Source organism: Legionella sp. W05-934-2 (assembly GCF_964199965.1).
Lineage (GTDB): Bacteria > Pseudomonadota > Gammaproteobacteria > Legionellales > Legionellaceae > JAFIFT01.
This window is the reverse complement of record NZ_CAXMZT010000012.1, coordinates 57,672-113,814: the sequence shown is the minus strand read 5'-3', so window position 1 is coordinate 113,814 and position 56,143 is coordinate 57,672. Positions and strand designations below refer to the sequence as shown.

Below are 56,143 nucleotides of genomic sequence, written 5' to 3'. Positions count from 1 at the left end.
TAGCCCCAACCCTCTCCCGCGAGCAAGATTTTACCCCTGGTTAAAATTCTAGCGCGGGCGAGGGGGTTCTCTTTGGTTTTGCCAATTTTTCTTATTGGACAAAAATATATCAGGATTCCTCAGAGCGCAGCGAAATGCGGGAATGAACCCAAGCTCACCAAGATTGTCTAAAATTAAACTATCTCCCATGGAATTTGAGAGTCCTCGCTATGAAAGATATTGTCATCGTCGGTGCAGGCCCTGTTGGTTTATATGCTGCGGCATTGTATATTAAAGTGATAAATAAATACCATTTGCCTATCACCGTCACCATCATTGATCCTCATGCAGGAAATTATCGACGGGAAAGAATTGTGTCCAATCAAGTCATTGAGGATGTGTCTTCCGAGTTTAATTTAGATATCCCTAAACCCAGCGGCATTCCTGTGGAGGCGATGTATATCCGGGATTTAGAAAGGACATTATATGACTATTGCTTAAAAAGCGGCGTAACTATCCAACAAGGCACTTTTCAAAGCTTAGGCAAAAACAAGGTGAAATATACAACGTCGAAAGGCGTTTCGCAAGTTGCGTGTGATTTGGTGATGGATTTCAGCGGTAATAAACGGGTGGTGATAAACGAGGTGAATCGTCAAAAAGGTCCCACTGCGTTGACCATTAGTCAACTGGGAAATAACCCGGTGCCTCAGCATTTTTCAAGATATATTAATTTAACGCCCGATGAAGCCAAAAAACTGAGTTCTGGCAAAAAACTCGATCCCATCAAACAAGCCCGAGAGCTTATCAAACTAAGACAGACTTTCGAATGGCCTTATTTTACACTCCCAGATATTGATATCCGTTCAGCTGTCGACAAAGATAATAGCGTTAATTTCTTTATTTATTATGAAGCACTCCCCGCGTTAAAAGAAAAATCAAAGAGCGTTCAGTTAGCTTTTTTTAAGACCATTTTAAAATTAAAATATGGCTTTGATGAGATTGATTTCACCGTCAAATCGCATGGCGACTTCATCGTCAACCCACACATGGTTGAAAAAGGTTTTTATCAGATGGAAGACAACAACCTTCTTGTGGTAGCGGGTGGCGATGCTGAAATTGAGCCGGACTACCGCAAAGGGTTTGGTATTGAGATGGGCTTCAACCGGTTGAAAGGGTTGTTTCAATCAACCACATTTAAACCCGATGGTTTTGAGTTAGATTTAAGCCACTATAATTTAATTCGAAGCCAACTGATGGCCATGCATAAGCAACTTATTACCTCGCTTTATCAATCTCGACAAAGAGAAATTAAGCAATCCAATTTACCTAATGCAAAACTATATTACTTGGCATTAGCTGATAATGCTCAAGGCGAGGAAGCAAGAACATTAGCCGAAGAGCTAAAATTATTGGGTAATGCCTTTTATGGAATTAATAAGTATGCCGATGCGAAGGAGTGTTATCGGAAAGCCGTTGAACTATATCAATCGTTAAGCGCCCCCATACCCAATACCTTATTAAATTATCAGTCCAATCTTGCGCTAGCCTATCTCAGTTTAAAAGATTATGATTCGTGTATTGCATCGGCCAATGATGCGATTAAAACATTCTTTACTTTAGGGGCTTCCGATAAAAACCTTTTTTATAAAGCCCTGTTTCGCAAATCAACCGCTTTATTAGCGATAATCGATAGTAACATGGGCAGCTCAAGTAAGACTAACATTGGCCCCTTACTGGAGGATTTAAAAGAAACACATCAATTCATGGTGAAGCATTGCGGCGACATGGAAACGACGCGCACGGAACAAATTGCCAAGAGAATTGCAGAAATCGAGTTAACAATGCTTAAAACTGGGCCAAGTCCCACCCATAACAATCTTTTTGATTAATTGACAGCGCCCCAAGGGTTTGATGATTAATGTAACCCTTGCATATAATTGGCAACTGCCTCCATGTCTTCTTTGCTCATGTGGCTTGCAATATCTCGCATGATGGCATTGAGGTCGTTTTTCCGTTTACCCTCTTTAAACGCTTGTAATTGCTCCACCGTATATTGCGCATGTTGGCCTGACACCACCGGGAATTTGGCTTCAGCATTTCCCAACCCTTTGGGGCCGTGACAAGCGATACAAGCGGTAATGTGGTTTTTAAAATCACCACCTCGATATAATATTTCGCCGCGCTTGAGATTTTCTTTCGAGGCAACCCCTTCGGCGATAGGCTGTTGTTGATAAAAGGCAGCTAAATCGGCCATATCCTCCGGTGATAAATTTGCCACCATTCCCGCCATGCTAGGGTTGTTCCGTGCTTTTCCGTCTTTATAATCCTGCAATTGCTGAAGGGTGTATGTCGCATGCTGACCGGCTAAATTTGGCCATAATGGATTAGCACTAATCCCATTTTGTCCATGACAAGCAGCACACACGGCCGATTTTTCCTTTCCCATCTCGGCATTCCCGAGGGCAAACAGCGGAAATGTCGCCAATAAACAAAGTACGATGACAATTTTTTTCATGCTAGTCTCATCACAATAATGGTTTTATGTCAATCCAGGTTCTTTTTATCATTACAACTGCCATGCCTAAGAAATTTTCGTCTTTTTTATGAAAGATTACCATTTAATGGTACACTTTGCAGGTACCATTTATCTTATCCTAATTTACTTAATATTAAACTGAAACGATGACAATCACAAATCCTTATCAACAAGCTACCTTTATCAAAAGTGCAGCAAAAATCAATCAATTACCCGACGATGAGGGCTTTGAAGTCGCCTTTGCCGGCCGCTCCAATGCTGGAAAATCAAGCGCATTGAATTGTCTTACAAACCAGAAATCCTTAGCCAAAACGTCGAAAACACCGGGAAGAACCCAGCTGATTAATTTATTTCGCTTAGATGATAATCGTCGCTTAGTCGATTTACCAGGGTATGGATTTGCCAAAGTGAGTTTGCAAATTAAAGAAGCCTGGCAAAAACATTTAGCTAATTACCTTGAAAAAAGACAATGTTTAGTAGGTCTTATCTTGTTGATGGATATACGCCACCCCCTAAAAGATCTCGACAGATACATGATCGACTGGTGCGCCAACCGCGGGCTACCCATCCATGTGCTCTTAACCAAATCCGATAAAGTCAGTCGCAGTGATGTGAATAATGCCATTCGTTTGGTAAAAAGCAACTATGAAGCACTCGTTGGCCATGGTTTGCTAACTTGCCAGGCATTTTCAGCGACCAAAAAAACGGGGTTAGAGGCACTTATTGAACAACTTAACCTATGGTATCAGTTCAACGATAAAACAATCTAAGTTTATTTAGAACAAATCGACATGTGTTTATTAATTTTGTCAAAATATTAAATTTTCTAAATTTATTTAGAGCAAAGTGGTTGCCATGCCCTCCAATATTGACGATAATAAAATGCCAATTACCGTAGGTCTAATTGATGAGTGCCAAAACACTTCGCTTAAGTCAAACTTGGGGTTGGTTTCTAGCCTTAATCGTCCCAGCCGTGTTAATTTATACCACAGGCCACAGCTCCATGAACTGGGCCTGCAGCAATTTTACTGTGATTTTTTCAGCCGCATTAGTCATGTGGATATTCCGTTTAGTCCCTGAGTATGCGCCCGCCATCTTTGTGATTTTAGCGACGGTTTTGCTGGGTTTAGCACCTCAACAAGTCTTATTATCTGGCTTTGGCTCTGATAGCTTTTTTCTGGCATTATCAGTTTTTGGTATTGGTGCAGTGACGGTTAAATCGCGCATTTTTTATCGCCTATCCTTGCTGTTAATTACCCATCTGCCGAGAAAACAGTTTTTGATTCGTGGGGCTTTATTTTTGATGGGCGTGTTTTTTACACCCGTTATTACCGCTCAAAGTGCTCGGGTTTCGCTCATAGCGCCCTTAATTGAAGATATTCGCAAAACAACGGGGCTAAAACGGTATAGTGTTGCCGCCAATAGTTTAGCCTGCTCCGCGTTTCACGGCGCCATCTTGTTGTCCATCTTATTTATGACCGGTAAATCCAGTAACTTTGTCTTATATGGTATGTTACCCGAGCAAACGCAATGGCAATTCGGGTGGTTAAACTGGACCATCGCCGGGTCTGTAGCCGCTCTTGTGTTGATTATTTGCTTTTTTTTCTTACAAACTATCCTATTTCGAAATAACGATGAGATGATCATTAACCGCATGGCCATCCATCGCGAATTAAAATTGTTGGGCCCGTTATCCGCAACGGAGTGGTCTGCTATAGCAAGCGTTCTCATTTTACTGCTCGGATTAATCTTTTCCTCATGGCACCACATACCCACCGCTTGGGTTAGTTTTTCCATCTTCTTTGTCCTTTTAACCAGTGGCGTATTGGATAAGCAGGATTTCAAAACGAACATTAATTGGCCTTTTTTATTTTATTTAGGCGCCATTATAGGCATCATGCGTTGTGTGCAAGAAATTGGTATTAATGATTGGATCATGAATTACTTATCCTGGTTGGCTGATGTGGGGGTCGATCATTTTTATATTTTTATTACATTAGTTTATGCCCTCAGTTGGATAGGCGGGTTGCTATTTGGTACCATGGCAGCGCCAGCACTGATGTTTACCCTACTATTTCCTGTGGCAAACCAAGCTATCATTAACCCTTGGTTGATTGCTTTTATTATCATCATGGCAACCGAAGCCTGGGTTTTTCCTTATCAAGCAAGTTACTATTTATTTTTTGAAGAATGGGCTGAAGAAACAAGAGCCTATAACTTACGAAGTACGTTGATGTTAAATACCTGGTTATCCTTATTCCGACTCGCTGCAATTTGGGTAAGCGTTCCCTTTTGGCAATGGTTGGATATCCTATGAGCCGAAAAAGCATTGCCACATTTGGCACCTTGTTATTTCTTATTGTTTCGCTTTCTTTTTTAAGCTACCAGCGCTTACACAAGCCGAGGATACTGGTCATTCATAGCTATCACTCCGATATGCCCTGGGTGGAGAACTTAAATCAAGGCATCAATAATGTGTTTAGCGATAAAGCGTATATATCACTTCGCTATTTTTATATGAATACCAAATATCAAAATAACAAGCGGTATATGCAGCAAATCCAACGAATTATCAAGTCCACCATTAATAGCTGGTACCCGGATTTAATTCTAGCCTTTGACCATGATGCACAAGCTACCTTATTGAAATTGGAAAAGCAGGGCATCAAAACACCCATTATTTTTGCCGGCATTTCCGACGAAAAACTTTTTGCCTTGTATAACCAAAAAGGAAATATTACGGGGATCACTGAGCAAGTACCTGTTCGTGCCGTCCGGGAGATTTTATCGCTGTTATTTCGCCATCAAAGGCGTATCTATTATTTATCCGATGATTCAAGTGCTGCGCAATTACTGGATAAAGACATAGCAAACAGTAATTGGGGTAGTTTTGAATTAGTCGAACACAAACGCGTTAAAACCGTACAAGAATGGAAAAAATACGTTAAAGAAGCCGAAGCCAAAGCTGACATTCTCTTAGTCTCGTTATTTCACACCTTAAAAGATGGCAAGCATACCGTTAACCGTAAGCAACTGGTTCACTGGATGAACCATGAAGTGAATATCCCCGTTGTCGGATTGTATGAATCATTTATGATTGATGGTGGATTAATCTCCATTGCCATTTCCGGCCTCGAACAAGGCTATACAGCCGCTCGCATAGCCCTTGATGTGGTTGAGAAAAAAATGTCTATTCGCGATATCCCCATCATACGAGGACAAACATTCTCTTTATTCATTGAAAAGGAAGCGCTTACTAAACGCTTCCCCCAAGTGCAAGTACCTGTGATTCTTGAAGCCTTTGCCCAATCGCATTGGAATCCGCAAAAACTAACCACGGAAGAACTGCTATATAGCAAAAAAGCCGTTGGCAGCTTCATTGCCAAAATTGCATGATTTGACAAAATAGGTTAAAGTGTCTATTTTTTAGTCGTGAGTTGCGATGCGATTAATCCTTTTTATACTGGTTTTTATCATGACGCCAACCTATGCAAATAGGGAAGTTGTCCATCTGGGTGATTCGTCTGTTACATTGAATTGGCAGGATAATGGGCAACCTATGTTTGTTCACCTCCATGAAAGTGAAACCACTGCCTGGGAGGCTATTCAACGCTATACGAAACTTAACGGAGGAAGTTATCTACATATTCACCAAAGTGGTCAACGCAATATTTGCTTTAAGCAGGATAAAAAGCGCTACTGTTTTGATCCCAATCGCATATTTACCGATAAAGGTATTAAAGAAACCCTCTCCCTATATAGCCAAGCTTATCACCCTGACGCCCACCAAGAAGTCGCAAAACTCAGCCTCCGGATTAAACAAATCATCGCCGATAAACCCGTCATTGCCGTGCACAATAATCAAGAATATTCCATGCGTGATTACATGGCAAAAAATACCTTAGCCGCCGAGGCGCAAGCGTTGCATTGGCATGATATTCGACAATACCGCGATTTTTTATTAATCACCCAAAAAGCAATTTGGCTGAAGATAACGAAAACCCCTCATAATGCGGTATTACAATCGGTGAACGGTAATGACGATGGTTCATTATCCATTTGGATGGCAGAAAATGCCTACATCAATTGTGAAGCTGGTTATGGGCATTTAAAGGAACAGCTGAGCCAGTTGGCCATCGCTAAACAGTTACTTAGCTGATCGCTTCTCGGGAAGTAATAAAGACAAAACTGCACTCAGAGCGATTAATAAAACTAAAATATAAAACGCTTCACGGTATTCATAGATATAATACAACGGCGTACCCATCGCTGTTTTTTGCCCTCCCCAAACCAATTCAAGCATATAACCAATAAGTGGCTGGAAGATTGCCGCACTTAAGGTGATTAAAAAATTCGTACTGGCTGTAGCGACACCGGTGGATCCCTTTGGACTCATATCCTTTGCTATCGCAAAGGTCAAAACCTGCGGACCAACTGCCATTCCTAGTAGCAATAAGGCGATATTCACAAACCACACATTTAACCAAGGCGTATAAATAATGATGATTAAAAGCAAGGAGATAACTACAGCAGAGCAAAATAATAACTGCTTTCGTGTTCCCAAATAATTCGATAACCAACCACTAAAAGGGGCTGATATCGCCATGCCAAGAAAGATGACAGATGTCATGCTAGCAGCCATTGAATTGGTAATGCCATAGCGTTGCGCTAGAAAATCAACGCCCCATAATGACGCAATGACTGATACCGGCATAAATAGCATGGCGCCAATAAACCCATTGATAAGAAATCGCCACTGCTTAAACAAGGCCCACATCCGACTAATCATCACGCGCCAAGATAATGAATTTGCTTTCAAACTATCCATGCTTTTAGGCGTCGGCCGAATGGTAAGCGCTAATAAAATGGCAATGCCTAGGCCAATGAAACCACTCATATATATGCTGTTTTGCCAACCAAATGCTTCAACACTTCGTGATAAAAACATGTCCGTAGCCATAGCTCCCAAGGTCCCAAGTGCTGTGGCAATCCCACTAAACAGGGCAAAATGGTATTGGGGTAAACGCAAGGCTGCTAATTTTAATGCCCCCACAAAGGCAAACGCAGATCCCAAACCCATCATTGCTCGGCTGATGTAAGCAATAATTAAGCTATCCGTTGAAGCAAAAATAAAACACCCTATCGCGCAACAAAAGGCTGAGCCAGAAAGCACCCAACGCAGTGGCCATTTATCGACAATGACGCCTGAGGGCAATTGTAACGGGGTATAGGCATAATAGTAAAAAGCAGATAACAACCCTAATTGTGTGGCGCTCACATCAAACCAACTCATGAGAGGGTGAATCATGACGCTGGGGCTTATGCGTAATACAAAATCATAGGCATAAAACAACGCCGCTAACAAACATATCAACCAGGCGGAAAGAGACGCTTTGGGGAGGGTTTGGTGAGCCGTCGTTTGCTCAGATGTAGGCATAACGCTCTCCTTGAGCTTTGCTTGCTTGAATGAATCGTGAAATTCGAAGCGATTAAAAGCCTTCCATAAAGAAAGTATAGACAAGCAAATGACCTCTGGGCCCTTGCATTGTCTTTTTGGACAATAGTCAAGCAAATTTGAACCGTTAAAATACGCGCTCATGGACACATATTACATAAGGAGATAAAAACTCACTGGGGAAAATTATGTCAACAAAAAACGGGATTGTGTCCAACTGCATGGATGGAGGTTGCGTGCATGACTTTCCTTGAAACGATAGTCTATAATCTGCTCGAAAACAAAGAGACGATTTCGTTTTATGTTCCTTTTTTGTTAACCACTTGTGTCATTCTTACAGGCTTAGGCGTATTTTCCACTAAACGCTTAATGTTGATAATTGTCATCATTAGCTTTTTTCTTCCTTGGGAAGACTGTCATCGGTTATGGCAGGGCTGCCTGTCCAGTAATGTCTATTTTTTGATGGCAATTCTTGCAACATCCCACATCATCAAAGATTCATTACTGGTAAAAAAGGGGATTTATTTTGTTTTATATCATCTTGCCTCCAAACCGAAATTGGTCGACAAGATCCTCTTTTTCACGGGTATTTTCCTAACGCCTATATTAACCGCTCAAAGTGCTAGAATTGCGGTCATGACGCCCGTGTTAGGGAGTTTGTTTGAACATAAGATCATTCGTGAAACACCCAAAGCAGCTGAAGCCATGTTACATACTACGTTTTGTGGATGCATCTTACTCTCGACAGTCTTTCTTAGCGGCAAAAGCAGTAATTATCTGCTGCTTAACATGCTAACAAACGAGCAAGCCCTACCCAACGGTTGGTTGAGTTGGTTATTCTTTGCATCGTTTACCGGCTTATTGCTATTAGCTGTATTTTTTTTCATACATGGCCATTATTACAAACCTGCCAATTATCCCACGATTAACCGTTTCACCCTTTTGCGATCCATGGCTAATTTGCCCGCGAATAGTTTTCAAGAGTCAACATCGTTATTGATGTTGGCGTGTTTATTACCAGGGATGTTACTGATGCTTTGCCTTGGCGTTTCAACGATACCTTTGAGCATCATCATCATCTTTTTACCCATCTTGACTGGCGTGAAACCTTATCAACAACTCCATACGCTGATAAATCTTCCATTTATTTGTTATCTGATTGCCATGGTTGGCACGATGAATTTAATTAATAAGCTGGATGTGACTTTGTTCGATACCACAAAATATAGCCTGGTTACCGCTTGGATAAAAGATCCATTATATTGTATGGTGGGCGTTTTTCTCTTAAGTTGGGGCTTAAATTTTGTGCTCGGCACCATGACAGCCCCGGCACTTGCCTTTACTTTATTAATGCCCATTCTTCCTACTAGCCCGGTTCATCCTTGGATCATCATTTTCACTATCTTGATGGCCTCAGAAGCCTGGATTTTTCCTTATCAATCCAGTTATTTCAATTTATTTCAATCACAAATTGGCTCTTATCGGCAATGCTCTCTTAACCGTTTAATTAAATCCAATGTCTTTATGGCATTCTTTAAGTTTCTTGTTCTTTTGGCATCCATCCCATTTTGGAAAGCAATTGGAATCTATCCTTAAAATACATGCCCAATTGAAATAAACTCTGACAATGCAATTTCTCTTTAGCATGATGAATATGTGCCTTGACCGTTCGAGGACTAATATCCAACAATATGGCCGTTTCTTCCATTGTTTTTCCTAAAGCCAACCAATATAAGCAGCTGATTTCCCCAAGGGTTAAATACTCAGAACCGCCATTCACATGCTGCCTTTGATGCATCGTTAGTTGATAAAAATCGTTCGTGTCCAATATAGCAGGCGCATTCTCTAAACTATATCCCCCCAAGCTTAAGTCGAGCGGGATTTTAACCGCTAATTTTTTTTGAACCGATAGACTTCGAGACAACTTGTCTAAGTAGTAAGAAATAAATTGTTCTAACACATCCAATCGCTGAAGATAGCTCTGGCTAGCGCCAGACGTTCCATCATAAGAAGCAAAATGAAAGTAATGACAACCATCTTCCCTGGGTTGCACAATGGTGAATGTATGGCCACGCCCGAACGCTTTAAAATCATCATGCATCACACGAGACTTTGATGAGCGTTCAAATAAATCCCAGACAATAACCTGAGATTGGCGAAAATCCTCCTTCATATGAATATCATATTGATAAAAGCCGTTTTCTAGATAATGGCAGCCAAATTCGGGATAATTGCAAATAAAAGTCAAGCGGTTTTGCTTATCAATGTGGGCATGACAAAAGTAGGGGATTTGTAATAAGGCAAGGGGCCGGCACCATTCTGCAATGGTATCTGCCTCTGAAAAGGTGGGATTTTGTTTTAAAAATCGGCTTATGGACATCAGGGCAGACCGCTCATAGTTTTGATGGAATCGTTGGTTGTTGATTGAGCGTATTCAACTCAGTAAACAATTGGTTAAATCGGTTTTGCCACTCATCGGTTAACCCATTTTGTTGATAATGCATCTTTCGCCAACCCAAAATCGTCTGCTCATCCACTTCAAACATCAATGGCAATGATTGGTTCGGCTGCCCCGACAGTTTGTTGTTTAGCCAATAATCATATTCTTCCAATTTCACATCATCCTCGCATTTTCGCATAGCAAGCGACAAAACAGGTGGGGTAGACGTACCATTGTTATTGAGCTTATCGCCAGACACATCTTCCATGGTATGGTGTTGCCTTTGTTCATCAAAGGCATATTTAACGGAATATTTCGCTTCAGGGGGTAGTAATTTAAAAGCAAGACCCGGTCGACCATAACGACCGTAAAAATACAATGATTTATTTTCATTTTGTGCAAGCTGCCAAGCAGTATATACGATTTTATGCGTATACAATGGCATCCCTGAAGGGGTTCCACTGGCACAGGCTGCCATCGACATATATAAGGTTAGATCGCTTTTGCAATCAGGCTTACTTGTATCATGAGTTTCCTTCAGCGTGAAGGTACAAAAACCAACCGGATTGTCCTGCGAATCATGGTAGACTTCGATAAAAAAAGAAGCATGGGTATTTAAATAGGTCTGAAAGAACAACTCCCGTGCTTTTGGGCTATCGAACTCACGCATGCGAAAGCACTGTGAAAAAATATCAGCCAAGTTATTTCTTAAAGGCATATCATGCAGGATATTTGAAACAGGCATTAATCGAGCCGTGCACGCCACTTTACGATGGAGATGATTTTGGTAAAACTGGCTAACGATTGTAGCATTCTCCAAGCGAATACCAGCCAATTTGACTGCGCTCAGTTTACTCTGTGCCTGAGAGCGAACTCGTTGATTATGTTGGCTAACTATTTCTGCGACTTCCTGAGGGACATTGTCATCATAAGGCCCCTCAACCACTTCTTCATCATGGTGACGAAGCAAAAGTCTAAGTAAGCTCAATGAATCAGGCCGATGACTGCGACCTAACATAATTTCTTCGATTAATGATAATTGGAACTGCTTAACATCGGGTCGAAATCGATACCGCTGCAAAGCTTGGTTAATTGTCAAACTACCGCGTTTGGGTAATGTCGATTCTTCATTGGTTGGGTAAAAATGATGCATTAACAACTCAACCATCTCCACCGTGGGAGCATGTTCCAACAACGTATAATAAATACCATTGCCTCCCCCGGTTCTCACCCATACTTTCGGCTTGAATAACCCACTCGATAAATATTCTTTAACCGTATCAATTTGATTAGTGACAATGGCTAATAATAAGGGGGTATAGCCCCAATCATCTTGCATTTCAAACGACAGCAATCCTTGCCGACAAAAGTTAAGAAATTGGGGCTCATAACACATATGAAAGACACTGTAACGACTTATTTCAGCTTGGCTCAAGGACTCTTTATGGTATCCTTTAAGCGCTGCCAATTGCCAATCAATATCAATGTGGCTTTGTGGATAATTCGCTAATATGGCCGCTTTACTCTGGATAACGGCCAACAAATAAGTCCATGTGTAAAATTCCGTGGCATCCTTTTGGTAGCACGACGTCTTATAGGATTGGAAGGCGTCATTAAATTGTTTGATGCTATTGGCTTTAATTTTTAGTAAGCGTTCATACCCTTGTATTAAGTCGCCATAATCCCCTTGCACCAATCCATGCTTTGGTAACTCACAATCGGCATTTTTCATAAAATGTAAGACACGCTCCCAATTGCTTTTCCAGTACACTAAATCTTGCTCATTGATAACCAACCGATCCGTCAAATAACCAAGTTCCTCTTCGAGGGTGTAACTGACCTCAGGGTGTCGATAAAGCGTCATTGATTTCACTTCAGCCGGTAATGTATTGATCATGGTGTGACATGCGTTGGCTGTGTCATAAGCAATCTGATAAAGCGCTTGACTAAGCTTTTCAAAAGCCTGCGCTTCTTTGCTAAAGTCCGTTAACGATAAGGCTTGGCCACGCAATACGTCTTGGTGTAATTTGGGTCTTTGTGGGATAGGCCAATTTCGATATTCATTCACCATACCCTGACGGTCAATATTTTTTCGTCGCTCACTATTCATGGCAATAGCCATATGAATATCATTAGCCTGGCGTAAAAATAAATTATCAAGGAATCGTTGTTGGGGGGGCAACTGATACCAATAGAGAAATAGCGACTCTGCCACCTCAAAATCCCATAATTTTTTCGCTAGTTCTATGGGTAAATTACCAAACGGGTCACGTCGATATAGCAACAGAGGATCTTGTTTTAACAGTTCAAATAGGCCATCGACATCTTTTTCAAGAATGCACCGATGAATAGCGGGAATTTGGTTGGGAAAATCAATAATGTCTTTTGCATGGTAATAGTAATTGGTATTAATGTCCGGGTCATCCGGTAGAAAATTAGGATAACCACCCACGTCGCGATTGGATTCTTCTACTGGTAAATTGATTAGCGGTTTCCAGGAACCAGGCTCATCGAGTTGGCGCTGACTCTCATTTAGCGTTTGCTGACATAAATGGAGTACTGGTTCATTGAAAGCGGTCAAATGATGCAAGCCACCCAAAAATTGCTGGACCTGGTCAACGGACTCCTCGCGTTCCATACTCAGCAATAAGCTGGCACGCGCTCGAGGATCAACCCCTACTTTGGGAGCAAAGTCAAATCGATGCTGTGATGACAGATCATCATCCGAGGCAATTAATGCATTTTGCAGCCGATTACCAACGCCAGGCTTAGCCATGGCAAGCAGGGAAAGTTGGCGATTGGCATGAAAAGCGATGCGAATGTAATCGATGGGGGATGTGGGAATGAGTGGTGTAAATTGGATTGCATGCTCAATTTTACCTGCCTTGAGTTGCCAAGGCTTGTTAACATAGCAATGTTCCTGGACGATATTCTCTGCCGATGGGGCTAGGTGTCGCAAATGAATATCCGTTGACAATTTGGGCTGACTAATCCGCCAATTAGGTTGCACGCCCAGTTTTAATGATGCGGGTAAGCTCATGTTTTTTAATTTAAATGTTTTTGCCTCCGCTCGGCCAAACTTTAAATTATGAATGTTGCCAAAATTTTTAACTGCATTTTTAGCGGTACTATTTTTAGAAAAAAGGAAACTTCGAGAAAACATGGCCCACTGTGCTCATTATATGATCATTTATAGCGATTTCATCATAGAGCCCTGGTATTGTCAATAATTTAAACGATAACCTAAGAGTTTACGTACATAACAAAAAATTGTTTTTTATCTACTCACACAAATGAATGATAAACAACCTTACCCTTGCAAAAGCGACTTTAAGCCAGCGAGATGATCGGAGGCAATTTTTTTCGATTCTTCGGCATTTTTTTTATCCGTCAGTCCATGCCATTGAATACTTTGTTGGGGTAGTTCAGCAATGAAACGGCTAGGTTGGCAATCCACTAATTCTCCTGCCCGTCGACGTCTTTTTGCCAAGGTGATACATAACTCCCGCTGCGCGCGCGTGATACCCACATAAGCCAAGCGGCGTTCTTCTTCGATTTGATCGGCATCAATGCTTGCTCTGTGAGGCAAAATATCTTCTTCCATCCCCACTAAATAGACATAGGGAAACTCAAGTCCTTTTGAGGTATGCAGTGTCATTAATTGAATCTGTTCGGGGTTACTTTCTTCTGATTGATCTAAAATTTCGATTAATATCAATTGATTGATCACATCGATCAAACTTAATTCGGGTGATTTTTGCTGCAATCGTTCAATCCAGTTTACTAACTCCCATACATTATCCATTCTTTTTTGGGCTTTTGCCGGTGAGTCTGACTGTTCATACAAATAGGCCTCATAGCCTGACTCATCTACCATTTTTTGCAACAATGCCTTGCTTAAGCCCGATTGTAGCGCTTGCTCAAATTGCCCAAACCATTGTTTGAAATGGATGAGTGCTTCTCTTGGTTTTTCCGCCAATAACGATTGCAAGCCAACGTGATCTGCACAGGAAAACAACGACTGCTGCATTGACTGGGCATATCGACCCAAAGCATCCAAGCTTGCTTCACCAATTCCTCGTTTGGGAATGTTTATAATTCTTAAAAACGCCGTATCATCATCGGGATTGGCTAATAGTCGAAAATAGGCAAACACATCTTTAATTTCACTGCGAGCAAACCATGATTGCCCCCCACTGATTTTGTAAGGAATGCCCTGTTGACGTAATATTTTTTCAAATAGCCTTGCCTGATGATTTCCTCGGTAGAGCAGGGCATAGTCACCGTATTGATGACCATGGCGTAATTTATGGGAAACCAGATCAGCAATGACCTGTTCCGCCTCGTGATTTTCGTCACGGCAAGTGATCACTCGAATCATTTCGCCATGACCATACTCGCTCCATAAGGATTTTTCAAACAAATGAGGGTTATGACTAATCAGGTGATTGGCGGCATGTAAAATTCGCTGGGTTGAGCGATAATTTTGTTCGAGTTTAATCACTTGCAATTGTGGGAAATCCTGTTGCAATAAGGACAAATTTTCAGGTTTAGCGCCACGCCACGCATAAATTGATTGATCGTCATCCCCCACAACTGTCAGTCGCCCAGCTTCACCGACCAAGCACTTAACGAGTTCATATTGGGTGGTGTTTGAGTCCTGATATTCATCCACCAGTAAATATTGCACTTTATGTTGCCAATGCTTTCGAAATGAATCGTGTTGCTGGAGTATGCGCACCGGCAGACGTAGCAAATCATCAAAATCAACGCCATTGTAGGCAGTTAATGCCGTTTGGTATTTTGTATAAATATCAGCTGCCATCAACTGAATTTCATCAACACAATTGGCGACATCAATTTCCGTCGTATCCAACATTTGATTTTTCCAACGGGAAATGTGCTGCTGCACTCGCATCGGAAATTCTTTGTCTTTCGCTCGACCCGGTGGCAAATATTGCCGGATTAAATTTAAACAGTCTTCGCTATCAAAAATGGTGAAATTCTTTTTAAGACCACTGATTTCATGAGCACTTTTTAGAATTTGCAACCCAAGTGTGTGAAAGGTTGCCACTTTTAACCCACGGCGCTTCCCTTTGTCGATGGACAAACCCACTCGCTCACGCATTTCATTTGCCGCTTTGTTGGTAAAAGTGACAGCACAAATATGATGGGCGGGAAAGATTGCTTGTTCAATCAGCCATGCTATTTTGCGGGTAATGACGCGTGTTTTACCACTTCCAGCGCCTGCCAATACTAATAAAGGACCGTCGATATAGCGCACGGCTTTGTTTTGCTCGGGATTTAGTTTCATGGTGACTTGCTATTAAGTTTACAAACGCTGCTGGCTAAATTTGACCCGTTGTTCGACCGTTTCATCGACCAACTCAGCATGATTTTCTATTTTTTGATATCGTTTTAGCGCACCTTCTGCATTGGCAATTTGGATATTCAAACCGGGTCGCGCATTGAGTTCCAACATTAAGGGGCCGTGCGTTTTATCCAATACAATATCCACTCCTAAATAGCCAAGATTGGTTAATTCAAAACAGGAAGCGGCCGTTGTTAGAATTTGCTGCCAATAAGGGACCGTTAATCCTATGATCGATTCTAATGTATCCGGATGAAAATCAATGGGGTCATTATGGTGAACACCCGCTAATGTTTTTCCTGTGGCTAAGTCCACACCAACCCCTATCGCACCTTGATGTAAATTGGCCTTTCCTCCGGATAAGCGGGTCGGTAAGCGCAGCATGGCCATGGCTGGGTAACCTAACAGTGTAATCACGCGAATGTCAGGAACCCCTTCATAACTGACACTGGCAAACACGGGATCGACTTGCACCCGATATTCAATGATCGCAAAATCAGGATGGCCGCTTAAACTAAACGCGCCAGATAATAATCGGGATATATGATATTGCAGGTCTTGAATGGTCAAAAGTTCACCATTTATCTGCCTATACCGTCCCATCACCCGATCACGGATAACAACGATACCATCCCCTCCTGCGCCATGCGCCGGTTTGATAACAAAATCCGAGAACGGGTCTAAGATTGACTCAAGCTTTTTTAGCTGATGCTCACTTTCAATCGTTGCATACAAGGGAGGCACATTGATGTTATGAGCAATCGCTAATTTCTTACTCTGAAGCTTATTATCAACAAGCGGATAATATTTACGGCGGTTATATTGGAGCACATAGCTTTTGTTGCGCTTATTGATGCTCATCACACCCGATTTTCTTAATTTATTGAATAATCGCCACATATCTAATTCCTTGCTAAGGATTTGAAGCGAAATAATTCAAAAAGGCGGTAGCCACGATACTGACCAAATAATAAAATCAACGCTAATAAGACCAGCAACAATTCGGGGAATGCAAATAAGAGGTATTGTAAAGGCTCATAATTCATGGCGCCGTAGGCGATAACTGCCGCCAATAAACTCCCCATACCAGATTTAATCGCCTCTGCTGGCCCACGTTCATCCCATACGATGCACATTCTCTCAATGGTCATGGTTAAAATCACCATCGGGAATAAAGCGACGGATAATCCCAAATCCAGACCTAAATTTTGCGATAAGATGCTGATAAAAATCATCATCAAAATAACCACCGTTAGAATAGAGGCCAACCTAGGCACAAGGAGTAAGCGCAGTTGATCTAAATAAAATCGTGCTAACAGCCCAAAAGAGACAATTAACACAAATAGCGTAATCCCCCATACTAAATGTGTTTCACGAAAAGCTAATGCAATCAAAACGGGCATAAACGTACCGAAGGTTTTTAAGCCAATAAAGTTACGAAGTAACAAAATAATAAATGCACCCAAGGGAACTGTTAACAAAATTCGATAGGTTTGTTGCAGGGTTAGTGGTAATTGGAGTAATGAAAAGCGAAGTAATGTCGATTCGTTTTGCAAGGCATGCTTTTTCGCTAAAAAGAGCGCATTGACGGGCGTTGGCGTGACCGATAAATTAAACGATGCTTTTTTCCCGCCACTCAACATATAAGCAGGCTCATCACCATATTGCCAGACTAAGTACTGTTCGGGGATGCCGGCGCTGCCATTAATTGGATTAACCAACGTCCATTTTTTATTTTGATAAACCGCCAAATAGTATTTGAACTCCGACTCACTGTTTTTTGCCAATTGCAAACCTCGCACCAATTTAGAAGGAATGCTGGCTTGATTTAACAGCAATTGTACGGCTTTGATAACATTGATCTGCGAAAAATCGCCCGATACTAATAATTTTGCATTATCATCTTTACGGTTGATCGCTTTTATCGCTGATTGGGCAAACGTTAAAACATCTGCGGAGGATTTGCGAATATCCTCGAGCATGCTATCCACTGCCGGTTTATATTTTGCATCGAGCGGCAACACTTTAACATGAGCTGGTTTACCCAATGGGAAATCAGGTTGATCAATGGCACGAAAAATTCCCCGATAATATAACGATTGACTGCCATGCGCTCGTCTTTGGGACCAAACCGTTTGTCGGTTATTGTTGACCAAGTTTGTGGTTACCCCATAATTGGGGGAAACAAAATATTCATCCAGTATGGCAAAATTAGGCGGCATAAAAGGGATAGGAAAACTCGCCTTAACGGGCACTTTGTTCTCCGCTTGAAAGTGCAACGTTGCTTCAACAGTCCAGCTGTTCACGGTCTCAGTGTCCGTAAGCGGCACTTGCAAAACAAAATGGCGATAGTAGAACATACTCAGCCCAAGGACGGTGAGTACAACGATTAAACCATATAAATGGTGATTGGTGTGTTTTTTCATTGGCTTATTATTTTTCTTTTGTTTCTGCTATAAATGACACGGCTGGATCAACAACAATGTCAAATTGGATTAGCGCATCACGCCCTAATAATAAGGGATAATTAAATCGCTTACGATTGGTCAAATTAACCTCAATCTCTCGCGTCTTTGTCCCTAGCTGCACGATCAAATTAATGACAGGACGATGTATAGGCTTTGGCGTAACCTTGCCTTTGACATGTTCACCGGCGCGAGATTTTATTTTAACTTTGCCCACTAAGGGTCTTTTCATTGTGACCGATCCCGTTTTCAACGGAACGGTAAAGGTTAAATAAATCGTTTCCCCCTCTTCGGTTTCTTGTATATTGATAGCACTCAAGGAAGAAGATTTTGCTCCCGTATCAAGCTTAGCTTTTACGCTGGCTTTTAATTCTGGTAAGTTAACCCGTTCCACATAACCAAAAATGTGCTTTTCCTTCATACTCATGCTCATAGTATGTCCCAAGTTAACGACTAAACTTAGCAAAATGGATAATCCAACCCGTATCATGTGATTTGCCTCGCAACAATGTGATTTGGATCAGTCATAGATTATACCATTAGGATCCTAGCATGATAATATCAGATTAATTGCTTTTTCTCACCCTGGTACCATCAGCAAAATGCCCAAAAAGATTACAGAAAGTTAGTGCTTTCGCTATTACGAGTATGATAGAATTAAAGGTTCGGGCATCAATCTGACTCCTTTTGTTTCAGTTTGAAAAAATATTGACATCAAAAAGCTAATATAGTAGCATTTGTGCAACTTATTTAGCCGATTTGATCGATATGCCATTAGATGGTCTCATCAATTCCTCAACCGGTGGTTCCCATCGGGAAGATTCTTCGGCCTCTAAAAGCCTCCCTGAGATTAAATCCACTTTTTCTGAAACCAGCTACCAACTGGGTGTGTGGGGAGACGACCTCGCTAAAAATTTGCATGAATCTCGTTATCTTTATGCAACTTACGGCGCCTTAGACGGGTTGAGTAATATCTGCAGCCATTGGCGCTGGTTATTTGATCTCCTTTATGCTACCTCTTCCAATTCTGACGACAAGCTTCATGAATTTTTATCCTCGCCGGAAGGGATGGCGCTTGTTGGGATTGAAACCTTAGCAATCATGGCGTATGCCACCATTGGCAACTACTTTGACAGCGATGACAAAGATAAACCCATTCTCAGTTTGCTTGCTTTGACCTGGCCATATCTGCGTGATTGTTTTAAAGGCTCCAAAAATGCCTATAAAGGCGTTCGGGCAGCGTTAAATATTGCATCGCTTTTATCTGGTACCTCCTTATTTTCCTACGTGGTCCCCACCTCCCTCGGGGTTGGCGCCCTGGCAATTGTCAATCGCTTGCTATTGCGTTATATGTATACTCAACGCAAGTACATGATGAAAAATAACAAAATCGTATGGCTAGATATCCAAGCGTTAGATGCCAAAACGCTGACACCGGATGAGATGGAACAACAGGGTAAAGAGGTCTTAAGTCATGTGCAAGAACAGTCGAAAACAGTCCGAGCATTAGCCTTTATTGGCGCCGCATTTGGTGGCCTTGTTGATGGCTTATATATGTATGTTGGCATTGTGACGTTATTAACAGTCCCTGGTTTAATTTGGTTAACTGCGCCAGTTGCTTTGTTCTTAATTGGTTGTAGTGTGCTGTATGGACTAACGAATATCGCCGTCCGCATGTATGAAGAATATGACTACCAAAGAAAACTCGATATTACGGTTGCTAAAGCAAACTTAGCACTGACTGGTAAAAAAATTGAATGCTTATACCACACGTTACGGCTCGATAAAGAAGAAATGCTAAGCCAAAAGCATTTTAAGCAGTTAACCGATTATGTGGATACCTTTGTAAGACAACGAGAAGAATTAAGAGATCTCAGCGTTTTGTCTTATAAGTCGGCTTTTTTATTAGGGGTGACCCATGGATTAGCCGCTTATGGTGCACTCGCCAGCTTTGTTTTTGCAGCATCGACCATTACTTTTCTTATCATGGGTACCATTCCACCCTTCTTGCTGATTGCAGTAGCAATCACTATTGCTTCTGGGATATTTCTCATAGCCGGATTTGCCATCAATGCCCTTTATCAAACCTATAAACATCATCAAAAATTAAGCGAATTTGAACAACTCAAAACAGCGATTAGCTTGAAGGAACTAAAGGAACTAGTAAAACTGGAAAAAGGGGAAGTGTATGCCAATAAACCCGACGATTATTTAGAAGAAAAAATCCATGATTGCATGGTGATTGATAACCAGCCTTTATTCTTTTATATGGAACTGTTTGAGGTTGTCCGTTCATTTTTTTCCGGGGTTGGTAAAGGCCCTAAATCGGTGATGACTACCTTTAATGCTTTCCAAGAAAAGGGCGACGATGGGGAATATCATTTCGATAGCTGGATTTTATTAGCATTCACCTCAGTCAGCAGTGTGGTCTATGCTACATGTTTAGCCTTGCGTGCCTACGCAAGGGGCTTTGGGCGGCCACCGGTGGATTATGTTGAAATGAAGGGTGCTGATGGCCAAGAGCCTTCCTCAAAATCATCTTCCCCAAAAATCCCAATGAGTCAAAATGACAAATCGCAAAAAAGAAGAAGCAGCGACTTTAGTCTATTCGCTAAGAAATCCGTTGACGATACGAAATTTTCCCGCTCTCACTCCGATTCAGAGCTCCTTAATCAAAAGGAAAATTCATCTAGTTTAGCCATGCCATAGGCGTATATCTGGAAACACTTTCGTGAACGTTTGCGTTACCGTCTCCGTTACCGGTATAGCTAAATTCCAACAATAAGACTTCTTTTATAAACAAAATCCAACTTTCATACATCAATCCCCTCGGTAACGGAGACGGTAACGCAAACGTTCACGAATATATATGATATGATTATAGATATAGCTTTGTGGGGAATACGCCAATGACCTATACTGATAAAACCAATAGCCTTACTCCGTTTGCACGTGCTGTGATTGAGCATAAAAACACAGAGCCTCCTCACAGCGGTATTTATCAAGGCAAACAGGGACATGGGACGTATTTGTGTCGGCGATGTGGCATTGCCTTGTTTCGAGCCTCTCATCAATTTATTTCCAGTTGTGGTTGGCCAAGTTTTGACGATGAAATTGAAGGCCGTATCAAACAAATCCCGGACAAAGATGGTTTTCGCACCGAAATCCTTTGCCAACGTTGTGATGGACATCTGGGTCACATTTTTACCGGTGAATATTTAACAATTCGTAATAAACGCCATTGCGTCAATTCCGTATCCATTGATTTCGTGTTGGATGAAACCGTTCAAGACACCGATGAGGTCATTGTGGCGGGTGGGTGTTTTTGGGGGGTTGAACATTATTTGCAACAGATACCTGGTGTGTTAATGGCAGAAAGCGGTTATACGGGCGGAACGGTCGATAACCCATCTTATAATCAGGTTTGTAATGGTGATACCGGTCATTATGAAGCCGTCCGGGTGTTGTTTGATCGAGAAAAAGCAACGAGCACACAAGTATTGACTCGCTTTTTTAATATTCATGATCCGTCTCAATCGACCGGTCAAGGGCCCGACCGAGGACCACAATATCGAAGTGCTATATTTTTTCACAATGACCAACAAGCACAAATTGCGAAATCCCTGTGTTTAAAGCTAGAAGAAAAAGGCATTCAGCTGGCTACCCAATTGTTAGCAGCCCAACCTTTTTGGCCGGCGGAACAGTATCATCAGGATTTTTACGAAAAACAAGGCCACAAACCTTACTGTCATTCATTTGTTGAACGGTTGCCAGAAGATTCTGCCGACTGATACTGCTTATCGGCTTGTGCAGCCTTCTCCTCATTGTCAATCAATTGCCATTCCTTCGCTTGAGCATGCCGCTGTTCAGCGGCTTGATCTTTCAATTGCGTTAATAGGCGAATAGCACGCGCCATGTGTTTAACCACCATGGGCAATTGTTTCGGCCCAAATGCAATCAGGGCAACGAATAATATCACTAACAATTCAGGGAAGCTCATGATGATTTATTGTCATCATTTTCGTTCATCGATTTACGAAATCGTTTAATCGCCTCACCCAAATCACTGCCAATATCCTTGACTTTATGACTTCCGAATAAGATGAGTATGATGGCTAAAATTAATAATAATGACATGGGTGAAATGCCGCTTAATCCCATAATGATTCCTTGCCAATAATTGATAATTACTATTTTAGCGTTGAATAGCGGTCATTGGCTAGGGGCTGAAAGCAAATACCGCTATGACCGTTTAATCCAGGCCCATAATCCCGTGATCGCGGCGCCAATTATGGCATATCTAGCCAATAATGTTCCATCAAGCATTTGATAATGGACAACCCCTGCAACGGTCAATAACGTGATAGCAACCCCCGACGCCACCAAGGCACTTGCTTTTTTGCTCACACTTGTCTTGACTTGTGACATAATTGCCATATTTTGAGCATTGTGGGACTTCTGTTGAATTAATACATCATGCACTAATTGGGGTAGGCCGGGTAATTTCTCAACATAAAATGCGCGGTGTTGTAATAGTTGTTTAATTAACTGCTTTGGTCCCATCTGCTCTTTTATCCACTTTTCTAAAAAGGGTTTACCAGTCGCCCATAAATCCAGTTCGGGGTATAATTGCCTTCCTAATCCTTCAATGGCTAGTAAGGTTTTTTGCAATAGCACCAGTTGCGGTTGCACTTCCATATGGAAGCGCCTTGCCACTTGGAATAATTTCAACACGACTTGCGCAAAGGAAATATCTTTGAGTGGTTTTTCAAAAATGGGCTCGCATACCGTTCGGATAGCACTTTCAAAATCGCTGATTCGGGTATCGGGGTGAACCCAGCCGGATTCAACATGAAGCTCTGCCACCCGTCGATAGTCGCGGATAAAAAAAGCATACATGTTTTCGGCAAGATACCGTTTATCTTCATCACTTAAGGTACCAACTATCCCAAAATCCACACAGATGTATTGTGGATCATGCGGATGGTGCGGCGATACAAATATATTACCCGGATGCATGTCAGCATGGAAAAAGCAATCGCGAAATACTTGACTAAAGAATATTTCAACGCCTCTTTCGGCCAGTTTCTTACGATTAACACCATGCATTTCTAGTGCAGCGATGTCGGTGACAGGAATGCCATGAATTCGCTCCATCACAAAAATATTGTCGCGGGTATAGTCCCAATAAATCTCAGGAATATAGAGCAGGGGAGAATTGTGAAAGTTGCGTCTTAATTGGCCACCGTTGGCCGCCTCTCGTTGTAAATCGAGTTCATCGTATAAATTAATCTCAAATTCTTGCACAATTTCTTTGGGCTTCAATCGTTTGCTGTCAACAAGGTATCTTTCTAAAAATGCAGCAAAGGTATGCATGATAGCCAAGTCTTTCTCAATGACTTTGCGCATATTGGGGCGTAAAATTTTAACCACCACATCTTCACCTGTTACCAAGGTTGCCGCGTGAACTTGTGCCATTGATGCGGATGCTAGTGCGTTTTTGTCAAAGCTTGCAAAGACATCATAAGGGGATTTGCCAAAGGAACGCTCAAATATTTGTAACGCTTGTTCACTGGAAAAAGGGGGCACTTTATCTTGTAGCTTGGTTAATTCACTGGCAATATCAGACGGTAGAATGTCTGGCCTGGTTGATAGGGCCTGGCCAAATTTGATAAATATCGGACCGAGCTCCTCCAAGGATAAACGGATCGATTCCCCTCGTGTTAATTGCTTTCGACGCAACCAATTCCAGGGGTTCATATAAATGATGAACTTCAGCGGGCGAAACAGGGGAAGGGTTACAAGGACTTGATCAAAGCCATTGCGAGCAAAAACATAATTGATATAAACAAGCCGTAATAATTGCTTAATCGACTTCATTTTCACGTCCCTGTAATTGGGCAAATTTAGCTTCTAGCCGGTCAACATCCATGACAAGATTATCAATGTCTTTATAAAAATCTTCAACCTCTTCGACCGGTGGGAACCATCCGGATTCTTCATGCAAATAATCATCCATATTTTCTTGTAAACTTCGTTGGAGATGTTTACCAAATGCTTTGCCTCTGCGAACAAAACTACCCAATTGATGCGCAATCATATCCCCGGTAAATTGGGCAATATGCCCTTCCCAGTCAATGTCTAGCTGGTCAAATAAGGCTTTTACTTGTTGGCCAAACTCCATATCACCCTCTATTTTAATTCGATCATTAAATAGTGAGCGGGCTTTTGACATGGGTAATAAGCTTAAGCGAATGAATCCAAGGGGGTTGCTGTGGATGGTGGTGTCGGCTGCTTCGTCACTTTCCGCAGTTAGGGTTAATTTACCGTCTTCTTCAAAAAGGATAAAAAATACCAAGTCCAGTGGCGCTACCACTAATTTCAGCCGCTTGCCGCCAAGGGGGGCTGCTTTTTCGGACCAATCAGGATCTAGGCTTAGCGCATGGTTTATTGCTTTTTGTAACGCTTTGAGAGAATAAGTTTTTATCATCGCATATCACTCTTAATATTTATAGGCTATATGTAAAGCAACCACGCCACCGGTAAAATTATCATAATGACAATCTTCAAAACCTGCTTGCTCAATCATTTTTTTCATGGCTTTTTGATCGGGGTGCATACGAATGGATTCTGCTAAATAGCGGTAACTCGCTTCATCATTGGCGATTAACTTGCCTAATTTGGGTAAAATATTAAATGAATACCAATCATAAATTGGCTTTAACCCTGGTAGATTCGGTGTTGAAAACTCTAGCACCAAGAGTTTGCCGCCGGGCCGACACACCCGATACATGGAACGCAATGCTTTTGCTTTATCAGTCACATTTCTTAAACCAAAGCCGATGAGTATTCTATCAAAATGATTATCTGGGAAGGGCAATGATTCGGCGTTTGCTTGGATAAAGCGAACATTTTTCAGGATGCCCTTATCTAGTAAATTGGCCCGGCCTTGCTGCAACATGGCTTCGTTGATGTCTGCCAAAACCACCTCACCTTGCTCACCCACACGCCGAGAAGCCTGGCAAGTGAGATCACCACTTCCACCAGCGAGATCAAGCACCCGATGTCCAGGACGGATAGATGCCTTGTCGATGGTCGCTTTTTTCCACAATCGGTGCACACCCAATGACATTAAGTCATTCATGATGTCATACTTATCAGCAACGGAATGGAAGACGTCGGCGACTTTTTTCTGCTTATCTTGCCAAGCGACGGTCTGAAAACCAAAATGCGTTGACTTATCTGACATAGGTGTCTCAATAACAATACGGTGGGTCACAGTTTACCCGATTTAGCGTTAAAATGTCACCCTTGTGACCTAGGAAAATCACCTAGGCCAAGGATTGTTATGGCGCCTAAAACGAATTAATGACCAATGATTTGCATTACTTCATCGGCATACCGCAACCCTTGCATGTAGGCATTGGCAAGTGTTTTTTCATCAAAAACGCTAAAATCTAATTGGTCGAAGCTCGCTTGCTCATATTCTTCCACCAATTTTAGTAAATAACCTAAATCCCCCTCATGCTTTAATAACGCATCCGATAAGTCTTTCGTTAATGGGATTTGCTTAAGTAGGGGTTCTAGTGGTTGATTAAATAAGTTATCAAGATTGGATAACATGCCCACGGTATAGGCCTGAGATGTTTTATCACGATATTTTTCTTGTGCCAACGTATGACACATTTTAGAGCGGATTAATGTTCGTTCGATTTGAGCAGGCGAGATATCATCAAAGCTGGATACCAACATTAAGCTTATCCAGTCTCGAATTTTTTGCAGCCCCAGTTTATGGATTGCGGTTAAAAGAGTATCAATTTTATAACCGGTATAATAGGTCACCGAATTTGCCAACCGTAAAATGCGGTAACTTAACTTGGGAATTTGCATCAAAATTGTTTCGATTTTCTCTAAAGCCACATCGGGATCATGAAGTTCTGTCATTAAATTAAGCATGGCTGCTTTATTCTCAGACATCTGCTCGCCTTCAATGCAGTTTGGTTTGGAAAAATAATACCCTTGAAAGTAGGTAAATCCATGATCCAAACACCATGTCATGTTTTCTTTTGTTTCCACTTTCTCAGCAAGTAGTACCCCTTTAAAATGACCAAGCTTACTGACTTCTTTTTCAATTAAGTCAAGCGGCATCATTAACATATCGATTTTGATAACATCGGCGAATTCAATCAAGGGATCAAGGCAAGGATTATAGGTAAAGTCATCTAAGGCAATTCGATAGCCTTGTTTATGTAAGGCCAATAATTTATCAATGAGAACATCATCAACCAATGTATTTTCAAGCACTTCTATGACAATTTTCTCTTTCGGTAACATGCTAGGAACATTATCGAGGATATGATTGCGGGTGAAATTAATATATGCAGGGCTGCCATTAAGGAGGTTGTCGGTATAGGTGTTGGTAAATAAATTGGTTATCACACTGGATGTTGCTACATCACCTGCCAATTCATCATCGGGGTTTACTAAGGACGCATTGGTATTCACCCCGCGATACAAAAGCTCGTAGGCTATGACTTTCTCTTTTTGGTCATAGATTTCCTGTCGTGCAAATAGTATTGGCATATAACATCCCTATCTTTATATAGTAAGTATAGTTACCTCCTTGAAAAATAGGCAAGTTTTAAAGGAGAAATGTTAATATTATGACCATTCATCCTGCGGGCGATGCGTTGTATACCCCCAACAAGCAGCGCGCTATCACCCACACGCAGGCTCGAACTAGAATTGATTTTCTAAATAATAGTTTAAATCAAGAATGCGAGCAGCCCGGACATCATCGAGGCGTCTTAATTTTAACCGATGGGGTGCTTCCCGAACCATATCCGGCTGGCTGACTATCTCCTCTCGAATGGATTTCATCGCCGCCAAGAAACGGTCTAACTCTTGTTTACTCTCCGTTTCAGTGGGTTCAATCAACAAACATTCTGGCACCAATAAGGGGAAATAGGTAGTGGGCGAATGAAAACCATAATCCAGTAACCGTTTAGCGACATCCATCGCATTAACCCCAAACTGTTTTTTCTCGGGGCTTAGCGTAATAATGAATTCATGACTGGCTCGGCGTTTTGGATAAGCGGCCGTATAACCCATTTTTTGCAGCGCTTTCATGAGATAATTGGCATTTAAAGTGGCTTTTTCTGCCACGTCAACCAACCCTTTCTTACCTAATAATCGAATGTATAAGTACGCGCGCAACAAAATACCCGCATTGCCCATAAAAGCTGACATTCTACCGATGCTAAGCGGTAAATCCTGTTTAGTCAGCCAGCGATAGTTATCGCCTTCTTTGCCAACAATCGGCGTTGGCAAAAATGGTTTTAGTCTGGCAGCCACCGCAACAGGTCCTGCGCCTGGGCCGCCACCGCCATGAGGCGTTGCAAATGTTTTATGTAAATTTAAATGCATGACATCAAACCCCATATCCCCAGGGCGAACGTGGCCTAAAATAGCATTTAAATTAGCACCGTCATAATATAACAACCCACCAGCATCATGGACCGTTTTAGCGATTTGTTCAATTTGGCGCATGAAAAGGCCGAGGGTTGAGGGGTTTGTTAGCATTATCCCAGCCGTATTCGGCCCCACTTTGGCCTTTAACTCATCCAAATCCAGACCGCCACCATCGGCTGTTTTCAATTCAACTAATTTAAAACCACACATTGCAGCTGACGCTGGATTGGTGCCATGTGCTGCATCGGGTATCAATATTTCGTTTCGATTATTCTCACCTCTGGATTGGTGATAAGCTTTTATCATTGCCACACCTGCAAGCTCGCCTTGCGATCCGGCCATCGGTGTCAGTGAAATAGCAGCCATGCCGGTTACTTCACATAAATATTGCTGCAGATGGTAAAGCATGGATAAGGAGCCTTGATTAGCCGTGGCTGAGCTTAATGGATGGGCATTTAAAAAACCCGGGATGGAAGCTGCCTTATGAACACCACGAGGGTTATATTTCATCGTGCAAGATCCAAGTGGGTACATATTGGTATCAATACAAAAATTATCTTGCGATAACCCCGTATAATGACGGACAACCTGCAATTCAGAGCAAGCCGGTAGTTTTGCTGGCTTTTGTCGCAAATAATGGGGAGGGATTGAAAGGGATCCGGCAACTGGTTCTGGGAATTGCGCTATGGCTTTGCAGTTATCTTGGGATTTTTCAAATATCAACATAATTTGCCTTCCGTTTGTAAAATCAAGTCTTTTATTTCATCGCGATGTTTGACGGGTGTAAACTCAAATAACTGATAGTCACTGATCTCGGCTAGGTAGAAAGGGTCATTTTTTAGCACATCTTCTAATGCGTCTTTATCATCTGTCAGCGCTATCAAAATGCCGCCTGTTCTGGGTTTCAAAGGGCCTGAAGCGAGCAATAATCCTTGCTTGTAATGGTAATCAAGAAACTCGCGATGTGCCTGAAGGTATTTATCCACTTCGGTTAACGGCGCTTTATAATTCAACATTACGATAAACATGTTTTACCCCTCAGCCATGATACGTTGTAAGGCTTGATAATAATCATTGATATCCTCTTCAGAGCGCATTTCTGTCACACAAACCAACAAATGGCTAGACAGTGAGTTAAAATACCGGCTAAGTTCGAGACCACCATTGATGCCAGCCTGCTCTAATTTTGTTAAAACATCGGCAACGGGTTTTGCAAGCTTTAAGACCACTTCGTGGAAAAAGGGCGAGGAGAAAACCATTTCAACGCCATCAATTTGATTTAACTTATCCGCCAATTTGACCGCATTTAAGTGGCAGTTTTTAGCAACCGACGCCAATCCTTCAAAGCCAAGCAGGCTCATGTGGATCGTAGCTGCCGTCACCAATAAACCTTGATTGGTACAAATGTTAGACGTTGCTTTGCCACGTCGAATATGCTGTTCACGGGCTTGTAAGGTTAAGGTAAACCCGGGCTTACCATCTTTATCCAGCGTTTTACCAACGATCCTTCCCGGCATTTGACGCACATGACTCAAACGGGTACTAAAAAAGCCAAAATAAGGGCCACCTAACGCCAATGGCACACCTAAGGGTTGTCCCTCACCACACACGATATCAACCCCATGATTTCCCCACTCACCTGGCGGCGCTAATAAAGCCAAAGAAACTGGATTTACACAGGCGATGCTAATCACCTGATGTGCTTGCGCCCAGTTGGTTAATGCATTCACATCTTCCAAACAACCAAAGAAATTGGGCTGGGGAATAACCAATGCGGTGATATCATCCTGTTGATAAGCAACTAACGATTGCGGATCGACAATACCGGTCTTGGCGTTAAAAGGGAGAGTGACTATTTCAATATGCTGATTACGAACAATGCATTCCAACGTTTCCATATAATGTGGGTGAAGGCTTTCTGGCACCAACACCTTCTTGCTTTGCGAATGTTTGTTGATGCGAACTGCCATTAATACTGATTCTGCCAGGGCCGTTGCGCCATCATAAAGCGATGCATTCGCCACATCCATACCGGTCAATTCCGCTATCATTGTCTGAAATTCATACAGCAACTGTAAGCTACCTTGGCTGGCTTCGGCCTGGTAAGGGGTATAGGCCGTTAAGAATTCCCCTCGAGAGGTAATATCCCATACGGCAGCAGGGATATGATGGTCATAAGCACCCGCACCTAAAAAGCAAGTCAATGATTTATTTTCAGCAGCCTTCTCATTGGCTTCCCGCATCAAACGCATCTCACTGATAGCGTCGGGTATATTTTGCAAGGGTGCTGAACGTAAATTAGCAGGCACTTCATCAAATAGCGAGTCAACGTTAGCCACACCAATTTGCGCTAACATTTGTTCAATATCTTTTTCGGTATGCGGTACAAATGCCATAACGATTATTCCTCTGCAATCACTTGTTGGTAAGCAGCTAAATCAAGTAGGTCTTTGATTTCATCCAAATTGGAAGGTTTTATCTTCACCAACCAACCCTCCGCAAGGGGGGACTCATTGACTAACCCGGGATTATTAGAAAGCGTCTCATTAACCGCCACCACTTCCCCGCTGATAGGAGCATAAAAGTCAGAAGCCGCTTTGACTGATTCAACCACACCCAGTTCATCACCCGCACTAAAGGTTTCCCCTACTTCGGGTAATTCAACAAAAACCATATCCCCTAATAATTCCTGGGCATGTTCAGTGATGCCAATGACCCACAAATCATCGGTACTTGGCTTCACCCATTCATGAGTTGATGTATATTTTAGCTCGCTCATTTTTATTTCCTATTTTTTTTGTTTTGCATGTATTAATCGATTTGCTTGCCTTGCTTTACAAATCGAGGCTTCCCAACGCTTGCTGGCACGAGTTTGCCTCGAATATCAACCTGCACTTTCTCACCTGTTTCTACTGGCACTCGTGCAAATGCAATGGATTTGCCTAAAGTCGGTGAAAACCCGCCGCTGGTAATCTCCCCATCCTCAAGACCGGCAACCACTACCCGCATGCCATGGCGCATGATACCTTTATCTTCTAAGGTTAAGCCAACCATTTTGCGAGTGATGCCTTGTGATTTTTGCGATATTAATGCCCCTTTGCCAATGAAATCCCTGTCTTCAGGGGTCATTTTCACCGTCCAAGCCAGACCCGATTCAAAAGGTGTGGTCGTTTCATTCATATCTTGACCATACAACATCATACCTGCTTCAAGACGTAATGTGTCACGAGCACCTAATCCACAAGGTTTGACACCGGACTCAATTAATTTTTGCCAAAAGCCAACGATATCTTGATTGGGTAATACAATTTCAAAACCATCTTCGCCGGTATATCCGGTTCTGGCAAAAAACCAATTATCAATATCAACACTTTCAAAGGGATGAAGGGTCGATATGCCATCAATTTGAGCAGGGGTTAAAATAGCTTCCAGTGCCGACTTGGTCTCGGGGCCTTGAATTGCGATCATCGCTAGCTCGCGTCGTTCTTGCAGACCGACGGAAAAACCCTCACTTTTATGGCCAATCCAATATAAATCTTTATCGCGGGTTGCTGCATTTAAAATGATGCGATAGTTATCAGCGGATCGTTGATACACAATTAAATCATCAATAATACCGCCATGTTCATTGAGCATACAACTATACAACGCCTGACCAACGTGAGATAAATTATCAACATCGTTTGCCAGTAATCGTCGGAGAAAGGAACGTCCACCCGCACCTAACACATCGACAATGGTCATGTGCGAGACATCAAACATGCCCACATGATTGCGGACAGCGTGGTGCTCTTCGATTTGTGAACCGTAATTAAGTGGCATTTCCCAATTAAAGAAATTCACCAGCTTCGCATTTGCTTTTACATGCTCCGCATGCAACGGTGTTTTTGCAATCATTGAAGTTCCTGATTCAGTAATTTTAATCAATTTTAGAAAAAACTATACTTAACCGCAGATAAAATCAAATCCTATCTGCGGTTAAATGATTAGGCTAACGCTAATTCCATGGCAAACGCAACAGCAAGCTTGGAAAAGTTCGTCATATGGTTTAAGTTTAGCCGATCCATCGTATCTCGGGAAGTGTGGATAACAGGATTATGATCTTCAAAACTGGTTTCACAAGGAAAAGCGGCCGGAATGCCTTCTTCCATCCACGAAGCATGATCACTGCAAGCATAGCCACATTTCGAATACTTAATCGGTACTTGAATGTATTCTTTGATAAGCTCAGCGCTAAAATTGGTTAATGCTGTGTCAGTGTAGTCTTTAAACAACCACATGGTTTCATCACTCGCCTTATTACGGAAGCCGGTCATATCAAACTGGATGGCTGCATGGACTGGTATTTTGTGCTCTTGGAAATATTCAACCACATATACTGAGCCAACTAAGCCGCGCTCTTCTGCGGCATACCATATAATATAAACCGGACGCTTTAATTCTAATTGCGAATTTAATATCACGCGGGCTGCTTCCATAACAGAAGACGAACCACTGCCATCATCGCCTGCGCCAGGCATCCGTCCACCGAGCGTATCCATATGCGCACCGATCACAATACCAGGCGCTTTAATATCTTTGCCGATGACAGTCACTAAGGATGGTTGATCATAAGAGCCAGTTTCAACAAACCAGGTGTCGGTATCCGTCCGGCCGGAATCTTTCACCATTTGCTCAAATTGAGATTTCAACCACTCAGCAGCTTCGACACCTGTCTTGCTTGTAGCCGAGCGATTGTAAAAGCTCGTCAACGAGGTTAAGGTTTGCCAAATGTTATTCGGCTCAACTTGTTTTACAAGCGGATGAACCGCCTCTTGGTGGGTCACAGGATATTGTTGTGAACGTATTAATGTAAGCGGTTTTGGTTGAGCTAAAACCTGCATTGCTTTTGATTGATCTGAACCTGATTTTTTTACCAAAGTGCTGGTCACATTTTTAAACCGACCGCAATTGGATTTATCCGCTAGTTTAACCAGTGCATCGATTTTCTTTGAGGGCAACTCAATGACTTGGAATTGCTTATTCGAAGCTAATATTTTGTGTTCGAAGTTTATTTTTGCTGCAAGACAATGGGTTAACTGAACGGCCTCCGTGTCAGGGACTGACGCAGCATAGGTAGCGCTTATGAGGCCACAACCAATTAATATACCTGATAATACTCGAATCATACTTTCTCCTTGTGATTTTCAATGTACATCCTAACGCATTCGCCGCTTAAAGCAAAGTCATATAAGCAAGCCCAAGGCTTGATGATAGGATAAATAATTCATTGACGCAGATAAATGTCGGGCCAAGGCCTGAAGTATCTTCAGCTTTCTAAAACAAGAAAAAGTTGCCGTCGTTGCGAGCGTAAGCGAAGCAATCCAGATCGATGTCACGCTAAAGATTTGCCCTGGATTGCTTCGCTTTGCTCGCAACGACTAAATATCAGGCATCCCCCAAAAACTGAAGATACCTCTGGGCCAGGACCCGACATCTTAAGTGATTTGCTAGAAAAACACCGCTATCTGGGCAGATACCGTGTCGGTTCCACGGCCTGTTCCCACAACGGGCGTATTGACCAGCCCAGGAGGGGCTATCCCGTTCCCCATTTGCCCAGCCCTGTAATCCCAATCGTGTCGATATTCAAGACTCTCAACCGTATCTTTCCAAATGGAGATGTTAAATGCAGCGATCACCCGCTTTTTTGGTATTTGTAAAGCCAGCGCTTGTCTTGACCACTGGTATCCCACGTTAAGTGAAGCGGGTTTGGAAAGGGTCATAAATGTCCATCCTGCCTCAACTTGCCCCGCAGAAGGATGTGCTCCCCGACCATTAAAACTTAAATCCATGGTACGAAATCGGCTCGTTGCTGTTACCCATTCAGCGGCAAGCGTGTAACTATCAAAGCTTACGTTTGCATGAATATCTGCACCCGGTACTTTGTTGACCATCTCTGATCCATTAGTCATTGAGCTAAAACCACCAAAGAAAGGGGCGGGCGCTAGTGAGGTCAACTGCAAACCTTGCGAATCAGCGATTGAACTGATATATCCGCCGCCGATTTCACCGTGTAGATTGCCCTCGGCAAATGTGGTGCCCAGGTTTATGCCAGCAACACCGGATGTGCCATTAGTTGTTTCACCTCTAAAGCCATAGAGAGCGCCGAATAACCCTTCGCCATGCTGTGTTTTGTAACCTAAAATAACCGGTCTGGCCTTTGTGCGAGCCAATATCATGGTTAATGGACTGGATATCATCGCACTTGAATATCGCCCAAAGGGAACAAACAATTGACCCGCAGTGAAATACCAAGGTGTTACATCTAAATCACCAATATTAACAAAGCCCATGTTGAGGAAAAAACGTGAGTTGGTAACTCGAGGCCCGCTGATAAATGGCGGCGAATCATCAAAGGCGATTGACATAAAGGCTTCCACTTTATCATTGACCGCAGCAGCCACATCCAATTCTGCAGCACCTAAGTTAATATCACCTGTTGCTCCGCGCACAAACGGCTTTGTTGCATAAGCCACTGGTTGGGTTGTTCCACTTAACGCAATAATGGGGCGATTAGGTGGGGGATAGCCAATTTTTTCATAGGCATCATAAAGCCTTCGCCGTTGCTGCATTAAGCGCACATCCCGGTTTATACTGGAAATATTAACAATGTAATCAGACCCATCAAACGCAGGTCTATCACCGAGATAGGGCGACGATACCACGGGTGTGCCCGCGATATAAGTAATGATATGATCATCGGCTAAAAGGGCCGTCGGGTAAAACCCCATCGATTCAGGATGGCCGTCTAAGGTATGCACTTCAATTGCACTAAAGTGAAACGGCGGCCCACGTTTGACAGCCCGATGCGCCTTCTTTTCGGAATGGTGCCGTTGTTCATGAGCCACCTCGTGGGTCACTTCTTTCTTCAGCGCCTTGATTTGTGATTGAATTTCTTCTGATTGTCGTTCTAGGTTTTCAATTTTCTGGTGCACTGTTGCCGCATTCGAGGATACAACAAACGACATGAGGGACAAAACAAGTCTTAACTTCTTCACAAAAGGCTCCTGATTTTTATTTTTTTTAGCTTAGAGGGTCAGTTGGCTGATGAGGCATCGAATTTTAGTCTCGACTTCGCCGATATTTTTCCCCGCATTACGGCGGCGCCTAATGCGGGCTATGATTCGGTGTGTGCTACAATTTCTACCCGCTATCATTTATCATTGTAGCCCGCATGCAGCTTTGCTGCATGCGGGAGGGCTTTGAGAAATTTATACCATTTCCTAAACCACGTCGACCCACCAGCTTTCAACCGACTCTCTAATTTACTTCTCCGTAACTTAGTAGGGGATTATAGCGAAGCATATTGGTATTGAAAAGTGCAATTTTTTGGTTGCCTAAAAAAAACCCGAGACAAGCCCGGGTTTTAAGATGGAAAATGAAGGGGGTTATGCGTTACCAAGCCATTTGGCGCCAACGTAGGGACCATTTAGGGCAAAGTCGTAACTCGTAACGCCATTAGCAGCTAAAGCATTTGGCCCGAGGGAACGGAGCGCGTTAAAATAATTCAACACGCGGTAGCCCGCCTGCATATTTAATGTGCCGGACACCATTTCTTTGGCATAATTAACACCAACTTTCGCCTCTAAACTTGGAACAACGTGTTTTCCTGATATTCTATTGTTAACAAAAACCACATCGGTATTACTGGCGAATACGACGTATTGGCTATTATAACGGCCATTCCCATATAATATTGAGGCGTCAGTATCGGCTGTGATGCTAAATCCATTGGCAATAGGGTAATTGTAATTTATCCCCATCACTGGACCTACGCCTTCAAAATGGGCATATCGATTTAAATATTGAGGAAGGAATGGGGCATTCATTTGATAAATATTATCCGCCTCAAAACGCATGCTAGCGTACTGTAATCCAGCATAAAAACGAATATCTTTTAGTAAGCCCACATCAACGTGCTGACCTTTCACTAAGTTAACCTGATCAAATATAGTATTTGACGTTTGGTTATAGGTGAGTTGATTAATTAAGATAACCGGAGTCGCTGTAAATACAAAAGCTTGGCCCGTAATCGGCCCTTGTTCCGTACTGTGATCATAATGGGTCCAATTCATGGTGATGTCTTCACTGGTTTTATAATGATAAGACCCCTCGATTAAAAAGCCCCATCCCCAATCATTTTTGTCTTCGGGGTAGTAACCTTCATTGGTGGCGGGATGATAAACGCGCTCACCGGTATGGGTCGGTTGTAAATATAAAGCTTGGGCACCAATATCCCACTTTTTATCTTCGCATGGAACGGTCACGTTACCAGGTTGGCAACCCATCGTGCCCGCAAAGGTAACCCCTGATAATGCTATGCTTAATACAGCCAAAGTCGTTTTCTTTAACATGCTTACTCCATTTTCCAAAAAAAAGCCCATCAAGAGATGGGCTTTATTACTTCCATTAATAATGTGGATTAGACATTACCAACATATTTTAGACCGATGTAAGGACCGTTCAATGCGAAGTCAGTATCGAATTGTGCGATATGTTGAGCATTGAAGTAGTTCATCCACAACCAGCCAGCGTCTAGTGTCAAATCACCAGAAGCCATTGCGTATGTGTACTTACCACCGATTTTAGCTTCCAATTCAGGAACGACACGAGTGTGGCTGCCGTAAGCTGTGTTGTTTACACCAAAGATACCTGTGCCAGCACCAGCATTGGATTGGCTAACTCTGAAGCTGTTGTCACCAACAGTTAGAGCGGCAGCACTGTTAACATACACAGATAAGCCATTATCCCAGTCGTAGCTCATGTCCATACCAGTTCTTGGACCGAAGCCGTTATACTTTAAGTATACGCCTGTACGGTTAGATTGGTCTTGACGGCTTCTGATAACGATATCGTGTTCAATGTTTACGTATTGAACGCCACCATGGAAACGAATGTTTTTGAACTCACCAAAATCAACGTGTTGACCAAACTCTACGTTCACTTGGTTGAATGTTGGTTCCCAGTTCCATGAATGAACGTTATCTGGGTTGTAGAAGTAATCATTACTCCAGTAAGTCCAGTTAACTGTTAAATCGTTACCAGTGCTGAAGTGGTAAGAACCTTCCAAGCGGAAGCCCCACTCATAGTCATGGTCAAAATCACTATAGTTATGGTTGCTATTAGCACCAGCTGGATAGGCAAATGCGCCAGTATAAGTTGGTTGTAAATAAAGAGCGTGTACTGCTACGTCAAACGCAGTAGCTTCACAAGGAACAGTTACGTTTCCAGGGGTGCAAACAGGACCCATAGTACCAGCAAATACTGCGCTGCTACCTAAAGCAAGAACAGCTACTGCTGTCTGTTTCAATTTTAACATTGCTTCATCTCCACTTTTTTATTATTAGTTTCCGATTTACCGTCAAAACGCGACAGGTTAAGACTACTGTACGCAATCACTGTTAATCGAGAACGTACATAAACAAATTATCAAATGCGTTTTCACCAAAGTCAACAAAAAATCAATAAAAATCATTAATTTTTTTAAAAAAAATCCATTTAAGATTTTTTTTTGTTCACTGTTTGCAACAAAACATCATTGCCGGGTTATCAACAGCTTCATTTGTTGAAAACTTTACTTATCATGACGGTATTTAATGGATAAATCAAGAGGAAAAAACTAAAAAAAAAATGTAATTTTTTTATTGACTATTATTATATCGCTACTCGTAAGAGACACGTTGCCATGACTCTAAATAACTTCCCTCAATGTCCTCTCTCCCCAGAAATGGGAAGATGGTGCCAGAAGGGCGGGTGAGGATTTTTTGTAACATAGTTATAACTTGATTCGTGGCACCAAGTGCCTGAAATGCCTATTTAATTATCACATCAATGGTAACACGACGATTTTCTTTCTGACCTTCGAGATCATTATTATCGGCTACTGGTTTTGCTTCACCAAACCAGGTCACTGATATAAGTTTTGGATTAATGCGCTGAGCCAATAAATACTTTTCAACCGCTCGCGCCCTTTGTTCCGATACGGCATTATTAACCGATTGTCGACCCGAATCATCGGTGTAACCGGCAATCCGTACTGTTTTGACCCGCCTATCCACGAAGGTGTATTTTACCACTTTATCCAACAGGGATTTATCAGCGTCTGTCAATTCCCAACCTCCAGTTGGAAAGGTAAAGTTGAGATGACGGATTTCTTCATAATTAAATGGCAGTAAAAACCCGACACATTTTATATATTCTTTATATTGTGTTTGGAAATTGATGGGCGATAAGGCAACCGTAACGATAAACCCTTCATGGGAACGGTATTGAAAAATGGTTTTATAGCCTTCTGCAAGATAGTTGAGCATTTTTAATGTGGGGTTGCGCGGCAAATAAAACCCATACTTCCCTGGTTTCACACGTGTTTGTGAAATAAAGAAGGATCGGCCATGAGGCTTCCAAATGGGTGGGACGGCACTTACTTTGGCTGGCTCATAGCCTGGGCTTTGTTGATACTTGTGAAGAATAAAATGCGGGTCTTTGGTGGCATATTGTTCAAAATAGGCTCTTCCAAAATTGGGGACCTCCAAACTTAAGCCACATCGTAAAGGATTGCCACTTGCCCGCCAATTCGCTTCTCCCATGGGGCTGATAAAATAACGCTGCAAACTGGACGCTGCCACCAGACAAGACATGGATAGTAAGACGAGAGCAACCCCTATTTTATGACGTTGCGCATTTGCTGTTATTATTATCATATTCATCACTATTTCATGGTATGATCTAGTTATCGGCCATTTATGTAAAATCTTTATTATGCAATCCATCACTATCAAACGTCCTGATGATTGGCACGTTCATTTTCGTGACGAAGAAAACTTAATTCAAACCGTCAATGCAACCGCCGCCCATTTCAGCCGTGCTTTAGTTATGCCTAATTTAAAACCCCCACTTATTAAATTAGACCAAATTCTCGCCTATCGCCACCGTATTTTATCCGCCTGTGACCCAAAGTATTCCTTTAAGCCAATGATGACTTTTTTTATTAATGAATCATCCAGCGAAGCGGATTATATATTAGCCTGTCAATACCCTTTTATTATGGGCGCAAAGCTTTATCCAGCTGGGGCCACCACCAATTCTGATCAAGGGGCTTCTTCTCTCAAAGCGCTATACCCTTTATTTGATGTGATGGAACAACGTGATCTCGTGCTACAAATTCATGGTGAAACGGTTAAAGATGATATCTTTGATCGTGAAAAGCTATTTTTAACCGAATCATTACAGCCAATCATGGATAACTTTCCAAAACTGCGCATTGTGCTAGAGCATATATCCACAAAAGCGGCCGTTGACTTTGTTGAAAAAGCAGGACCTCAATTAGGCGCTACCATCACCATCCATCATTTGCTATATAATCGAAACCACCTGTTATCGGGGGGGATTAAACCCCATTTTTATTGCTTACCCATTCTCAAGCGCATGGAAGATCAACAGGCAATTCAACGTGCGGCACTTAGCGGCAACCCTGCTTTTTTTGCCGGCACAGATAGTGCACCCCATCGAATTGTCGACAAACAATCCCAATGTGGTTGTGCGGGTATCTATTCTGCACCTTATGCGCTCCCATTATATGCTCAGTTTTTTGAAGCGCATCAGCAATTAAATAAATTAGAAGCATTTATGAGCATTCATGGGGCCGGTTTTTATCAGCAACCTGCCAATGAAGGGACCATCACTTTAAACAAACAAGCTCAATTGATTCCTGATACACTCCCATTTGGTCATGACTCGGTCCGCCCAATTGCAGCAGGACAAACGATTGAATGGAGTGTTGTGGATGAAGCGTATTAATCAAGTCACGAAAATTCATAAACGATTTCGCGGTTTCTTACCTGTTGTTATCGATATTGAGACGGCCGGGGTCAACCCGCAAGATAACGCATTGCTCGAGCTATGTGCGGTATTTCTGTCTATGAATGACGCGGGTGAACTTTACCGCAATCACACGATGTTTGATCATATATTACCCTTTGAAGGAGCGATATTAGATCAAAAGTCCCTTGAATTTAACCAAATCGATCCGTTCCAACCGTTGCGTTTTGCCGTCGATGAAAAAATCGCCTTAGAACGTTTATTTTTAGCAGTTCGTAACGCCTTAAAAGAGACGAAATGTCAACGAGCGGTGCTGGTTGGCCATAATGCTTGGTTTGATTTAAATTTTCTCAAAGCTGCAACAAAACGCTGCCAACTCGATTCCCCATTTCATTCGTTTACCTGTTTTGATACAGCCACGCTAGCAGGATTATATTTCGGGGAAACGGTGCTTGCTAAAGCCGTGGAAGCTGCCGGGTTAACCTTTGATAGCGAGCAAGCGCACTCAGCAATCTACGATGCAGAGATCACAGCGGAGCTCTTTTGTAAGATGATCAATCATTGGCAGGATAAATAACGACCCAATCAGAGCAAAGATCAGCCCGCATTAGCTCGCGAGAGTGAGTGTAATGCGGGGTTGGGGGCTTCGTTCTTCCCGGATTTCGTTTCACTTCATCTGGGCTACGTATATGGATACAATCGAGGTATCAAAGAAAGGTCAATTAGAATTACAAATCGTCTTCATGACTCGACAAGTATTCAGCAACACCTTGTGGGGAGGGCTTCATACCAGCACGCCCTTTTTGCCATCCAGCAGGGCAAACCTCGCCATGTTCTTCAAAATATTGCACGGCATCAATAATACGTAAAATTTCATCCACATTACGTCCAATGGGTAAATCATTGACAATTTGCGAACGAACAACGCCATTTCTGTCAATCACAAACGCCCCTCGGAAGGCAACCCCAGCAACCGGGTGCTCAACACCATATGATTGGCATATACTATGAGTAATGTCTGCCGCTAACGTATATTTAACGGGACCAATTCCCCCTTCTTTCACAGAGGTATTCCGATAAGCATTATGGGTAAATTGTGAGTCGATAGATACACCAATCACTTCAACCCCTCGTGCCTTGAATTCATCCATTCGCTTATTCAGCGCAATTAATTCAGAGGGGCAAACAAAGGTAAAATCTAATGGGTAAAAGAAGACCAAGCTATATTTGTTCTTGGTAGCTTCTTTAAAATGATAGGCTTCAACAATCTGACCATTTCCTAAAACAGCTGGCACCGTAAAATCAGGGGCTTGTCGACCAACTAATACACTCATTCATTATCTCCTGTTCAAAATTATTAACGAGGGCGTTACTGATATTATTCATCGCGCAAAAGGGATTCCAACTCACCTTGCTGGTATAAATCCAAAATAATGTCTGAGCCGCCGATCAGTTCGCCTTTTACCCATAATTGCGGAAACGTAGGCCATTCTGCGTATTTCGGCAATTCTTGGCGAATGTCGGGGTTTGACAGGACATCGATGTAGGCATAATCAACACCACAGGCATCTAAGCATTGCACCGCCCGGGCAGAAAACCCGCATTGTGGCATTTTTGGTGAACCTTTCATGTATAGTAGGATCTTATTATTTTTAATCTGTTCTTTAATCGTGGATAGCGTATCCATAGAAAACTCCGAATCTTACACTGGTAGCAATTATGGCTAAGATTGTAGGGAATCGCAAGCAAGGACAAGGGTTTTTATTGAAAGCAGCCTATTTCCTGCTAAACTAGGGCGTACTTCAATCAAGTTTGGGACACATTTGGGGGACTCCCTAATAGATAAAATCCCAATTGAACAATTATTCTCTAAATATGAACAGGAGCTAATAATGTCGTTTTCATTACCTGCGCTGCCCTATAATATGGATGCATTAGAACCCCATATATCCAAGGAAACCCTCGAGTATCATTATGGCAAGCACCATCAAACGTATGTCACCAATTTGAATAAATTGGTTGAGGGGACAGATAATGAACATAAATCACTGGAAGAAATCATACTTTCCAGTGAAGGGGGCCTGTTCAATAATGCCGCCCAAGTGTGGAATCACACTTTTTATTGGCATTGCCTGAGTCCCAATGGCGGTGGAGAGCCGAAGGGAATTTTAGCCGATAAAATTAATCAAGCTTTTGGCTCCTTTGCCAAATTCAAAGAACAATTTACTCAAACAGCGATTACTACTTTTGGTTCAGGGTGGGCATGGCTGGTTCAAAATGAACAAGGCGAGCTCGCGATGATGTCAACGTCCAATGCAAACCTTCCGATGACCAGTGGTCAGCACGCGCTGTTAACATGCGATGTTTGGGAGCATGCATACTATATTGATTATCGCAATGCTCGACCAAAATATATCGATGCATTCTGGGATTTAGTCAATTGGCAATTTGTCGAACAACAATTGCGATAATTATTAAACTAACAGGAATAGAAGAAGGGGATGACATGCTTGCGAAACGTTACCGACGCATCTGAATATCCTGTTGTGTTTATTCTTAGTTTTATAGTAAAGGAATGGTTTACAAAAAAACCATTCCTAAGACAATCACAAGGAGTTTTTTATGGCATATATCACGAGCTACAATCCAATGCCTATCTCTTTTTCTCATGGAAAAGGTGTATGGCTTTATGATGACAAAGGCAAGGCATACTTCGACGGCTTAAGCGGCATCGCGGTTTGTGGCCTCGGTCATGCCCATCCCGAAGTCACTGCAACTATCCAAAAACAAGCTGCCAAACTAATCCATACTTCCAACGCGTTTGTCATACCACAACAAGAAGCATTGGCTGAGAAATTAGCTCACATTACAGGCATGTCTCAGTTCTTCATCGCCAATTCAGGCGCCGAGGCCAATGAAGCAGCGATTAAAATATCGCGACTTTTTGGCCATCAAAAAGGGATTGATACTCCCTCCATTATTGTCATGGAGAAAGCGTTTCACGGCCGAACCATGGCTACCTTAACCGCTTCAGGTAGCCGTAAAGTCCAGGCTGGCTTTGAGCCATTAGTTCCTGGGTTTGTCCGTGCACCCTATAATGATATTGAAGCGATTAATCGTATCGCTAAAAGCCGTGATGACGTGGTGGCTGTTTTGTTAGAACCCATTCAGGGCGAGGGTGGAATATATCCGGCTGATGATGCTTACCTGAAACAAATTGCCGCCTTATGTGAGGAAAAGGATTGGTTATTAATGTTTGATGAAATTCAAACTGGTAACTGCCGAACTGGCAATTGGTATGCTTGCATGAATCTGGGCATTGAGCCAGATGTACTAACAACAGCAAAAGGCCTGGGGAACGGGATGCCAATCGGTGCGTGTATGATGCGAAATCGAGCCATCGATTTACTCATGCCAGGAACCCATGGTTCGACTTTTGGTGGAAATCCACTGGCATGCGCAACCGCATTAACTGTGTTGGACATCATGGAGCGTGACAATATCAATGCGTTGGTTGCTGAAAAAAGTCAATTGCTAAAAAGCAAGCTCATGCAAAACATCGGATCGATGCCGGAAGTTAAGTCCATACGTGGCAAAGGATACATGATAGGTATTGAAGTTGACCGGCCCGCTGCGAAAGCGAAAGACATCGCTTTGAATAATGGCTTGCTATTTAATGTCACTGCCGAATCGGTCATTCGCTTACTACCACCACTCATTATGACTGACGAAGACATTGACACCTTGGTAGACAGGCTTGCTACAACAATTGAACAATTTCTTAAATTAGACGAGCCTGCTACGGCTTAATCCACAATCATCCCCAGTTAGGATTTTACCAAACTGGGGATGTTCATCCTTTGCCGTAGCACTTCATATAAACTCACACCCGTTGCCACTGACACATTCAGACTTTCAACATATCCCTGCATGGGTAACGAATACAATTGATCACAATGCTCTCTAGTTAAACGGCGCAACCCGTTTCCTTCTGATCCCATCACTAATGCAACCGGCCCTTGGCAGTCTAATTGGTATAATGTTTGTTTTGCTTCCCCCGCAGCACCATATATCCACACACCTGCTTCTTGCAGTGCTTTCATGGCACGTGCCAAATTGGTCACCCTTACAATTGGCACACATTCCGCGGCACCACTCGCAACTTTACTAACCGTTGCATTAATGGGGGCACTTTTATCTTTTGGCATAATCACAAAATCAACCCCAGCGCCGTCTGCTGTCCTTAAGCAAGCCCCCAAATTATGCACATCGGTGATGCCATCTAAGATCAAAATCAGCGCATTTTTATTTGCCGTGTTCCCCAACAATAAGGGTAAGTCGCCTTGTTGATATTCCGGTAATGGTGCAACAGAAGCAATCACACCTTGATGTGTTTGATTGGAAAATTGCTTTTCGATGGCCTGAATTGACCGGATAGCGATACTTTGTTGTTCAGCAAATTGACGTATTTTTTGATAGGCTTGATCGGTTTTATGGGTGTCTATATATAATGTATATACCTGACGATTAGTTTGACTCAAAACGGCAGTCACGGCGTGAACACCGAATACCCACTGTTGATTAGTCATAAATCAACTCACTCGCCAATTCAAAATCAATCTTACGTTCGTCCAAATTAACTCTAGCAACGAGTACTTCCAGTTTATCACCTAGCTGGTAAGTTTGGCCGCTTCGTTGGCCAACTAATTGATGGTTTCTACTATCAAATGAATAATAGTCATTATGTAAAGAGGTAACATGAATCAACCCTTCGACATAGATATCTTTCAGTTCAACAAAAATACCAAAACTGGTCACCGATGACACGGTACCCGTGAAAACTTGGCCAAGCTTATCTTGCATAAATTCACATTTCAGCCAAGATATGACTTCTCGTGTGGCATCATCCGCGCGACGCTCTGTTTCAGAGCAATGCTTGGCATATTTGCTCATTTCATCATTACTATAACAAAATTCACCCGCCTCACCGCGATCAATCATATGGCCAAGTGCCCGGTGGATTAATAAATCCGGATAACGGCGAATGGGCGATGTAAAATGGGTGTAGACTGGATAGGCCAAGCCAAAATGCCCTTCGTTTTTTTCCGAATATCTCGCTTGCTTTAGCGAACGCAACATCACTGTTTCAATGATATGCCGCTCTTCTCTGACACCGATATCTGCCATGGTTTTTAGATAATCTTTCGCATGTGGCTTTTGCCCACCACCTAACGATAGTCCCCATCCAGCAAGAAACTCCCTAAGCTGATTAATTTTTTCTTCATCCGGCACTTCATGAACGCGATACAAAGAGGCAATTTTCGATTTTTGTAAGTGACCACCAACAGCAACATTAGCAGCTAACATGCATTCTTCGATTAATTTGTGAGCTTCGTTTCTCTCGACAGGCACAATTCGCTCAATTTTTCGATTGGCATCAAAAACGATCTTTGTTTCCGTTGTATCGAAGTCAATTGCGCCTCTATTTTTTCGGTGGGTTGAGAGTAATTGATACAACTCATACAATAAGGTCACATTTTTCCAAACGGCATCATTCATTTGTGCGCTTGGCTGCTTTGACGACAATGCCTTAGCAACTTCCGTATAGGTTAAGCGAGCATTCGATTGAAAAACGGCACGATAAAATCGGCTCCGGCTGATAGCGCCATTAGCGCTAATTGAAAGCTCTGCAACCATGCATAGGCGATCAACATGCGGATTGAGAGAGCAGATCCCATTCGACAGTGCTTCAGGAAGCATCGGAACGACGCGACCAGGGAAATACACGGAGTTGCCTCTGTTGGCGGCTTCCATGTCTAAGCTAGAACCCGCCTTAACATAATGACTCACATCAGCAATAGCGACTCTTAACAGAAAATCACCATTGTCGTGTTTCTGGCAAAAAACCGCGTCATCAAAATCTTTCGCATCTTCACCATCGATAGTAACAAAGGCTAGTTCTCGCAAATCTTTTCTACCAGCGATATCTTCTTTATTCACATGCTGGTTAATGGCAGCAACTTCTTCTAGAACTGGATCTGGCCATTCGGCAGGGATGCCATGGGCATAGATTGCGACATCAATCTCCATACCGGGGGCCATATGCTCACCTAATATATGGATAACTTTGCCTACCGCCTGATTTCGTTTTGAAGGAAAGGCAAGGATTTCTACCAACACCATTTGCCCTTCTTTGGCATCACCGGCATACTCCAGTGGTACTGAAATATCCTGGGTAATACGCTTGCTATCTGGAACAACAAAGCCAACACCGTGTTCTTTAAAAAATCGCCCGACCACCGTATGATTGGCATGCTCAACTACTTCATGGATTTTTCCTTCGGGCCTTCCTCGACGATCAAATCCCTGTTGCCAGGCATAGACAATATCACCATGCATCACGCCCCGCATTTCTTTTGCAGAGAGAACCATATCAGGTTCATCGGCATCACTGATAAAAAAGCCATATCCTTCTGGGTGTGCTTGTACTTTTCCCCGTTTAAGATTAATTCGCTGCATTAAACAAAACCGATTTCGCCTATCAAGCATGATTTGTCCATCTCGTAACATGGCTTTCAGGCGAAATTGCATGGTTTCTTGTTCGTCATCTGACCCTAAACCAAGGGCTTTAAACAATTGCTTTTTGGACATAGGTCGTCCAAAATCCTCCAATATTTGAAGAACATACTCGCGACTGGGAATAGCAGAACCGTATTTTGCTATTTCTCGTTGATAAAAAGGATCGTTTATTTTCTTAATCACAAATCACCCGTTGTCCTCATCATCCGCTGTCAATTGAAACCCACGACTACTCACAGCTTCTAACATGTTTGATAGCGTTTGGTTTTCAGTAACCCAATAACTTCCATTTCCATTTTTTGGTTGTTCGATAGGGGCAACTCGACAAACTGATAATATATTTTGGCAAGATATTTGTTGTTCATGGCCAGGTTTTACCTCCACGCATTGAAATCGTATTTCCATTTTTCCAAGTTTGAGTGCACTCCACTTGTTCTTATCAACACGACTTGTCCATCCCGCCTGCGCACCTGGATCGTTGGATGACACATGCGATAAATAAATATCAGAATCGCTGATATTATGAATCAAAATAACTCGATCTTTTTCTGTTTTCAATTTGAGATTTTCTGACTTGATGCCGACTAAATGACAATTTTTTGGTAATTCAATCGCATACACTTGAGTTAGTGTGAGCATTGCCAGCAAAATTTGTACTATTTTTTTCATTTTAGATCCTATTCATTACATCGTTACCGTTTTCTGATGAAATGACAACGGCTTAAAATGTCGATTACAACTAGTCATCATATCACAGATAATGCTTACTAAAAACGTCAGGACTCAGAGATTAACAATAGCTGTGGTCTAAAGAATCATCTAATGTCATCCTAATGGCCATGCAGATAGAAACTGGAATCATTAATTAATCTAATTTCAGTATATAATTTAAATAGTGAATGAATGGTATTAGATATGAGAAAATTTATTTCTTTTCTATTATTAGGAATCAGTCTTCAACTCTCAGCACAGCAAACCCTCTATATCGGTACGATGGCATTTAACCCTCCATTTTCACTTCGACTGGACACGGAAGGTCATTTGTATGGTTTTGATATTTCATTTATGAATGAGATCTGTAAAAGGATTCAGGCAAATTGTGTCTATAAACAAATGCCTTTCGAAGATTTATTTCCTGCTTTAAATAACCATACTATTGATTTGGCTATTTCCGGTATAATTATAACACCTGAAAGGCAAAAAGATTACTTATTTTCATTGCCTTATTTTGTCAGTAATGGAATTTTTATTGTGCACACGGATGAATTCAAATCGATTGATAATTTACGCAATAAGAAAATTGGCGTCATCAAACACTCTGTTTATTTTTATTTGGCCCCTAAAATTCTTGGTCCCGATGCCACTATCATGCCATATACTCGCCCAACAGATATGCTTGCAAATTTAGTGAGTGGCAATATACAAGCCATCTTTACAGATGAAATGCCTGCTAAATATTGGGCCACTAAAGATGATAATATTGATGTAATTGGCAAACCGATCCCAACCGGTAGTGGCTATGGTATTATGACAAACTTAAACAACGATCAATTAATACATCAGATTAATGCTGCCATATTAGACATTGAAAAGGACGGAACTTATTTGAAATTATATAATCAATTCTTTAATATTCTTATCAACTAAAGCGATACAGCGAATTAAAATGAAGCCATACATACATGAACGTTCACGTATAGGCCAAAAGCTATTTATCCGTAGTGCTAGTTCAATCATCTGCTGGGTATATTCAACCACCAGATTATGGTAAAATTTTTTCTATTTAGCGAGTAAACGATGTACAGCCAAGATATTGTCACACTTCATGATCAGCTAACCAAACGATGGAAATCCGATGGAGTTCATACTGAATTGAGCAACCTCGCTGGTCTAATTGAGCAAAATCATTCCTTTAATTATCAATTATGGCATGCTGAGGACAAAGCTCGTCGTGATGATAAGGGTGCTGAATTTGTTTATCAGGCAAAACGACAAATTGATCGATTTAACCAGCAACGAAACAATGCTATGGAAGCCATTGATCAATGGTGTTTGCAACAACATCAGCCAACCGACGACCCGGATTGTGCTATCCATTCTGAAACACCCGGTATGATGATCGACAGATTATCCATTCTGTGCCTGAAAATTTTCCATATGCAATTACAGGTCGACAGAACAGATGCTTCGTCGGCACACCGGCAACAATGTCGCGAAAAATTAGCGGTGTTGAATTTGCAAAGAGATATTCTAGCGCGGTGTCTGGATCAGTTATTTTTAGAAGTCGATCAAGGAAAGCGTCGATTTATCGTCTATCAACAATTTAAGATGTATAATGATCCTAATTTAAACCCTGAGCTATATCGACGGCATACTGAAGCTTAGTTTAATTGAACCGCCTTTGCCCAAAATTATTACTCGATAAGCTTGGGCAAAGGGTGATAATTAACCTTTTAATTTCTTACGTACTTTTTGCAGTGCACGGATTTGAGCAGCAGCTCTTGCTAATTCAGCGGCGGCCACGGAATAATCGATTTCAGACTGCTTGTCTTTTAACGCTTGTTCAGCACGTTCTCTAGCAGCTATAGCTGCTGCTTCATCGAGATCCATCGCGCGCTCAACCGCATCCGCTAGAATTGTGACACAATTGGGTTGTACTTCTAACATGCCACCTGATACGTAATATATCTCCTCTTCCCCATGTTGCAATGTCACACGTACTTCACCTGGTTTTAATGCGGTCAACAAAGGTGCGTGGCCTGGTTTGATACCTATTTCACCTAACACACCTGTTGCGACGACAGTTTGTGCCAACCCTGAAAATATTTCTTTTTCAGCGCTGACAATATCAACATGCGTTGTGATTGTCATTCACCTATCCTCTAGAGAGTTTTCGCTTTGGCTACTGCTTCTTCAATACTACCAACCATGTAAAAGGCTTGTTCAGGAAGGTCATCATGATCACCATCGAGAATCGCTTGGAAACCTTTAATTGTTTCTTTCAATGGGACATATTTTCCAGGAGAACCTGTAAACACTTCCGCAACGAAGAAGGGCTGAGACAAGAAACGTTGAATTTTTCGAGCCCTCGATACGACACGCTTATCTTCCTCGGATAATTCATCCATACCCAGAATAGCGATAATGTCTTTAAGTTCTTTATACCGTTGAAGTGTTTGCTGCACTTTACGTGCTATATCATAGTGTTCCTGACCTACAACTAATGGATCCAATTGTCTTGACGTTGAATCAAGTGGATCAACGGCAGGGTAGATACCTAGTTCTGCAATTTGGCGTGATAATACAACCGTTGCGTCTAAGTGAGCAAATGTCGTTGCTGGTGATGGATCAGTTAAATCATCCGCAGGCACATAAACCGCTTGAATCGAGGTGATTGAACCTGTTTTGGTGGAAGTAATACGCTCCTGCAACATTCCCATTTCTTCTGCTAGCGTAGGCTGATAGCCTACCGCTGAAGGCATTCGTCCTAATAACGCTGAAACTTCAACACCCGCTAATGTATAACGGTAAATGTTATCAACAAATAATAACACATCCCGCCCCTCATCACGGAATTTTTCAGCCATCGTCAAACCAGTAAGCGCAACTCTTAAACGGTTTCCAGGTGGCTCATTCATCTGTCCATAGACAAGTGATACTTTATCGAGAACGTTAGAATCTTTCATTTCATGGTAGAAGTCATTACCTTCCCGCGTTCTTTCACCCACACCGGCGAAGACTGAATAGCCGCTGTGCTCAATGGCGATATTACGTATTAACTCCATCATATTAACTGTTTTACCCACACCCGCACCGCCAAACAAACCAACCTTACCGCCCTTGGCGAAAGGACATAACAGGTCAATAACTTTAATACCAGTCTCTAAGATCTCTTGACTGCTTGCTTGTTCTTCATAGCTGGGGGCTTTACGGTGAATCGACCAATATTCGTCTGCCTCAACAGGGCCCGCTTCATCAACCGGTTTACCCAACACATCCATGATGCGACCCAATGTTTTCGTACCGACTGGCACTTTAATGGGTTCACCTGTATTTTCTGCTTGAACACCACGTCTGAGTCCATCTGTTGAACCCATTGCAATGGTACGAACAACCCCATCGCCTAGCTGCTGTTGCACTTCAAGCACCAAATCATGGTCCTTTAACTTCAAAGCATCATAGACTTTTGGCACTTCATTTTCGAATTCAACATCGACAACCGCACCAATTACTTCAACAACTTTTCCCAAATTACTCATGACATACCCTCTTTTATAATGCGTCTGCGCCACCAACAATTTCTGCCAATTCTTGTGTAATAGCAGACTGTCGGGCTTTATTATAAGCTAACTGGAATTCTTTTATCAGTTCACCAGCATTATCGGTTGCACTCTTCATAGCAATCATTTTCGCCGCCTGCTCACAAGCAATGTTTTCGATGACCGCCTGGTAGACTTGTGACTCAATAAAACGATCCAGCAAACCATCAAGCAATTCTTTTGCATCTGGTTCATAGATATAATCCCAGTGGTGGGAGATATCAACTTCCTCCGGACTTTCACACTTGGGCAGTGGCAATAATTGTTTAAATACCGGTTTTTGCGACATTGTATTGATAAATTCATTATATACAACGTGCAATGCATCAATTTCATTATTACGAAAAGCTTGGAGCATCACTTGCACCACGCCCAAAATATCATTGATGCCCGGGGAGTCCCCTAAATTATCGGCCGAGGCAAGCACTTTCCCACCGATTCTTCTAAAAAAGGCTTGTCCTTTGCGACCGATTACGCATATATCAATTTGTTTGCCTTGCTGTTGCCAATGTTTAAATTGATTAACCGTCTCACGAAACAAGTTAGCATTTAAACCACCGCATAAGCCTCTATCAGTTGTAACTACGATAATGCCCACACGTTTGATTTCGCGATCTTCCATAAAAGGATGTCGATATTCAGAGTTTGCTCTCGCTAAATGCTCAACAACAGTATATATTTTTTGAGCATAAGGCTTGGAAGACCTCATTTTATCTTGTGTTTTGCGCATTTTACTGGCAGCTACTAACTGCATAGCACTGGTTATTTTTCGCGTATTTTTAATGCTCGCTATTTTCGAGCGAATTTCTTTCGCACCAGCCATAATTTTGCCTAACTATTGTTTATCAAAATAATGTTAAGGCGCTCAATGAGCGCTCCTCCCATGTTACCAACTGCCATTTTCAATAAATGACTCAACCGCTGATTTTATGTTTGCTTCAATTTCATCACCGTATGCACCGGATTCAGCTATCTCTCCCATTAATGGGGCATAGTTGGAATGCATATAGGCATGTAACGCTGACTCAAATGAACCCACTTCAGCAACAGGGATAGTATCAAGGTATCCCTTTTCAACAACAAATAATGAGACACCCATCTCTGCAACAGATAAGGGGTGGTATTGCTTTTGTTTCATTAATTCAGTAATCCGCTGTCCGCGCTCTAGCTGCTTACGTGTCGCTTCATCCAGATCGGATGCAAACTGAGAAAACGCTTCTAGTTCACGGTATTGAGCTAAAGCTAGTCGGGTACCACCGCCCAATTTTTTCATTATCTTCGTTTGTGCGGCACCACCAACCCTTGAAACAGATAAACCCGAGTTAATGGCGGGTCGTATACCTGAGTTGAACATATCAACATCGAGGAAGATTTGGCCGTCGGTAATAGAAATAACGTTGGTAGGAACGAAAGCCGAAACGTCACCCGCTTGGGTTTCAATAATTGGTAACGCTGTCAGTGAACCCGTCTTACCTTTAACTTCCCCGTTTGTTAGCTTCTCAACTTCATGGGCATTGATTCGAGATGCTCGTTCCAATAAACGAGAATGTAAATAAAAAATATCACCGGGATAGGCTTCACGACCTGGGGGTCGTCTTAATAGTAGGGAAATTTGTCGATATGCCCAGGCTTGTTTTGTTAAATCATCATAGACGATTAAGGCATCTTCCCCTTTTTCCATAAAGTATTCACCCATTGAACAGCCGGTATAGGGTGCAATAAACTGTAATGCGGCCGGATCAGAGGCTCCAGCAACGACAACAATCGTATGTTTTAAAGCATCGTGTTCTTCAAGCTTTCGGACTAGTGCTGCAACGGATGATGCTTTTTGTCCGACAGCCACATAGATACATTTAACGCCTGTTTCTTTTTGATTAATAATCGTGTCAATGGCTATCGCCGTTTTACCAGTTTGACGGTCACCGATGATTAATTCCCGTTGTCCTCGGCCAACTGGCGTCATTGCATCAATTGCTTTTAGTCCCGTTTGAACGGGTTGGGAGACAGACTGACGCGCAATAACCCCGGGGGCAATTTTTTCAATGGGTGACATTTTGTTAGTCTTGATAGGGCCTTTCCCATCAATTGGATTACCCAGGGCATCAACGACTCTTCCAAGTAGCGCCTCACCAACAGGGACTTCCATAATTCTGCCTGTACATTTCCCTTTTTGGCCTTCTGATAAATTTGAATAATCACCAAGGATAACCGCACCAACAGAGTCTCTCTCTAGGTTCAATGCCAAGCCATACACGCCGCCAGGAAACTCAATCATTTCACCTTGCATAACATCCGCAAGCCCATGCAAACGAACAATCCCATCCTTTAGGCTGACAATGGTCCCCTCATTTCTTGCTTCTGATACAACTTTAAATTTCTCAATTCGGTCTAATATCAGATCACTAATTTCAGATGGTTTTAATGACATTGACATGAAATCTATCCTCTTTAAATTATGCTAGTTTAAACGGCTAGTCGAGCTGCTAACTTTTCCAGTTTGCCCCGAACAGAACCATCAATAACAAAGTCACCTGCTTGAATAATTGCGCCGCCCAATAATGATTCATTAATTTCAACGCTCAAGCTTACTTCTCGATTTAATTTTTTACTAAGTGCTTTGACTAAAGCTTGCTCTTGTTCTTTTTCCAGCGGTTTTGAGGAAGTCACTTTAACTTCCATCGATTTTTCATAGTCTGCACGATAGGTGAAATAAAGCGCTGTTATTTCGGGCAAAATGGTTAAGCGACCAAACTCTGCCAATATTGATAGAAAATTTTTGGTTTCATCCTTCATCGAATCTTCTATTTTGGGTACAAACCCTAATAACAAGCTAATTTTGTCCTCACGATTGATCGTGGGATTGGATAAAAATGCATAAGCTTTTTTGTCAGCAGCAACACTGGCAAGGACGTGCAAAATGTTAGCCCATTCTGCGAGTTTCTTCTTTTTTTGAGCATGATCAAAAATGGCTTTTGCATAGGGTCTAGCGATTGTAGTTAACTCTGACATATTATATCTCTTTTATCAGGTCATCGACCAATTTTTTACTTGCTTCTTTGTTAACTTCTTTTTGTAAAATCCGCTCAGCTCCAACAATGGCAAGATGAGACACTTGCTTTTGCAAAATTTCCTTTGCTTTAGATATCTCTTGTTGCAATTGTTCATGGGCAATTTTAGCTTGACGCTGCGCTTCTTCCCGAGCTTCATTTTTTGCAGTTTCAATCATCTCGCTTGAACGGCGCTTAGCCATTTCAATGATCTCACTTGCCTGTGCTTTCGCTTGACGAATTTCGTCTTTAGCTCGATGTTGCGTTAATTCAAATTCACGTCGACCCCGCTCTGCAGCCGCAAGTCCTTCCGATATTTTGTCTTGACGCTCTTCCATCGCTTTGGAAAGGGGAGGCCAGACAAATTTCATGGTAAACCAAACAAATACCAAAAACACAAACATCTGCACGAGAAGTGTTGCATTAATTTCCAAGATTTTTCTCCTCTAACGAGAACAGGGGCAATGCCCCTATTTAATCGATCAAGAACCTATTGCACTTAGGAATGGGTTTGCAAATGTGAAGAATAAGGCGATACCAACACCAATCATCGTTACCGCATCTAATAAACCTGCAACGATAAACATTTTAACCTGAAGCATGGACACCATCTCTGGTTGACGTGCCGCACCTTCTAAGAATTTTCCACCCAACAGTCCAAATCCGATAGCGGTACCTAATGCGCCCAGGCCAATTAACAAGGCAACAGCTATAACTGTCATCCCCTGTACGTGAGCAACTAATTCTTGCATAATCAAATCCCCTTAATGGTAATGAAATTAATGATCCTCGTGGGCGAGGCTCAAATACACAATGGTTAACACCATAAATATAAACGCTTGAAGCGTAATGACCAAAATGTGGAAGATTGACCATGCCAATCCAAGCACAAATTGACCAATGCCTAGAGTCGCTGAACTAACCCAGCTAGAGCTAGCAGCATTCAACGTTAACAACGCAATCAAAATGAAAATCAATTCACCGGCATAGAGGTTTCCAAACAAACGTAACGACAAGGAAATTGGTTTGGCAATTAAACCGACCGTTTCAAGAATAAAATTAAATGGGATCATCATTTTATGATTAAATGGTTGCAAGGTTAGCTCTTTCATAAAGCCTGAGAACCCTTTTATTTTTACGCTATAGAATATAATGAGCACAAAGACCGATAGGGAAAGCGCAAACGTTAAATTTAAATCATTTGTCGGCACAACCTTAAGATGGCTAATACCCATTGCCCCAGCGATTTCTGGAAGAACATCGACAGGAACAATATCCATGAAATTCATTAGAAAGACCCACAGGAAAATTGTTAACGCCAGTGGACCGATGAGAGCGTTACGCCCATGAAAGCAGTCTTTGACCTGTGACTGAGCAAAATCCAGCATGATTTCTGCAAAATTTTGCAGCTTACCTGGCACACCCGTTGAAACTCGGCGGGCACCAACAAACAACAGGCCCATTGCTAAAAATCCGAGTACCATGGAGAAAAACAAGGTATCTAGGTTGACTGTCCAAAACCCACCACTACTGCCGAGTGACATCGTTTTGATGTCAAACGTTAGGTATGTTAAATGGTGCTTAATATAGTTAGTACTTGAAACCATTTCACTCACTTTTTTGGCCTTTTCTTCTATTGGTGTCAACAAATAATGGGGCAACCCAAATGCTCATTTGAAGGACAATAAAAGTCAAAAAAAAGGGCAGCGGCTTAACAGGCAGTAACGCAAACACGACTCCTATTAATACCACTGTGCTTATTAGCTTTATTGCTTCTCCACGGTAAAAACCTTTCACAATTTTTTTTGCCGCTTGAGCACCATGATAATAAAATAACTGCCTTGCAAACAACAAATTCGGCAATAGATAACACACACTCGCTACAAGGGCTGATAAACCGCCTTTTTTTCCAAATACCGTTGTCATCAGCAAGATAAAACTAACGCTTAATATTGCTTGGAAGACAAAATATTTTCTGATACCTGGATGCAAATTGTCTTCACCTAAAATCGTATTTCGTCGCGATTATAAATTAATCGAAAAAGATAAGCAACGCCTCACTAGCCAAAATATTGCCAATTTTCTTAATTAAATTTCTTTTTTCCGTATTTAAGTCGTATTGGGTACCCGCCAAACGAATATTGATTACTCCTATTCCGAGCAATCATAAATCAATGCGTAAAAAAATGCTGGCAAAATTTCTCAGAGCTTGTTACAGTAAATTAAGCCTTACAGGTTTGCCACTTCCTGGTTGGGTAGAAAAGGTACAAGGAGGTCTTAAATATCTAAGACCTCCTATTTTTTGTCTACTCTACTAAACAATATACTGAAATACTTTCACCACTTTTTTCACACGATCGGTCCTTCTAGCAATATCAACCGCTATTGCAGCTTGGCTTTTTTTAACGATTCCCATTAAATAGACAACATTATTATTGGTCACAACCTTGATTGCACCTGAACGGAGGTTTTTGGTTGCAAGCATTTTTGCCGATATTTCACTAGTTATCCAGCTATCGATGGATTGTTGGGACAGGGCTAAGGGTTCTTCCAATTCTAGTTGATCATAGACACGCTCAACTTGCGGTGTCATGCGCGCAATTTTTTCTGCTTCAATCTTCACCG

The 56,143-nt window shown here is 42.1% G+C and carries 53 protein-coding genes (1 of these 53 running past the window's edge); 14 read left to right on the top strand and 39 right to left on the bottom strand.

Annotation, left to right across the window (positions count from 1 at the left end; translation table 11 throughout):
- The first annotated feature begins 209 nt into the window (after window positions 1–209).
- Window positions 210–1,868, top strand: a complete 1,659-nt coding sequence (locus tag AB3348_RS13305; RefSeq protein ID WP_367608094.1) for a hypothetical protein — start codon at window positions 210–212, stop codon at window positions 1,866–1,868.
- 26 nt (window positions 1,869–1,894) lie between these two features.
- Here the strand turns inward: AB3348_RS13305 and AB3348_RS13300 are convergent, their stop codons facing one another.
- Window positions 1,895–2,494 carry a cytochrome c gene (locus tag AB3348_RS13300; RefSeq protein ID WP_367608093.1) on the bottom strand — a complete coding sequence of 200 codons (600 nt, stop codon included), beginning with the start codon at window positions 2,492–2,494 and terminating at the stop codon, window positions 1,895–1,897.
- 167 nt (window positions 2,495–2,661) lie between these two features.
- On the opposite strand from AB3348_RS13300, the gene yihA reads away from it, so the two are divergent.
- The 4 genes from yihA to AB3348_RS13280 all read left to right on the top strand — a co-directional run bounded on the left by yihA (window position 2,662) and on the right by AB3348_RS13280 (window position 6,674).
- Window positions 2,662–3,285, top strand: coding sequence for a ribosome biogenesis GTP-binding protein YihA/YsxC (yihA, locus tag AB3348_RS13295; protein WP_367608092.1), 624 nt, complete (start codon window positions 2,662–2,664; stop codon window positions 3,283–3,285).
- 137 nt (window positions 3,286–3,422) lie between these two features.
- Window positions 3,423–4,832, top strand: coding sequence for an SLC13 family permease (locus tag AB3348_RS13290; protein ID WP_367608091.1), 1,410 nt, complete (start codon window positions 3,423–3,425; stop codon window positions 4,830–4,832).
- Window positions 4,829–5,911, top strand: coding sequence for an ABC transporter substrate-binding protein (locus tag AB3348_RS13285; protein ID WP_367608090.1), 1,083 nt, complete (start codon window positions 4,829–4,831; stop codon window positions 5,909–5,911). The genes AB3348_RS13290 and AB3348_RS13285 overlap by 4 nt, the downstream gene beginning before the upstream one ends.
- A 79-nt stretch (window positions 5,912–5,990) precedes the next feature.
- Window positions 5,991–6,674 (top strand): protein tyrosine phosphatase, encoded by a 684-nt coding sequence (locus AB3348_RS13280; protein ID WP_367608089.1) that lies wholly within the window; start codon window positions 5,991–5,993, stop codon window positions 6,672–6,674.
- On the opposite strand, the gene AB3348_RS13275 is transcribed toward AB3348_RS13280, so the two are convergent.
- Window positions 6,663–7,952, bottom strand: a complete 1,290-nt coding sequence (locus tag AB3348_RS13275) for an MFS transporter (protein WP_367608088.1) — start codon at window positions 7,950–7,952, stop codon at window positions 6,663–6,665. The two genes, AB3348_RS13280 and AB3348_RS13275, sit on opposite strands and share 12 nt — an antisense overlap.
- Window positions 7,953–8,210: 258 nt before the next feature.
- Here AB3348_RS13275 and AB3348_RS13270 point away from each other — a divergent pair, with 258 nt between their 5' ends.
- A complete protein-coding gene (locus tag AB3348_RS13270) occupies window positions 8,211–9,566 on the top strand; it encodes an anion permease (RefSeq protein WP_367608087.1) in 1,356 nt (451 codons plus the stop codon).
- Here AB3348_RS13270 and AB3348_RS13265 read toward each other — a convergent pair.
- The 6 genes from AB3348_RS13265 to AB3348_RS13240 form a co-directional block, all read right to left on the bottom strand.
- Complete coding sequence (locus tag AB3348_RS13265) at window positions 9,505–10,350, bottom strand: helix-turn-helix transcriptional regulator (protein WP_367608086.1); 846 nt, start codon at window positions 10,348–10,350, stop codon at window positions 9,505–9,507. The two genes, AB3348_RS13270 and AB3348_RS13265, sit on opposite strands and share 62 nt — an antisense overlap.
- 13 nt (window positions 10,351–10,363) lie before the next feature.
- Window positions 10,364–13,573 carry a hypothetical protein gene (locus tag AB3348_RS13260; RefSeq protein ID WP_367608085.1) on the bottom strand — a complete coding sequence of 1,070 codons (3,210 nt, stop codon included), beginning with the start codon at window positions 13,571–13,573 and terminating at the stop codon, window positions 10,364–10,366.
- A gap of 147 nt (window positions 13,574–13,720) precedes the next feature.
- Window positions 13,721–15,724 (bottom strand): UvrD-helicase domain-containing protein, encoded by a 2,004-nt coding sequence (locus AB3348_RS13255; RefSeq protein WP_367608084.1) that lies wholly within the window; start codon window positions 15,722–15,724, stop codon window positions 13,721–13,723.
- A gap of 18 nt (window positions 15,725–15,742) precedes the next feature.
- The gene (locus AB3348_RS13250; protein ID WP_367608083.1) at window positions 15,743–16,681 is read right to left on the bottom strand and encodes an alpha-L-glutamate ligase-like protein; all 939 of its coding nucleotides are present in this window, start codon (window positions 16,679–16,681) and stop codon (window positions 15,743–15,745) included.
- Between the two features lie 2 nt (window positions 16,682–16,683).
- On the bottom strand, window positions 16,684–18,207 hold the full coding sequence (locus AB3348_RS13245; protein ID WP_367608082.1) for an inactive transglutaminase family protein: 1,524 nt from the start codon (window positions 18,205–18,207) through the stop codon (window positions 16,684–16,686).
- 7 nt (window positions 18,208–18,214) lie between these two features.
- The gene (locus AB3348_RS13240) at window positions 18,215–18,736 is read right to left on the bottom strand and encodes an ATP-dependent zinc protease (protein ID WP_367608081.1); all 522 of its coding nucleotides are present in this window, start codon (window positions 18,734–18,736) and stop codon (window positions 18,215–18,217) included.
- 278 nt (window positions 18,737–19,014) lie between these two features.
- Between AB3348_RS13240 and AB3348_RS13235 the strand changes: the two genes are divergently transcribed.
- Both AB3348_RS13235 and AB3348_RS13230 read left to right on the top strand, forming a co-directional pair.
- A complete protein-coding gene (locus AB3348_RS13235; protein WP_367608080.1) occupies window positions 19,015–20,955 on the top strand; it encodes a hypothetical protein in 1,941 nt (646 codons plus the stop codon).
- Window positions 20,956–21,155: 200 nt separating this feature from the next.
- Window positions 21,156–22,037: a bifunctional methionine sulfoxide reductase B/A protein gene (locus AB3348_RS13230; protein ID WP_367608079.1), complete on the top strand. Its 882-nt coding sequence runs from the start codon at window positions 21,156–21,158 to the stop codon at window positions 22,035–22,037.
- Here the strand turns inward: AB3348_RS13230 and AB3348_RS13225 are convergent.
- The 16 genes from AB3348_RS13225 to AB3348_RS13150 all read right to left on the bottom strand — a co-directional run bounded on the left by AB3348_RS13225 (window position 21,995) and on the right by AB3348_RS13150 (window position 38,456).
- Window positions 21,995–22,246, bottom strand: coding sequence for a twin-arginine translocase TatA/TatE family subunit (locus AB3348_RS13225; RefSeq protein ID WP_367608078.1), 252 nt, complete (start codon window positions 22,244–22,246; stop codon window positions 21,995–21,997). The genes AB3348_RS13230 and AB3348_RS13225 overlap by 43 nt on opposite strands.
- A complete protein-coding gene (gene tatA, locus AB3348_RS13220) occupies window positions 22,243–22,407 on the bottom strand; it encodes a twin-arginine translocase TatA/TatE family subunit (protein WP_367608077.1) in 165 nt (54 codons plus the stop codon). The genes AB3348_RS13225 and tatA overlap by 4 nt, the downstream gene beginning before the upstream one ends.
- 81 nt (window positions 22,408–22,488) lie before the next feature.
- Window positions 22,489–24,126, bottom strand: a complete 1,638-nt coding sequence (gene ubiB, locus AB3348_RS13215; protein ID WP_367608076.1) for a ubiquinone biosynthesis regulatory protein kinase UbiB — start codon at window positions 24,124–24,126, stop codon at window positions 22,489–22,491.
- On the bottom strand, window positions 24,113–24,736 hold the full coding sequence (locus AB3348_RS13210; protein WP_367608075.1) for an SCP2 domain-containing protein: 624 nt from the start codon (window positions 24,734–24,736) through the stop codon (window positions 24,113–24,115). The genes ubiB and AB3348_RS13210 overlap by 14 nt, the downstream gene beginning before the upstream one ends.
- Before the next feature lie 12 nt (window positions 24,737–24,748).
- Entirely contained in the window at window positions 24,749–25,495 is a 747-nt protein-coding gene (ubiE, locus tag AB3348_RS13205; RefSeq protein ID WP_367608074.1) for a bifunctional demethylmenaquinone methyltransferase/2-methoxy-6-polyprenyl-1,4-benzoquinol methylase UbiE, read from the bottom strand.
- A 116-nt stretch (window positions 25,496–25,611) separates the two neighbouring features.
- The gene (locus AB3348_RS13200; protein ID WP_367608072.1) at window positions 25,612–26,829 is read right to left on the bottom strand and encodes an EAL and HDOD domain-containing protein; all 1,218 of its coding nucleotides are present in this window, start codon (window positions 26,827–26,829) and stop codon (window positions 25,612–25,614) included.
- Window positions 26,830–26,985: 156 nt separating this feature from the next.
- Window positions 26,986–28,443, bottom strand: a complete 1,458-nt coding sequence (gene gcvPB, locus AB3348_RS13195) for an aminomethyl-transferring glycine dehydrogenase subunit GcvPB (RefSeq protein WP_367608071.1) — start codon at window positions 28,441–28,443, stop codon at window positions 26,986–26,988.
- Complete coding sequence (locus AB3348_RS13190) at window positions 28,437–28,745, bottom strand: YciI family protein (protein WP_367608070.1); 309 nt, start codon at window positions 28,743–28,745, stop codon at window positions 28,437–28,439. The genes gcvPB and AB3348_RS13190 overlap by 7 nt, the downstream gene beginning before the upstream one ends.
- Before the next feature lie 3 nt (window positions 28,746–28,748).
- Entirely contained in the window at window positions 28,749–30,113 is a 1,365-nt protein-coding gene (gene gcvPA, locus AB3348_RS13185) for an aminomethyl-transferring glycine dehydrogenase subunit GcvPA (RefSeq protein ID WP_367608069.1), read from the bottom strand.
- 5 nt (window positions 30,114–30,118) lie between these two features.
- Window positions 30,119–30,496, bottom strand: a complete 378-nt coding sequence (gcvH, locus tag AB3348_RS13180) for a glycine cleavage system protein GcvH (RefSeq protein ID WP_367608068.1) — start codon at window positions 30,494–30,496, stop codon at window positions 30,119–30,121.
- 32 nt (window positions 30,497–30,528) lie between these two features.
- On the bottom strand, window positions 30,529–31,614 hold the full coding sequence (gcvT, locus tag AB3348_RS13175; RefSeq protein ID WP_367608067.1) for a glycine cleavage system aminomethyltransferase GcvT: 1,086 nt from the start codon (window positions 31,612–31,614) through the stop codon (window positions 30,529–30,531).
- An 89-nt stretch (window positions 31,615–31,703) separates the two neighbouring features.
- Window positions 31,704–32,885: an aminopeptidase LapA gene (gene lapA, locus AB3348_RS13170; RefSeq protein WP_367608066.1), complete on the bottom strand. Its 1,182-nt coding sequence runs from the start codon at window positions 32,883–32,885 to the stop codon at window positions 31,704–31,706.
- A gap of 321 nt (window positions 32,886–33,206) precedes the next feature.
- Window positions 33,207–34,724, bottom strand: a complete 1,518-nt coding sequence (locus AB3348_RS13165; protein ID WP_367608096.1) for an LbtU family siderophore porin — start codon at window positions 34,722–34,724, stop codon at window positions 33,207–33,209.
- Between the two features lie 420 nt (window positions 34,725–35,144).
- The gene (locus AB3348_RS13160; protein ID WP_367608065.1) at window positions 35,145–36,110 is read right to left on the bottom strand and encodes an Lpg1974 family pore-forming outer membrane protein; all 966 of its coding nucleotides are present in this window, start codon (window positions 36,108–36,110) and stop codon (window positions 35,145–35,147) included.
- Window positions 36,111–36,178: 68 nt separating this feature from the next.
- Window positions 36,179–37,075, bottom strand: coding sequence for an Lpg1974 family pore-forming outer membrane protein (locus AB3348_RS13155; RefSeq protein ID WP_367608064.1), 897 nt, complete (start codon window positions 37,073–37,075; stop codon window positions 36,179–36,181).
- Between the two features lie 493 nt (window positions 37,076–37,568).
- The gene (locus AB3348_RS13150; RefSeq protein ID WP_367608063.1) at window positions 37,569–38,456 is read right to left on the bottom strand and encodes an OmpA family protein; all 888 of its coding nucleotides are present in this window, start codon (window positions 38,454–38,456) and stop codon (window positions 37,569–37,571) included.
- A gap of 58 nt (window positions 38,457–38,514) precedes the next feature.
- On the opposite strand from AB3348_RS13150, the gene pyrC reads away from it, so the two are divergent.
- Window positions 38,515–39,552, top strand: coding sequence for a dihydroorotase (gene pyrC, locus AB3348_RS13145; RefSeq protein ID WP_367608062.1), 1,038 nt, complete (start codon window positions 38,515–38,517; stop codon window positions 39,550–39,552).
- Window positions 39,539–40,150: a ribonuclease T gene (gene rnt, locus AB3348_RS13140; RefSeq protein ID WP_367608061.1), complete on the top strand. Its 612-nt coding sequence runs from the start codon at window positions 39,539–39,541 to the stop codon at window positions 40,148–40,150. The genes pyrC and rnt overlap by 14 nt, the downstream gene beginning before the upstream one ends.
- A gap of 151 nt (window positions 40,151–40,301) precedes the next feature.
- Here the strand turns inward: rnt and AB3348_RS13135 are convergent, their stop codons facing one another.
- Window positions 40,302–40,907 (bottom strand): peroxiredoxin, encoded by a 606-nt coding sequence (locus AB3348_RS13135; RefSeq protein WP_367608060.1) that lies wholly within the window; start codon window positions 40,905–40,907, stop codon window positions 40,302–40,304.
- Between the two features lie 44 nt (window positions 40,908–40,951).
- Window positions 40,952–41,260, bottom strand: coding sequence for a Grx4 family monothiol glutaredoxin (gene grxD, locus AB3348_RS13130; RefSeq protein ID WP_367608059.1), 309 nt, complete (start codon window positions 41,258–41,260; stop codon window positions 40,952–40,954).
- 205 nt (window positions 41,261–41,465) lie between these two features.
- Here grxD and AB3348_RS13125 point away from each other — a divergent pair, with 205 nt between their 5' ends.
- Window positions 41,466–42,044 (top strand): superoxide dismutase, encoded by a 579-nt coding sequence (locus tag AB3348_RS13125; RefSeq protein WP_367608058.1) that lies wholly within the window; start codon window positions 41,466–41,468, stop codon window positions 42,042–42,044.
- Between the two features lie 151 nt (window positions 42,045–42,195).
- Window positions 42,196–43,383 carry an aspartate aminotransferase family protein gene (locus tag AB3348_RS13120; protein WP_367608057.1) on the top strand — a complete coding sequence of 396 codons (1,188 nt, stop codon included), beginning with the start codon at window positions 42,196–42,198 and terminating at the stop codon, window positions 43,381–43,383.
- 17 nt (window positions 43,384–43,400) lie between these two features.
- Here the strand turns inward: AB3348_RS13120 and rlmB are convergent, their stop codons facing one another.
- Genes rlmB through AB3348_RS13105 form a run of 3 tightly spaced genes read right to left on the bottom strand, consistent with a single transcriptional unit; the run spans window position 43,401 to window position 46,821 of the window.
- Complete coding sequence (rlmB, locus tag AB3348_RS13115; protein ID WP_367608056.1) at window positions 43,401–44,162, bottom strand: 23S rRNA (guanosine(2251)-2'-O)-methyltransferase RlmB; 762 nt, start codon at window positions 44,160–44,162, stop codon at window positions 43,401–43,403.
- On the bottom strand, window positions 44,155–46,335 hold the full coding sequence (gene rnr / locus AB3348_RS13110; protein ID WP_367608055.1) for a ribonuclease R: 2,181 nt from the start codon (window positions 46,333–46,335) through the stop codon (window positions 44,155–44,157). The genes rlmB and rnr overlap by 8 nt, the downstream gene beginning before the upstream one ends.
- Window positions 46,336–46,338: 3 nt before the next feature.
- Window positions 46,339–46,821, bottom strand: coding sequence for a hypothetical protein (locus tag AB3348_RS13105; protein WP_367608054.1), 483 nt, complete (start codon window positions 46,819–46,821; stop codon window positions 46,339–46,341).
- A gap of 246 nt (window positions 46,822–47,067) precedes the next feature.
- Between AB3348_RS13105 and AB3348_RS13100 the strand changes: the two genes are divergently transcribed.
- Complete coding sequence (locus tag AB3348_RS13100) at window positions 47,068–47,799, top strand: transporter substrate-binding domain-containing protein (protein WP_367608053.1); 732 nt, start codon at window positions 47,068–47,070, stop codon at window positions 47,797–47,799.
- A 150-nt stretch (window positions 47,800–47,949) separates the two neighbouring features.
- On the top strand, window positions 47,950–48,537 hold the full coding sequence (locus tag AB3348_RS13095; RefSeq protein ID WP_367608052.1) for a DUF4254 domain-containing protein: 588 nt from the start codon (window positions 47,950–47,952) through the stop codon (window positions 48,535–48,537).
- A gap of 60 nt (window positions 48,538–48,597) precedes the next feature.
- Here AB3348_RS13095 and AB3348_RS13090 read toward each other — a convergent pair whose 3' ends face one another.
- The 10 genes from AB3348_RS13090 to AB3348_RS13045 all read right to left on the bottom strand — a co-directional run.
- Window positions 48,598–49,023: a F0F1 ATP synthase subunit epsilon gene (locus AB3348_RS13090; RefSeq protein WP_367608051.1), complete on the bottom strand. Its 426-nt coding sequence runs from the start codon at window positions 49,021–49,023 to the stop codon at window positions 48,598–48,600.
- An 11-nt stretch (window positions 49,024–49,034) separates the two neighbouring features.
- Entirely contained in the window at window positions 49,035–50,411 is a 1,377-nt protein-coding gene (gene atpD / locus AB3348_RS13085) for a F0F1 ATP synthase subunit beta (RefSeq protein ID WP_367608050.1), read from the bottom strand.
- Window positions 50,412–50,424: 13 nt separating this feature from the next.
- On the bottom strand, window positions 50,425–51,294 hold the full coding sequence (gene atpG, locus AB3348_RS13080; RefSeq protein ID WP_367608049.1) for a F0F1 ATP synthase subunit gamma: 870 nt from the start codon (window positions 51,292–51,294) through the stop codon (window positions 50,425–50,427).
- A gap of 63 nt (window positions 51,295–51,357) precedes the next feature.
- On the bottom strand, window positions 51,358–52,905 hold the full coding sequence (gene atpA, locus AB3348_RS13075) for a F0F1 ATP synthase subunit alpha (RefSeq protein ID WP_367608048.1): 1,548 nt from the start codon (window positions 52,903–52,905) through the stop codon (window positions 51,358–51,360).
- Window positions 52,906–52,934: 29 nt separating this feature from the next.
- On the bottom strand, window positions 52,935–53,480 hold the full coding sequence (locus tag AB3348_RS13070; RefSeq protein ID WP_367608047.1) for a F0F1 ATP synthase subunit delta: 546 nt from the start codon (window positions 53,478–53,480) through the stop codon (window positions 52,935–52,937).
- 1 nt (window position 53,481) lies between these two features.
- Window positions 53,482–53,952 (bottom strand): F0F1 ATP synthase subunit B, encoded by a 471-nt coding sequence (locus AB3348_RS13065; protein ID WP_367608046.1) that lies wholly within the window; start codon window positions 53,950–53,952, stop codon window positions 53,482–53,484.
- A gap of 48 nt (window positions 53,953–54,000) precedes the next feature.
- A complete protein-coding gene (gene atpE, locus AB3348_RS13060; RefSeq protein WP_367608045.1) occupies window positions 54,001–54,270 on the bottom strand; it encodes a F0F1 ATP synthase subunit C in 270 nt (89 codons plus the stop codon).
- A gap of 27 nt (window positions 54,271–54,297) precedes the next feature.
- The gene (gene atpB, locus AB3348_RS13055) at window positions 54,298–55,125 is read right to left on the bottom strand and encodes a F0F1 ATP synthase subunit A (RefSeq protein ID WP_367608044.1); all 828 of its coding nucleotides are present in this window, start codon (window positions 55,123–55,125) and stop codon (window positions 54,298–54,300) included.
- A 1-nt stretch (window position 55,126) separates the two neighbouring features.
- Window positions 55,127–55,510, bottom strand: coding sequence for an ATP synthase subunit I (locus AB3348_RS13050; RefSeq protein WP_367608043.1), 384 nt, complete (start codon window positions 55,508–55,510; stop codon window positions 55,127–55,129).
- A gap of 322 nt (window positions 55,511–55,832) precedes the next feature.
- Window positions 55,833–56,143: the 3' portion of a BON domain-containing protein gene (locus AB3348_RS13045; protein ID WP_367608042.1), read on the bottom strand. Its footprint extends 250 nt past the window's final position; only the last 311 of its 561 coding nucleotides appear in the window; the start codon falls outside the window, past its right edge; it ends in the stop codon at window positions 55,833–55,835.

Coding starts and splice junctions, on each gene's coding strand:
- AB3348_RS13070 (WP_367608047.1), bottom strand. CDS start 53,480: ATGTCAGAGTTAACTACAATCGCTAGACCCTATGCAAAAGCCATTTTT.
- AB3348_RS13190 (WP_367608070.1), bottom strand. CDS start 28,745: ATGTTTATCGTAATGTTGAATTATAAAGCGCCGTTAACCGAAGTGGAT.
- AB3348_RS13105 (WP_367608054.1), bottom strand. CDS start 46,821: ATGAAAAAAATAGTACAAATTTTGCTGGCAATGCTCACACTAACTCAA.
- AB3348_RS13255 (WP_367608084.1), bottom strand. CDS start 15,724: ATGAAACTAAATCCCGAGCAAAACAAAGCCGTGCGCTATATCGACGGT.
- AB3348_RS13230 (WP_367608079.1), top strand. CDS start 21,156: ATGACCTATACTGATAAAACCAATAGCCTTACTCCGTTTGCACGTGCT.
- atpA (WP_367608048.1), bottom strand. CDS start 52,905: ATGTCAATGTCATTAAAACCATCTGAAATTAGTGATCTGATATTAGAC.
- atpG (WP_367608049.1), bottom strand. CDS start 51,294: ATGGCTGGTGCGAAAGAAATTCGCTCGAAAATAGCGAGCATTAAAAAT.
- AB3348_RS13210 (WP_367608075.1), bottom strand. CDS start 24,736: ATGATAAAAACTTATTCTCTCAAAGCGTTACAAAAAGCAATAAACCAT.
- AB3348_RS13090 (WP_367608051.1), bottom strand. CDS start 49,023: ATGACAATCACAACGCATGTTGATATTGTCAGCGCTGAAAAAGAAATA.
- AB3348_RS13265 (WP_367608086.1), bottom strand. CDS start 10,350: ATGTCCATAAGCCGATTTTTAAAACAAAATCCCACCTTTTCAGAGGCA.
- atpB (WP_367608044.1), bottom strand. CDS start 55,125: ATGGTTTCAAGTACTAACTATATTAAGCACCATTTAACATACCTAACG.
- AB3348_RS13240 (WP_367608081.1), bottom strand. CDS start 18,736: ATGATACGGGTTGGATTATCCATTTTGCTAAGTTTAGTCGTTAACTTG.
- AB3348_RS13270 (WP_367608087.1), top strand. CDS start 8,211: ATGACTTTCCTTGAAACGATAGTCTATAATCTGCTCGAAAACAAAGAG.
- yihA (WP_367608092.1), top strand. CDS start 2,662: ATGACAATCACAAATCCTTATCAACAAGCTACCTTTATCAAAAGTGCA.
- AB3348_RS13250 (WP_367608083.1), bottom strand. CDS start 16,681: ATGTGGCGATTATTCAATAAATTAAGAAAATCGGGTGTGATGAGCATC.
- tatA (WP_367608077.1), bottom strand. CDS start 22,407: ATGGGATTAAGCGGCATTTCACCCATGTCATTATTATTAATTTTAGCC.
- AB3348_RS13260 (WP_367608085.1), bottom strand. CDS start 13,573: ATGTTTTCTCGAAGTTTCCTTTTTTCTAAAAATAGTACCGCTAAAAAT.
- atpE (WP_367608045.1), bottom strand. CDS start 54,270: ATGCAAGAATTAGTTGCTCACGTACAGGGGATGACAGTTATAGCTGTT.
- ubiE (WP_367608074.1), bottom strand. CDS start 25,495: ATGTCAGATAAGTCAACGCATTTTGGTTTTCAGACCGTCGCTTGGCAA.
- AB3348_RS13150 (WP_367608063.1), bottom strand. CDS start 38,456: ATGATAATAATAACAGCAAATGCGCAACGTCATAAAATAGGGGTTGCT.
- AB3348_RS13160 (WP_367608065.1), bottom strand. CDS start 36,110: ATGTTAAAGAAAACGACTTTGGCTGTATTAAGCATAGCATTATCAGGG.
- AB3348_RS13245 (WP_367608082.1), bottom strand. CDS start 18,207: ATGAAAAAACACACCAATCACCATTTATATGGTTTAATCGTTGTACTC.
- gcvH (WP_367608068.1), bottom strand. CDS start 30,496: ATGAGCGAGCTAAAATATACATCAACTCATGAATGGGTGAAGCCAAGT.
- AB3348_RS13165 (WP_367608096.1), bottom strand. CDS start 34,724: ATGTCGTTTGTTGTATCCTCGAATGCGGCAACAGTGCACCAGAAAATT.
- AB3348_RS13235 (WP_367608080.1), top strand. CDS start 19,015: ATGCCATTAGATGGTCTCATCAATTCCTCAACCGGTGGTTCCCATCGG.
- AB3348_RS13155 (WP_367608064.1), bottom strand. CDS start 37,075: ATGTTAAAATTGAAACAGACAGCAGTAGCTGTTCTTGCTTTAGGTAGC.
- AB3348_RS13275 (WP_367608088.1), bottom strand. CDS start 7,952: ATGCCTACATCTGAGCAAACGACGGCTCACCAAACCCTCCCCAAAGCG.
- gcvPA (WP_367608069.1), bottom strand. CDS start 30,113: ATGGCATTTGTACCGCATACCGAAAAAGATATTGAACAAATGTTAGCG.
- grxD (WP_367608059.1), bottom strand. CDS start 41,260: ATGGATACGCTATCCACGATTAAAGAACAGATTAAAAATAATAAGATC.
- rnt (WP_367608061.1), top strand. CDS start 39,539: ATGAAGCGTATTAATCAAGTCACGAAAATTCATAAACGATTTCGCGGT.
- AB3348_RS13200 (WP_367608072.1), bottom strand. CDS start 26,829: ATGCCAATACTATTTGCACGACAGGAAATCTATGACCAAAAAGAGAAA.
- rlmB (WP_367608056.1), bottom strand. CDS start 44,162: ATGACTAATCAACAGTGGGTATTCGGTGTTCACGCCGTGACTGCCGTT.
- AB3348_RS13225 (WP_367608078.1), bottom strand. CDS start 22,246: ATGAGCTTCCCTGAATTGTTAGTGATATTATTCGTTGCCCTGATTGCA.
- AB3348_RS13120 (WP_367608057.1), top strand. CDS start 42,196: ATGGCATATATCACGAGCTACAATCCAATGCCTATCTCTTTTTCTCAT.
- AB3348_RS13290 (WP_367608091.1), top strand. CDS start 3,423: ATGAGTGCCAAAACACTTCGCTTAAGTCAAACTTGGGGTTGGTTTCTA.
- AB3348_RS13125 (WP_367608058.1), top strand. CDS start 41,466: ATGTCGTTTTCATTACCTGCGCTGCCCTATAATATGGATGCATTAGAA.
- pyrC (WP_367608062.1), top strand. CDS start 38,515: ATGCAATCCATCACTATCAAACGTCCTGATGATTGGCACGTTCATTTT.
- AB3348_RS13095 (WP_367608052.1), top strand. CDS start 47,950: ATGTACAGCCAAGATATTGTCACACTTCATGATCAGCTAACCAAACGA.
- gcvT (WP_367608067.1), bottom strand. CDS start 31,614: ATGATTGCAAAAACACCGTTGCATGCGGAGCATGTAAAAGCAAATGCG.
- AB3348_RS13285 (WP_367608090.1), top strand. CDS start 4,829: ATGAGCCGAAAAAGCATTGCCACATTTGGCACCTTGTTATTTCTTATT.
- AB3348_RS13305 (WP_367608094.1), top strand. CDS start 210: ATGAAAGATATTGTCATCGTCGGTGCAGGCCCTGTTGGTTTATATGCT.
- AB3348_RS13300 (WP_367608093.1), bottom strand. CDS start 2,494: ATGAAAAAAATTGTCATCGTACTTTGTTTATTGGCGACATTTCCGCTG.
- ubiB (WP_367608076.1), bottom strand. CDS start 24,126: ATGAAGTCGATTAAGCAATTATTACGGCTTGTTTATATCAATTATGTT.
- gcvPB (WP_367608071.1), bottom strand. CDS start 28,443: ATGTTGATATTTGAAAAATCCCAAGATAACTGCAAAGCCATAGCGCAA.
- AB3348_RS13135 (WP_367608060.1), bottom strand. CDS start 40,907: ATGAGTGTATTAGTTGGTCGACAAGCCCCTGATTTTACGGTGCCAGCT.
- lapA (WP_367608066.1), bottom strand. CDS start 32,885: ATGATTCGAGTATTATCAGGTATATTAATTGGTTGTGGCCTCATAAGC.
- AB3348_RS13100 (WP_367608053.1), top strand. CDS start 47,068: ATGAGAAAATTTATTTCTTTTCTATTATTAGGAATCAGTCTTCAACTC.
- atpD (WP_367608050.1), bottom strand. CDS start 50,411: ATGAGTAATTTGGGAAAAGTTGTTGAAGTAATTGGTGCGGTTGTCGAT.
- AB3348_RS13280 (WP_367608089.1), top strand. CDS start 5,991: ATGACGCCAACCTATGCAAATAGGGAAGTTGTCCATCTGGGTGATTCG.